At 48.4% G+C, this 57,671-nt stretch carries 51 protein-coding genes and 1 tRNA gene (2 of these 52 only partly in view); 21 read left to right on the top strand and 31 right to left on the bottom strand.

Going from position 1 to position 57,671, the window contains the following annotated elements:
• Window positions 1-856 carry the beginning of a biosynthetic arginine decarboxylase gene (gene speA, locus GW579_RS11495; RefSeq protein WP_152327748.1) on the bottom strand. It extends 1,127 nt beyond the left edge of the window, so only the first 856 of its 1,983 coding nucleotides appear in the window; its start codon is at window positions 854-856; its stop codon lies off the left edge, out of view.
• 871 nt (window positions 857-1,727) lie between these two features.
• On the opposite strand from speA, the gene metK reads away from it, so the two are divergent.
• From metK to ruvX, 8 genes are all read left to right on the top strand, one after another.
• On the top strand, window positions 1,728-2,882 hold the full coding sequence (metK, locus tag GW579_RS11490; protein WP_152327747.1) for a methionine adenosyltransferase: 1,155 nt from the start codon (window positions 1,728-1,730) through the stop codon (window positions 2,880-2,882).
• 414 nt (window positions 2,883-3,296) lie between these two features.
• The gene (locus tag GW579_RS11485; RefSeq protein ID WP_152327746.1) at window positions 3,297-4,691 is read left to right on the top strand and encodes a sugar porter family MFS transporter; all 1,395 of its coding nucleotides are present in this window, start codon (window positions 3,297-3,299) and stop codon (window positions 4,689-4,691) included.
• Between the two features lie 75 nt (window positions 4,692-4,766).
• Window positions 4,767-5,288 (top strand): SprT family zinc-dependent metalloprotease, encoded by a 522-nt coding sequence (locus GW579_RS11480; protein WP_152327745.1) that lies wholly within the window; start codon window positions 4,767-4,769, stop codon window positions 5,286-5,288.
• A gap of 93 nt (window positions 5,289-5,381) precedes the next feature.
• Window positions 5,382-6,095 carry a deoxyribonuclease I gene (endA, locus tag GW579_RS11475; protein ID WP_165059151.1) on the top strand — a complete coding sequence of 238 codons (714 nt, stop codon included), beginning with the start codon at window positions 5,382-5,384 and terminating at the stop codon, window positions 6,093-6,095.
• A gap of 100 nt (window positions 6,096-6,195) precedes the next feature.
• The gene (rsmE, locus tag GW579_RS11470) at window positions 6,196-6,927 is read left to right on the top strand and encodes a 16S rRNA (uracil(1498)-N(3))-methyltransferase (RefSeq protein WP_165059149.1); all 732 of its coding nucleotides are present in this window, start codon (window positions 6,196-6,198) and stop codon (window positions 6,925-6,927) included.
• 11 nt (window positions 6,928-6,938) lie between these two features.
• Window positions 6,939-7,889: a glutathione synthase gene (gshB, locus tag GW579_RS11465; RefSeq protein WP_152327742.1), complete on the top strand. Its 951-nt coding sequence runs from the start codon at window positions 6,939-6,941 to the stop codon at window positions 7,887-7,889.
• Between the two features lie 126 nt (window positions 7,890-8,015).
• Window positions 8,016-8,579: a YqgE/AlgH family protein gene (locus GW579_RS11460; RefSeq protein ID WP_152327741.1), complete on the top strand. Its 564-nt coding sequence runs from the start codon at window positions 8,016-8,018 to the stop codon at window positions 8,577-8,579.
• Window positions 8,579-9,007 carry a Holliday junction resolvase RuvX gene (ruvX, locus tag GW579_RS11455; protein WP_152327740.1) on the top strand — a complete coding sequence of 143 codons (429 nt, stop codon included), beginning with the start codon at window positions 8,579-8,581 and terminating at the stop codon, window positions 9,005-9,007. The genes GW579_RS11460 and ruvX overlap by 1 nt, the downstream gene beginning before the upstream one ends.
• Here the strand turns inward: ruvX and GW579_RS11450 are convergent.
• The gene (locus GW579_RS11450) at window positions 8,998-10,020 is read right to left on the bottom strand and encodes a type IV pilus twitching motility protein PilT (protein WP_165059147.1); all 1,023 of its coding nucleotides are present in this window, start codon (window positions 10,018-10,020) and stop codon (window positions 8,998-9,000) included. The genes ruvX and GW579_RS11450 overlap by 10 nt on opposite strands.
• A 22-nt stretch (window positions 10,021-10,042) precedes the next feature.
• Here GW579_RS11450 and GW579_RS11445 point away from each other — a divergent pair, with 22 nt between their 5' ends.
• The 6 genes from GW579_RS11445 (at window position 10,043) to hemW (ending at window position 14,299) form a co-directional block, all read left to right on the top strand.
• Window positions 10,043-10,762, top strand: coding sequence for a YggS family pyridoxal phosphate-dependent enzyme (locus GW579_RS11445; RefSeq protein ID WP_165059145.1), 720 nt, complete (start codon window positions 10,043-10,045; stop codon window positions 10,760-10,762).
• 78 nt (window positions 10,763-10,840) lie between these two features.
• The gene (proC, locus tag GW579_RS11440; RefSeq protein WP_152327737.1) at window positions 10,841-11,662 is read left to right on the top strand and encodes a pyrroline-5-carboxylate reductase; all 822 of its coding nucleotides are present in this window, start codon (window positions 10,841-10,843) and stop codon (window positions 11,660-11,662) included.
• Window positions 11,663-11,683: 21 nt separating this feature from the next.
• On the top strand, window positions 11,684-12,238 hold the full coding sequence (locus GW579_RS11435; protein WP_104923215.1) for a YggT family protein: 555 nt from the start codon (window positions 11,684-11,686) through the stop codon (window positions 12,236-12,238).
• Entirely contained in the window at window positions 12,223-12,528 is a 306-nt protein-coding gene (gene yggU / locus GW579_RS11430) for a DUF167 family protein YggU (RefSeq protein ID WP_152327736.1), read from the top strand. Before GW579_RS11435 ends, yggU begins: the two co-directional genes overlap by 16 nt.
• A gap of 33 nt (window positions 12,529-12,561) precedes the next feature.
• Window positions 12,562-13,170: an XTP/dITP diphosphatase gene (locus GW579_RS11425; protein WP_152327735.1), complete on the top strand. Its 609-nt coding sequence runs from the start codon at window positions 12,562-12,564 to the stop codon at window positions 13,168-13,170.
• Entirely contained in the window at window positions 13,163-14,299 is a 1,137-nt protein-coding gene (hemW, locus tag GW579_RS11420; protein ID WP_165059143.1) for a radical SAM family heme chaperone HemW, read from the top strand. The genes GW579_RS11425 and hemW overlap by 8 nt, the downstream gene beginning before the upstream one ends.
• Window positions 14,300-14,868: 569 nt before the next feature.
• Here hemW and GW579_RS11415 read toward each other — a convergent pair.
• From GW579_RS11415 to trmB, 4 genes are all read right to left on the bottom strand, one after another.
• Window positions 14,869-15,603: a YggN family protein gene (locus tag GW579_RS11415; RefSeq protein WP_165059141.1), complete on the bottom strand. Its 735-nt coding sequence runs from the start codon at window positions 15,601-15,603 to the stop codon at window positions 14,869-14,871.
• Between the two features lie 24 nt (window positions 15,604-15,627).
• Window positions 15,628-16,554 (bottom strand): glutaminase B, encoded by a 927-nt coding sequence (glsB, locus tag GW579_RS11410; protein WP_165059139.1) that lies wholly within the window; start codon window positions 16,552-16,554, stop codon window positions 15,628-15,630.
• Window positions 16,555-16,628: 74 nt separating this feature from the next.
• Window positions 16,629-16,955 (bottom strand): YggL family protein, encoded by a 327-nt coding sequence (locus GW579_RS11405; RefSeq protein ID WP_015698505.1) that lies wholly within the window; start codon window positions 16,953-16,955, stop codon window positions 16,629-16,631.
• Window positions 16,955-17,674, bottom strand: a complete 720-nt coding sequence (gene trmB / locus GW579_RS11400; protein ID WP_152327731.1) for a tRNA (guanosine(46)-N7)-methyltransferase TrmB — start codon at window positions 17,672-17,674, stop codon at window positions 16,955-16,957. Before trmB ends, GW579_RS11405 begins: the two co-directional genes overlap by 1 nt.
• A gap of 219 nt (window positions 17,675-17,893) precedes the next feature.
• Between trmB and mutY the strand changes: the two genes are divergently transcribed.
• The 3 genes from mutY to mltC all read left to right on the top strand — a co-directional run bounded on the left by mutY (window position 17,894) and on the right by mltC (window position 20,404).
• Complete coding sequence (mutY, locus tag GW579_RS11395; RefSeq protein ID WP_165059137.1) at window positions 17,894-18,988, top strand: A/G-specific adenine glycosylase; 1,095 nt, start codon at window positions 17,894-17,896, stop codon at window positions 18,986-18,988.
• A complete protein-coding gene (locus GW579_RS11390) occupies window positions 18,985-19,257 on the top strand; it encodes an oxidative damage protection protein (RefSeq protein ID WP_165059136.1) in 273 nt (90 codons plus the stop codon). Before mutY ends, GW579_RS11390 begins: the two co-directional genes overlap by 4 nt.
• Window positions 19,258-19,324: 67 nt before the next feature.
• On the top strand, window positions 19,325-20,404 hold the full coding sequence (gene mltC, locus GW579_RS11385) for a membrane-bound lytic murein transglycosylase MltC (RefSeq protein ID WP_152327729.1): 1,080 nt from the start codon (window positions 19,325-19,327) through the stop codon (window positions 20,402-20,404).
• A gap of 71 nt (window positions 20,405-20,475) precedes the next feature.
• Here the strand turns inward: mltC and speF are convergent, their stop codons facing one another.
• A complete protein-coding gene (speF, locus tag GW579_RS11380; protein WP_165059134.1) occupies window positions 20,476-22,638 on the bottom strand; it encodes an ornithine decarboxylase SpeF in 2,163 nt (720 codons plus the stop codon).
• 681 nt (window positions 22,639-23,319) lie between these two features.
• Between speF and GW579_RS11375 the strand changes: the two genes are divergently transcribed.
• Both GW579_RS11375 and GW579_RS11370 read left to right on the top strand, forming a co-directional pair.
• Window positions 23,320-23,395 (top strand) — tRNA-Phe (locus GW579_RS11375).
• A 264-nt stretch (window positions 23,396-23,659) separates the two neighbouring features.
• A complete protein-coding gene (locus GW579_RS11370; RefSeq protein WP_165059713.1) occupies window positions 23,660-23,998 on the top strand; it encodes a DUF1294 domain-containing protein in 339 nt (112 codons plus the stop codon).
• 77 nt (window positions 23,999-24,075) lie between these two features.
• Here GW579_RS11370 and GW579_RS11365 read toward each other — a convergent pair whose 3' ends face one another.
• From GW579_RS11365 to GW579_RS11250, 24 genes are all read right to left on the bottom strand, one after another.
• On the bottom strand, window positions 24,076-25,161 hold the full coding sequence (locus tag GW579_RS11365) for a GDP-mannose 4,6-dehydratase (RefSeq protein ID WP_165059132.1): 1,086 nt from the start codon (window positions 25,159-25,161) through the stop codon (window positions 24,076-24,078).
• Between the two features lie 145 nt (window positions 25,162-25,306).
• Window positions 25,307-26,461, bottom strand: coding sequence for a glycosyltransferase family 4 protein (locus GW579_RS11360; protein ID WP_152328021.1), 1,155 nt, complete (start codon window positions 26,459-26,461; stop codon window positions 25,307-25,309).
• A 144-nt stretch (window positions 26,462-26,605) separates the two neighbouring features.
• Window positions 26,606-27,985 carry a phosphomannomutase CpsG gene (gene cpsG / locus GW579_RS11355; RefSeq protein WP_152327725.1) on the bottom strand — a complete coding sequence of 460 codons (1,380 nt, stop codon included), beginning with the start codon at window positions 27,983-27,985 and terminating at the stop codon, window positions 26,606-26,608.
• A 14-nt stretch (window positions 27,986-27,999) separates the two neighbouring features.
• Window positions 28,000-29,421: a mannose-1-phosphate guanylyltransferase/mannose-6-phosphate isomerase gene (locus GW579_RS11350; protein WP_165059711.1), complete on the bottom strand. Its 1,422-nt coding sequence runs from the start codon at window positions 29,419-29,421 to the stop codon at window positions 28,000-28,002.
• 117 nt (window positions 29,422-29,538) lie between these two features.
• Window positions 29,539-30,528: a glycosyltransferase family 2 protein gene (locus GW579_RS11345; protein WP_152327724.1), complete on the bottom strand. Its 990-nt coding sequence runs from the start codon at window positions 30,526-30,528 to the stop codon at window positions 29,539-29,541.
• A gap of 8 nt (window positions 30,529-30,536) precedes the next feature.
• Window positions 30,537-32,000, bottom strand: coding sequence for a lipopolysaccharide biosynthesis protein (locus tag GW579_RS11340; protein WP_152327723.1), 1,464 nt, complete (start codon window positions 31,998-32,000; stop codon window positions 30,537-30,539).
• 18 nt (window positions 32,001-32,018) lie between these two features.
• Window positions 32,019-33,035, bottom strand: a complete 1,017-nt coding sequence (locus GW579_RS11335) for a polysaccharide pyruvyl transferase family protein (RefSeq protein WP_165059130.1) — start codon at window positions 33,033-33,035, stop codon at window positions 32,019-32,021.
• Between the two features lie 4 nt (window positions 33,036-33,039).
• On the bottom strand, window positions 33,040-34,278 hold the full coding sequence (locus GW579_RS11330; protein WP_165059128.1) for a glycosyltransferase: 1,239 nt from the start codon (window positions 34,276-34,278) through the stop codon (window positions 33,040-33,042).
• Between the two features lie 48 nt (window positions 34,279-34,326).
• Window positions 34,327-35,352: a glycoside hydrolase family protein gene (locus GW579_RS11325; RefSeq protein WP_165059126.1), complete on the bottom strand. Its 1,026-nt coding sequence runs from the start codon at window positions 35,350-35,352 to the stop codon at window positions 34,327-34,329.
• Window positions 35,353-35,432: 80 nt separating this feature from the next.
• Window positions 35,433-36,629: an O-antigen ligase family protein gene (locus GW579_RS11320; protein ID WP_165059125.1), complete on the bottom strand. Its 1,197-nt coding sequence runs from the start codon at window positions 36,627-36,629 to the stop codon at window positions 35,433-35,435.
• 156 nt (window positions 36,630-36,785) lie between these two features.
• Window positions 36,786-37,775 (bottom strand): glycosyltransferase family 4 protein, encoded by a 990-nt coding sequence (locus tag GW579_RS11315; protein WP_165059123.1) that lies wholly within the window; start codon window positions 37,773-37,775, stop codon window positions 36,786-36,788.
• A 16-nt stretch (window positions 37,776-37,791) separates the two neighbouring features.
• A complete protein-coding gene (locus GW579_RS11310; RefSeq protein WP_165059121.1) occupies window positions 37,792-38,949 on the bottom strand; it encodes a glycosyltransferase in 1,158 nt (385 codons plus the stop codon).
• Between the two features lie 89 nt (window positions 38,950-39,038).
• Entirely contained in the window at window positions 39,039-41,210 is a 2,172-nt protein-coding gene (locus tag GW579_RS11305) for a polysaccharide biosynthesis tyrosine autokinase (RefSeq protein ID WP_165059119.1), read from the bottom strand.
• Window positions 41,211-41,228: 18 nt separating this feature from the next.
• Window positions 41,229-41,663, bottom strand: a complete 435-nt coding sequence (locus GW579_RS11300; RefSeq protein ID WP_165059118.1) for an arsenate reductase/protein-tyrosine-phosphatase family protein — start codon at window positions 41,661-41,663, stop codon at window positions 41,229-41,231.
• A gap of 2 nt (window positions 41,664-41,665) precedes the next feature.
• Window positions 41,666-42,799 carry a polysaccharide export protein gene (locus GW579_RS11295; RefSeq protein WP_165059116.1) on the bottom strand — a complete coding sequence of 378 codons (1,134 nt, stop codon included), beginning with the start codon at window positions 42,797-42,799 and terminating at the stop codon, window positions 41,666-41,668.
• A 97-nt stretch (window positions 42,800-42,896) separates the two neighbouring features.
• Window positions 42,897-44,327, bottom strand: a complete 1,431-nt coding sequence (wbaP, locus tag GW579_RS11290) for an undecaprenyl-phosphate galactose phosphotransferase WbaP (protein ID WP_165059114.1) — start codon at window positions 44,325-44,327, stop codon at window positions 42,897-42,899.
• 170 nt (window positions 44,328-44,497) lie between these two features.
• Window positions 44,498-46,588 carry a YjbH domain-containing protein gene (locus GW579_RS11285; protein ID WP_235937382.1) on the bottom strand — a complete coding sequence of 697 codons (2,091 nt, stop codon included), beginning with the start codon at window positions 46,586-46,588 and terminating at the stop codon, window positions 44,498-44,500.
• A complete protein-coding gene (locus GW579_RS11280) occupies window positions 46,588-47,331 on the bottom strand; it encodes a capsule biosynthesis GfcC family protein (protein WP_165059111.1) in 744 nt (247 codons plus the stop codon). Before GW579_RS11280 ends, GW579_RS11285 begins: the two co-directional genes overlap by 1 nt.
• Window positions 47,328-47,984 (bottom strand): YjbF family lipoprotein, encoded by a 657-nt coding sequence (locus GW579_RS11275; RefSeq protein WP_152327710.1) that lies wholly within the window; start codon window positions 47,982-47,984, stop codon window positions 47,328-47,330. The genes GW579_RS11280 and GW579_RS11275 overlap by 4 nt, the downstream gene beginning before the upstream one ends.
• A gap of 74 nt (window positions 47,985-48,058) precedes the next feature.
• Window positions 48,059-48,274 (bottom strand): hypothetical protein, encoded by a 216-nt coding sequence (locus GW579_RS11270; protein WP_152327709.1) that lies wholly within the window; start codon window positions 48,272-48,274, stop codon window positions 48,059-48,061.
• A gap of 265 nt (window positions 48,275-48,539) precedes the next feature.
• Window positions 48,540-49,235 (bottom strand): EAL domain-containing protein, encoded by a 696-nt coding sequence (locus tag GW579_RS11265; RefSeq protein ID WP_165059109.1) that lies wholly within the window; start codon window positions 49,233-49,235, stop codon window positions 48,540-48,542.
• 88 nt (window positions 49,236-49,323) lie between these two features.
• The gene (locus GW579_RS11260; protein ID WP_259229273.1) at window positions 49,324-49,827 is read right to left on the bottom strand and encodes a helix-turn-helix transcriptional regulator; all 504 of its coding nucleotides are present in this window, start codon (window positions 49,825-49,827) and stop codon (window positions 49,324-49,326) included.
• A gap of 1,129 nt (window positions 49,828-50,956) precedes the next feature.
• On the bottom strand, window positions 50,957-51,727 hold the full coding sequence (locus GW579_RS11255; protein WP_165059107.1) for a COG4705 family protein: 771 nt from the start codon (window positions 51,725-51,727) through the stop codon (window positions 50,957-50,959).
• 130 nt (window positions 51,728-51,857) lie between these two features.
• Window positions 51,858-54,566, bottom strand: coding sequence for a cation-transporting P-type ATPase (locus GW579_RS11250; protein WP_152327705.1), 2,709 nt, complete (start codon window positions 54,564-54,566; stop codon window positions 51,858-51,860).
• 278 nt (window positions 54,567-54,844) lie between these two features.
• On the opposite strand from GW579_RS11250, the gene GW579_RS11245 reads away from it, so the two are divergent.
• Both GW579_RS11245 and GW579_RS11240 read left to right on the top strand, forming a co-directional pair.
• Window positions 54,845-55,945 carry an efflux RND transporter periplasmic adaptor subunit gene (locus GW579_RS11245; protein ID WP_165059105.1) on the top strand — a complete coding sequence of 367 codons (1,101 nt, stop codon included), beginning with the start codon at window positions 54,845-54,847 and terminating at the stop codon, window positions 55,943-55,945.
• 1 nt (window position 55,946) lies between these two features.
• On the top strand, window positions 55,947-57,671 hold the 5' portion of the coding sequence (locus GW579_RS11240) for an efflux RND transporter permease subunit (protein ID WP_165059103.1). The gene runs 1,341 nt beyond the window's last position; only the first 1,725 of its 3,066 coding nucleotides appear in the window; it begins with the start codon at window positions 55,947-55,949; its stop codon lies beyond the right edge, outside the window.

The raw sequence follows: 57,671 nt of genomic DNA, 5'->3' as shown, positions 1-57,671 counted from the left end.
TCGAGATATCGCGGATATTCGCCAGTTGTGAACCCAGATGGAAGTGCAGCAGTTGCAGGCTTTCCAGACGTCCGGCTTCACGCAGCATTTCCACCAGTTGCAGAACCTGAGACGCCGCCAGACCAAACTTGGACTTTTCGCCACCGCTGGACTGCCATTTGCCGGAGCCTTGTGAGGACAGACGCGCACGCACGCCCAGACGCGGGATGACGTTCAGACGTTCAGCTTCTTCCAGCACCAGTTTAATCTCGGTCATTTTCTCGATAACCAGATAAACCTTGTGACCGAGTTTCTCGCCGATCAGCGCCAGACGAATATATTCGCGGTCTTTATAACCGTTACAAACGATAACAGAACGGGTCATTCCGGCGTGAGCCAGAACCGCCATCAGTTCCGCTTTTGAACCCGCTTCCAGGCCCAGCGGTTCGCCGGACTCGACCAGAGATTCAATGACGCGGCGATGCTGGTTAACCTTGATCGGATAAACCAGGAAGTAATCACCCTCATAACCGAACGATTCACGCGCGCGCTTGAAGGCGCCGTTAATCGAACGCAGACGGTGTTGCAGAATTTGTGGGAAACAGAACAAAGCGGGCAGACGCTGACCGTCCTGCTCGCGCATGTCTTTCACCAATTGCGCCAAATCGACACGGGCAGAAGGCTCGTCAGGATCCGGGCAAACACTGATGTGGCCCAGTTCATTGACGTCAAAATAGTTGTTACCCCAATAGGCAACGTTGTAAGTGCGCAGCATTTTGCTGGCATCACGATCGTTCACGGCAACCTCCTGCATGGAGCGCAAAGAAACAGTATCGCCCGGTTGTGACGGACGGTGGGACTGGATGTCATCAGACATAGGTAAATCCTCTTTCTATACTGACAACATGGCCAGCCACTATCGCAGTAACAACAGGTGAGAACAACCCGCAAGGCTGGCTTTCAGACAGGATAAAACCCTGCGAGCCACAGCCATGGGACTGTTTTTCACTCATATCATTGTAAAACACGTTTTTAGACTCCGTGTAACGAGTCGGAAGAAATCAGGGGAAATCACCCCGGAGGTCGCAGGCTACATCAGTTATATGTCGGGAATACGATCCCGGTTTTACTGAGTAGCGTACAGATGTCGGCGACTGACCTGTCTGTAGTCAGGCTGTCTGTAACATCGCAGAGAGGGCAGACATTTCTCTGAAAGAAGGTCCGCTGAAAGAAGTGCTGCAAGGCGCATTAAAGGCTGCAGGGGATGCTGTTGAAATGTAACAACCGGTAAAAAGTGGGTCATTAACCTAACCACCTCCACACGTGCCACGCATCACCCGCGGGCATTCGAGCTGAGAAAACAGTAATCACTGGAATACGCTGGGATCTACAGTCTCTATAAATGTGTACAGCGCGCGCCGTTTATACCGGCAACCTGCTGAAATTGCAAAATGAAAATGACATCAGGATTGTTTCTATGCGTGAATATCACTGCAAACCCGCACAATAACGCCATGTTCGCCACAAAAATGACTGGCTTTCAACACAGGTGCTATCCTAAAATAGCCGTCCAGATGTTAATCCGTCCGTAGCAATTTTAGGGATTAATGCGCAAACTGCTTTAAGGCTTTGCCTAATGGGGACATGCAGGACGCATTGTGACAATGACGAGCTGTGCTCCTCATCTGCCCGTCTCCCCGGTGCTATGCAGTGATATCTAACCCGTCGTATGTAAGGTAAAGAACATAATGGCTAAACACCTCTTCACGTCCGAATCTGTTTCAGAAGGACATCCAGATAAAATTGCAGACCAGATTTCTGACGCCGTACTGGACGCAATTTTAGAGCAAGACCCGAAAGCACGTGTTGCATGTGAAACTTATGTCAAAACCGGCATGGTCCTGGTTGGCGGTGAAATCACCACCAGCGCATGGGTCGACGTTGAAGAAATCACGCGTCAGACCGTTCGCGAAATTGGCTATATCCATTCTGACATGGGTTTCGATGCCAACTCTTGTGCCGTACTGAGCGCTATTGGTAAGCAATCTCCGGACATCAATCAGGGCGTTGACCGCACTGACCCGCTGGAACAAGGCGCGGGCGACCAGGGTCTGATGTTTGGTTACGCTACCAACGAAACCAGCGTTCTGATGCCAGCTCCGATCACTTACGCACACCGTCTGGTGCAGCGTCAGGCTGAAGTACGTAAATCAGGCACCCTGCCATGGCTGCGTCCTGATGCGAAAAGCCAGGTCACTTTCCAGTATGACGAAGGCAAAATCGTTGGCATCGATGCCGTTGTGCTGTCCACTCAGCACGCTGAAGACATTGCGCTGAAAGATTTGCAGGAAGCGGTGATGGAAGAAATCATCAAACCTGTACTGCCAGCAGAATGGCTGAACGCCAGCACCAAATACCACATCAACCCGACTGGCCGTTTCGTTATCGGTGGCCCGATGGGTGACTGCGGTCTGACCGGACGTAAAATCATCGTTGATACCTACGGCGGCATGGCCCGTCACGGCGGCGGTGCATTCTCAGGTAAAGATCCATCGAAAGTTGACCGCTCTGCTGCTTACGCTGCACGTTATGTGGCGAAAAACATCGTGGCAGCCGGTCTGGCTGATCGTTGTGAAATCCAGGTGTCTTACGCCATTGGCGTGGCTGAACCGACTTCCATCATGGTGGAAACCTTCGGTACGGGTAAAGTTTCTAACGAACAGCTGACCCTGCTTGTGCGCGAGTTCTTCGACCTGCGTCCATACGGCCTGATTCAGATGATGGATCTGCTGCACCCGATCTACAAAGAAACCGCTGCATACGGTCACTTTGGTCGCGAACATTTCCCATGGGAAAAAACCGACAAAGCGGCTCAGCTGCGCGAAGCTGCCGGCCTGAAATAAGTTTTTCAGACTGTTCTGCACTGAAACCCTGTCCTTGCGGCGGGGTTTTTTATTGCCTGTTTTTAGGGGACTAGCGCGGAATGAATAGGGATGGAATCTGATTTTTAAAGACATGTGAAAACGGTTACAGATAATAACTTGTTATAAATTAATAGATTATTTAGATGATTAAAAATGTGTCACATAATTTTGATTGATATAAATCAATTTATGGGCTATTACTCTGCATGAAAGCCCCTTCCCTGCTGCATATCTCATTGAAACCCTTACCGAACAACATTCCCGATGACACCTATAAGTGTAAACGATTACAACACTGTGACCGGGTTCACGTTAAGCTGTGTACAGGGTAAATAACATAACAACCTAAGCATTATTACAAACTCAAAACGATTGCATTATTTTGGAGACCGGATGAACAACTCAACTTCGACCAAAGGAAAACGCTCGAACAAAAGCGTCACTTTCTTTGTGTGTTTTCTCGCTGCGCTGGCCGGACTGTTGTTCGGCTTAGATATCGGCGTCATCGCTGGTGCCCTTCCGTTTATCAGCCATGATTTTCAAATCACCAGCCACCAGCAGGAATGGGTGGTCAGCTCCATGATGTTTGGTGCCGCCGTCGGTGCTGTCGGCAGTGGCTGGATGAACTTCCGCATTGGCCGTAAGTACAGCCTGATGATTGGCGCGATCCTGTTCGTTGCCGGTTCCCTGTGTTCAGCCTTCGCGCCAAACACAGAAATTCTGATTATTGCCCGCGTCCTGCTGGGTCTGGCGGTCGGCGTCGCGTCTTACACTGCGCCAATCTACCTGTCAGAAATTGCACCGGAAAAAATCCGTGGCAGCATGATTTCCATGTACCAGCTGATGATCACCATCGGTATTCTGGCGGCGTACCTGTCTGATACCGCATTCAGCTACACCGGCGCATGGCGCTGGATGCTGGGCGTTATCACCATCCCTGCCGTGTTGCTGCTGATTGGCGTATTTTTCCTGCCGGACAGTCCGCGCTGGCTGGCCGCACGCGGTGACGATGGCAAAGCCCGCCGTGTTCTGGAAAAACTGCGTGATTCCAGCGAACAGGCGAAACGTGAGCTGGATGAAATCCGTGAAAGCCTGAAAGTAAAACAAAGCGGCTGGGGTCTGTTCACTAACAACAAAAACTTCCGTCGTGCGGTTTACCTCGGCATCCTGTTGCAGGTCATGCAACAGTTCACCGGCATGAACGTCATCATGTATTACGCACCGAAAATCTTCGGCATTGCCGGTTTTGCCAGCACGTCTCAACAAATGTGGGGCACGGTCATTGTCGGTCTGGTTAACGTTCTGGCGACCTTTATCGCCATCGGTCTGGTTGACCGCTGGGGCCGTAAACCTACCCTGAAACTGGGCTTCCTGGTTATGGCCGTCGGTATGGGCGTGCTCGGGACAATGCTGCATATTGGCGTTGTATCAGATGCCGCGAAATACTTCTCTATCGCGATGCTGCTGATGTTCATCGTAGGTTTTGCGATGAGTGCCGGTCCGCTGATTTGGGTTCTGTGTTCTGAAATTCAGCCGCTGAAAGGCCGTGATTTCGGTATCACCGTTTCAACCGCGACCAACTGGATTGCCAACATGATCGTGGGCGCGACCTTCCTGACCATGCTCGACAGCCTCGGCAACGCCAACACCTTCTGGGTTTACGCGGCGCTGAACGTTGTGTTCATCTTCATCACCATTGCGTTAATCCCTGAGACCAAAAACGTCTCTCTGGAACACATCGAACGCAACCTGATGAAAGGTGAAGCGCTGCGCGACATCGGTAAGTAAGCCCGCCATTCCTCCCCTGCAAAGGGGAGGAATTCAATATTGCATCTCGCTTCCCGCAGATTTATCCTTCGCCTGATGAAAACCTCACGCCTTCCCATCGCCCTGCAACAAGCCGTCATGCGCTGCTTGCGGGAAAAACTCCAGATGGCAAATCAGTTTTTTGGCACCGATTACGCGGAGCCGGAAATCACATATCAGCAACGCGGTACCAGCGCGGGCAGCGCGTACCTCCAGCACTGGCAAATCCGTCTTAACCCTGTCTTGCTGATGGAAAACCAGCAGCCTTTTATTGATGAAGTGGTTCCGCACGAGCTGGCGCATTTGCTGGTTTACCGGCGGTTTGGACGCGCACCGGCGCCGCATGGCAAAGAGTGGCGCTGGATGATGGAACATGTGCTGGGTGTTTCCGCCAGCCGGACGCACAAGTTCGAAGTCGCCTCGGTGCAAAGCAAAACCTACCCATATTTATGCGCCTGCCGTGATCACCAGCTGACTGTCCGACGCCACAATAAAGTGATGCGTAAAGAGTCAGAATATCGCTGCCGGCATTGCGGTGAGTTGTTACGTTTTAACGCTAAAGGCACCGCTAACTGCTGATTTTTCAATCACTAAATAGCCATATTGTCTGATTGTCACACCGCTTCGCATCCGTTACCCTTGCGACCTTTTACACTCGGGCTATTCGGAAACATGTTTCGTAAAACACTTTTATCCTTTCTGTTTATCGGTGCTCTGGCACCGCTGAGCGCTTTCAGCCAGTCTGGCAACGCCATTAATAATTTCACTCAGGCCAAAGCGGCGGCAGTGAAAATTAACCAGGGTGCGCCTACATTTTATTGCGGTTGTACCATCAGCTGGCAGGGGAAAAAAGGCACGCCGAATCTGCAGTCCTGTGGCTATCAGGTACGTAAAAGTGAACAGCGCGCCAGCCGGATTGAGTGGGAGCATGTGGTTCCTGCCTGGCAGTTCGGCCATCAGATGCAGTGCTGGCAGGATGGCGGTCGCAAAAATTGTGCGAAAAACGCGGATTATCGCCAGATAGAAACGGATTTGCACAACCTTCAGCCCGCAATTGGCGAAGTGAACGGCGATCGCAACAACTTCATGTACAGCCAGTGGAACGGCGGGGAAGGCCAGTATGGACGCTGCGAAATGAAAGTCGACTTCAAGGCCAAGGCCGCCGAGCCACCTGCCCGCGCCCGTGGTGCTATCGCACGCACCTATTTCTACATGCGCGACCAGTACAAACTGAACCTGTCCCGTCAGCAAACTCAGCTGTTTACTGCCTGGGATCGCCAGTATCCGGTCACCGCCTGGGAATGCGAACGCGATAACCGCATTGCGAATGTGCAGGGAAATCACAATCCGTACGTTCAGCAGGCTTGCGCGCAAAGAAAAAGCTAACTTAGTATTAAACTCATCATCAGAGCACATTAGTTCGCGACAATGCGGACTAATGTCGCCAAAATAACCCCTCTCAAGACTTTAAGGACAGCAGCCTCACATGCGCATACCTCGCATTTATCACCCTGAACCGTTAAACGCGCACAGCGAAATTGCGCTCAGTGAAGATGCCGCGAATCACGTCGGGCGCGTTCTGCGCATGCAGCCTGGTCAGGCCATTCAGTTATTTGACGGCAGTAATCAGATCTTCGACGCCAGCATTACGCAGGTGGATAAGAAGAACGTGCGCGTCAGCCTGGAAGAAGGCGTGCTGTCAGACAATGAATCCCCGCTGAATCTGCATCTCGGCCAGGTGATTTCGCGCGGCGAGAAGATGGAATTCACCATCCAGAAATCCATTGAGCTGGGCGTGAATACCATTACGCCGCTGTTTTCCGAACGCTGTGGCGTGAAACTGGACGGTGAGCGTCTGGATAAGAAATTGCAGCAGTGGCAGAAAATTGCCATTGCCGCCTGTGAACAGTGTGGCCGAAACCGCATTCCGGAAATTCGTCCGGTCATGCAGCTTGAAGCCTGGTGCGCCGAGCAGGACGACAGCCTGAAGCTGAACCTGCATCCGCGCGCCAGTCACAGCATCAATACCCTGCCGCTGCCGGTGAATCATGTTCGCCTGCTGATCGGCCCGGAAGGCGGTTTATCCGCCGACGAAATTGCAATGACCTCCGGTTACGGATTTACTGATATCCTGCTGGGACCCCGTGTTCTGCGTACAGAAACTACAGCACTCACCGCGATAACGGCCTTACAGGTTCGTTTCGGCGATCTGGGTTAAGAGGAGACCAAATGATCAAGCTTGGCATCGTGATGGACCCGATTTCTTCCATCAACATCAAAAAAGACACCAGTTTCGCAATGTTGCTCGAAGCGCAGAGTCGTGGCTACGAGCTGCATTACATGGAAATGAATTCCCTGTATCTGCGCGGCGGCGAAGGCCGTGCGACCACCAAAAAGCTCAGCGTAAAGCAGGATTACGACGGCTGGTATGAATTCGGCACCGAACAGGATATCGCCCTGCAGGAGCTCGACGTGATCCTGATGCGTAAAGATCCGCCGTTTGATACCGAATTTATTTATGCCACTTACATCCTTGAACGCGCCGAAGAAAAAGGCACGCTGATCGTCAACAAACCGCAGAGCCTGCGCGACTGTAACGAAAAGCTTTTCACCGCCTGGTTCCCGGAACTGACGCCGGACACGCTGGTAACACGCAACGCGGCGCAGCTGAAAGCGTTCCATAAAGAACATACCGATGTGATCCTCAAACCGCTCGACGGTATGGGCGGCGCATCAATCTTCCGCCTGAAACCGGAAGACGCGAACGTTTCCGTTGTCATCGAAACACTGACCGAGCACGGCAGCCGTTTCTGCATGGCGCAAAACTATCTGCCTGCCATTAAAGACGGTGACAAACGCGTTCTGGTTGTCGACGGCGAACCAGTGCCTTACTGCCTGGCGCGTATTCCTGCACAAGGTGAAACCCGTGGCAATCTGGCTGCCGGTGGCCGCGGTGAAGCACGTCCGCTGAGCGAAAGCGACTGGGCAATTGCCCGCACCGTTGCACCAATCCTCAAGCAAAAAGGCCTGATTTTTGTCGGTCTGGATATCATCGGCGATCGCCTGACCGAAATTAACGTTACCAGCCCGACCTGTGCGCGTGAAATCGAAGCCGCATTCCCGATTTCCATCACCGGTATGCTGATGGACGCTATCGAAAAGCGTCTGGCTGCACGCTAATCACGCAATATCGTCATTAACGGGTTATCCGCACTGCCGGATAGCCCGCTTTTTTTGATGACGCTGCCGTAATAAACTGGCTTGTCTGATTTTGTTTCTATTTTGAGGTTAAACATCCTACATACCATGAATCTACAACATCACTTTCTTATTGCGATGCCCGGACTGGACGAACCCCAGTTCAAACGTTCGGTCGTGTATATCTGCGAACATAATGAAGACGGCGCAATGGGTCTGGTGATTAATAAACTGGTCGAAGATTTCACCGTCGAAAATGTGCTCGATAAACTCGATATCAGCCCTGAGCCACGCGATCCGGCAATCCGCCTCGACCGCCCGGTCTTTTCCGGCGGCCCTCTGGCAGACGATCGTGGTTTTATTTTGCATACGCCGCGTGAAGGTTTTGGGTCCAGTATCCGGATTTCAGACTGCACCATGATCACTACGTCCAAAGACGTTCTTGAAACATTGGGCACGCCTGACCAGCCGAAAAATGTGCTGGTAGCGCTCGGGTATGCGGCCTGGGAACAGGGGCAGCTGGAGCAGGAATTGCTGGAAAATTCATGGCTGACCATTGAAGCGAGCAGCGACATTCTCTTCCACACACCGATTGCAGACCGCTGGCGTGAAGCCGCGAAAATGATCGGCGTGGATGTCAGCCAGCTTGCCACCCACGCAGGGCACGCATAATGGGTAACCGCACAGTCTTCGCCTTCGATTTCGGCACCAAAAGCATCGGCCTTGCGATCGGCCAGGAAGTCACTGGCACGGCGCGCCCGCTGACGTCGTTTAAAGCGCAGGACGGCACGCCGGACTGGCTGAAGATCGAAAAGCTGCTGAAAGAATGGCTTCCTGATCTGGTCGTGGTTGGTCTGCCGCTGAACATGGACGGTACAGAACAGCCGCTTACGGCGCGTGCACGCAAGTTTGCCAACCGTCTGCATGGCCGTTTTGGCGTTCAGGTGGAGCTGCATGACGAACGTCTGAGCACCGTTGAAGCACGCGCGGATTTGTTTGACCGTGGCGGCTTTCGCGCACTGGATAAAGGCAGCGTGGACGCGGCTTCGGCGGTCATCATTCTGGAAAGCTGGTTCGAGAAACAATGGAGTCAGTCCTGATCCGCAGCCAGTAACCCGGCGCTTTGCCGCTGCTGGCGGCTCTGCGCAAATGTCTGCATTCCGGCCTGTGCGCCGGTTTGCAGTACATCGGCGAGCTGATGCGTTTTCCCCTCGCGGATCAGATTGCACACACCCGGCGTTGATGTCAGCACTTCAAACAATCCCACCCTTCCGCCCTGCTGTTCCTCCGTCGCTTTCGTTACCGCCAGCTTTTGGGCAATCACCGCCCGCAAACTGCCTGCCAGCTGTGCCCGGACAAACGCCTTTTCTTCTGCGGGAAAAACATCGACCAGCCGGTCAATCGCCTGCGTGGCATTGCGCGTATGCAAGGTTGCCAGTACCAGATGCCCGGTTTCTGCCGCGGTCAGCGCCAGCCGGATACTTTCGGTGTCGCGCAGTTCCCCCAGCAGCAACACATCCGGATCCTCACGCAGGGCACCGCGCACGGCCTCAGAAAAAGAGCGCGTATGCTGCCCCAGCTCACGCTGCTGGATCAGGCAACGCTGGCTGGTGTGAATCAGTTCAATGGGATCCTCAAGCGTAATGATGTGCCGCGCCGTATGCCGGTTGAGATGGTCAATCAGCGCTGCCAGCGTGGTGGATTTCCCGCTGCCGGTCGCGCCGGTAACCAGAATCAAGCCATCTTCTTTCATAATCAGCCGCTGCAAAACGTCAGGCGCGTGAAGCGTGGCCAAATCCGGACAATGCGCCGGAATGGGTCTCAGCGCCGCGGAAAGCCCGTGCCATTGCTGAAAAATGTTGAGCCGCATCCGCACGCCCGCCCCGAGCGTCAGCGCTTTATCCACCTGTCCGGCCTGATGCAGACAGTCAAGCTGCGCGGTATCCAGCCACTGCTGGCTGAGTGCCTGCATCACCGACGCCTTCACAACCGGCAGATCCTCGCAGCGGCATAATTCGCCATCAATGCGTAACATTGGCGGATAGCCGGTACAAAGGTGCAGATCAGAGGCATTTTGCTTTACACTACGCCCCACTAATCCATCAATATCCATGTTGAAATCCTCCCGAGTCCTTATGAGCCTGAGTCAGCAAAACGCTATTGAGCAGAACTTACAGAATGTCCGCGAGAAAATCGCAGCCGCTGCACGGCTTTGCGGCAGGTCTTCAGAAGAAGTTACTTTGCTTGCAGTCAGCAAAACGAAACCTGCGAGCGCTGTCGAAGAAGCTATCGCCGCCGGGCAGTTTGCCTTCGGTGAAAACTACGTGCAGGAAGGCGTGGATAAAATTGCCCACTTTGCCGGGCATCAGCCTGCGCTCACCTGGCATTTCATCGGACCATTGCAATCAAACAAAAGCCGCCTGGTGGCCGAGAATTTCGACTGGTGCCATACGATTGACCGTCTGAAAATCGCCCAGCGCCTCAATGAACAACGTCCGGCTGATCTTGCGCCATTACAGGTTTTGATTCAGGTGAATATCAGCGATGAAGCCAGTAAATCCGGTATTGCGCTGGAAGACGTTGCGGAGCTGGCGGCGCAAATCATGGCGATGCCTAATCTGAATCTGCGCGGTCTGATGGCAATTCCGGCGGCAGAAACCGATTACGCACGCCAGCTGGACGTTTTCAGCCAGATGCGCGACGCACTGAAGGCATTGCAGGTCATTTGCCCGCAAGCGGATACGCTTTCAATGGGCATGACCGACGATATGCCGGCAGCCATTGCGGCAGGCAGCACCATGGTGCGTATCGGGACGGCGATTTTTGGTGCCCGCGATTACAGCGCCAAACAGTAACCGCTGCGATGCAGTAAACTGTTTTAAATCATCAATAAATGACTTACTTATCCCCTGTTCTGACAGCAAGGAGCACCAATGCAACATCGTAAACTCTGTTTTATCGGCGCCGGTAACATGGCAGGCGCGATTATTGCGGGTCTGGTCGAAAGCGGCTATCCGGCAAATCTGGTCAGCGTTTGTGCCCCTTCCACCACGCACCGCGACGCGCTGGCTGAAAAATATGGCGTTAAAAGCAGCAGCGATAACAATGGCTGCGCAAAAGACGCTGATGTGGTGGTACTTTCTGTAAAACCACAAATGATGGCCGATGTATGTAAAGCACTGCAAAAAGACGTGGATTTTAGCGGCAAGCTGGTACTGTCGATTGCCGCAGGCGTCAGCGTGGCGCGTTTCTGCGAGCTGCTGGGCGATAATCTGAACATTGTGCGTATTATGCCTAACACGCCGTCTCTGGTCGGAAAAGGCATGAGCGGTTTGTTCGCGCCAGAACAGGTTTCACAAGCTGACCGCGATTACAGCGGCGAGCTGATGACCGCCGTCGGCAAAGTGTGCTGGGTCGATACCGAAGAAGGCATCAATCATATTATTGCTGCTGCGGGCAGTGCGCCGGCGTATTTCTTCCTGTTTATGGAAGCGATGCAGGCTGAAGCACAGCGTCTGGGCTTTAGTGCAGAAGCGGCACGGATGCTGGTGGAACAGGCTGCAAGCGGGGCGACTGCGCTGGTCGCCGCCAGCCCGGATACGCCATTGTCACAACTTCGTGAGAATGTGACGTCCAAAGGTGGCACGACGTTTGAAGCACTGAAAGTTTTCACCGATCGTAAATTACCGGAGATTGTCTCCGAAGCCATGCAGGCCGCCATTACCCGCGCACAGGAAATGGAAAAACAGTTTTAACATACTTAGATAAGGCAATTTATGCTGACCAATTTGTTAGTCATGGTAATTAATACTTACGCAATGATTTTACTGCTCCGCATCTGGATGCAGTGGGCGCGTACAGATTTTTATAATCCGTTATCCCAGTTTGTCGTAAAAGTCACACAGCCGGTTATCCGTCCGCTTCGCCGGGTGATCCCGCCGCTGGGGCCGATTGACAGCGCGTCATTGCTGATTGCGTTCCTGCTGCTGACGCTCAAATACCCGCTGATGGAGCTGATTATCAGCGGCGGGATTTCACTGAGCCTGGTGAATTTGCTGGCGGGTCTGGTTTCGTTAATCAAAACCGCAGGCTCGCTGATTTTCTGGGTTGTGATTATCCGCTCCCTGCTGAGCTGGGTGACGCAGGGTCGTGGCCCGATGGATTATCTGCTGATGCAGTTAACTGAACCGCTGATGGGGCCAATTCGCCGCATCTTACCCGCGCTGGGTGGCATCGATTTTTCAGGCATGATTATCGTGATTATTCTTTATATTCTCGATAATTTCTTCGCGAACTTAAATTACATCGGAACATTATGGCAGTTGCCGTAAATCCGGTGAGCTGGCAGTCCGATGCGCTGGTTTTGCGGTTGATTATTCAGCCCAAAGCCAGCCGCGACAGCCTGGTCGGTTTGCATGGCGATGAATTCAAAGTCGCCATCACCGCGCCACCAGTGGACGGTCAGGCCAACACGCATCTGGTGAAATTTCTCGCCAAACAGTTTAAAGTCGCCAAAAGTCAGATAAGCATTGAAAAGGGCGAGCTGGGCCGCCATAAACAAGTCCGCATTACGAATCCGCAAAATATCCCGACCGAGGTCGCGGTACTGCTCGCTGAATAAACTCATTTCAGATGGTCTTCAGGACGTTATTTTATGCAAAAAGTCGTATTGGCTACCGGCAACGCCGGTAAAGTCCGTGAACTCGCACACCTTCTGGCCGATTTCGGGCTGGACGTTGTCGCACAAACCGAACTCGGCGTTGAATCCGCTGAAGAAACCGGCCTGACGTTCATTGAGAACGCCATTCTCAAAGCCCGTCACGCGGCGGCAGAAACCGGTTTACCGGCTGTGGCCGATGACTCCGGCCTGGCCGTCGATTTTCTGGGTGGCGCGCCGGGGATTTATTCCGCACGTTACGCAGGTGTTGATGCCAGCGATCAGCAAAATCTCGACAAACTGCTCGTTGCGTTGAAAGACGTGCCGCAGGGCCAGCGCAATGCACAATTTCATTGCGTTCTGGTTTACATGCGCCACGCAGAAGACCCGACGCCGCTGGTGTGCCACGGCAGCTGGCCGGGTGAAATTGCCTTTGCAGAAGCCGGTGAAGGCGGTTTTGGTTACGACCCCATTTTCTTCGTTCCGGAACTGGGCAAAACAGCCGCAGAGCTGACGCGTGAAGAAAAAAGTGCGGTATCGCACCGTGGTCAGGCGCTGAAACTGCTGCTGGCAGCGATGAAAGAGGCTGTACAGAAGAATGCGTAAGTTGCCGCCGCTGAGTCTCTACATTCATATTCCGTGGTGCGTGCAAAAATGCCCTTACTGCGATTTCAACTCGCATGCGTTAAAGGGTGAAGTGCCGCACGACGACTATGTCGCGCATCTGCTGGCCGATTTGGATGCTGATTTGCATCTGGCCGCAGGCCGAAGCGTAGGGACAATTTTTATCGGCGGCGGAACCCCAAGCCTGCTGAGCAGCGAAGCGATGCAAAACCTGCTCGACGGCGTACGTGCGCGTTTGCCTCTCGATGCCAGTGCGGAAATCACCATGGAAGCCAATCCGGGTACCGTCGAAGCAGACCGCTTCAGCGGCTATCAGCGCGCCGGTGTGAACCGCATTTCAATTGGTGTGCAAAGTTTCGATGCGCAAAAACTGGAGCGTCTGGGGCGCATTCACGGGCCGGAAGAAGCAAAACGCGCCGCCCATCTGGCGACCGGCCTGAATTTGCGCAGTTTTAATCTGGATCTGATGCACGGTTTACCGGATCAGACACTCGAAGAAGCGCTGGACGATTTGCGTCAGGCCATCGCACTGAATCCGCCGCATTTATCGTGGTATCAGCTGACCATCGAGCCTAATACGATGTACGCCTCACGTCCGCCAACGTTGCCGGATGACGACGCGCTGTGGGATATCTTTGAGCAAGGCGATCGGCTGCTGACGGCCGCCGGTTATCAGCAATATGAAACGTCTGCCTATGCTAAACCCGGCTATCAGTGCCAGCATAATCTCAATTACTGGCGCTTCGGGGATTATCTCGGCATCGGTTGCGGTGCGCACGGCAAGCTGACACAGCCCGACGGGCAAATCCTGCGCACGGTCAAAACCAAGCATCCGCGTGGTTATATGCAGGGACGTTACATGGACAAACAGCATCCTGTGGAAACAGAAGATTTGCCGTTTGAATTCTTCATGAACCGTTTCCGTCTGCTCGAAGCCGCACCACGCGAAGAGTTTGGGTTGTATACCGGGCTGGATGAATCGGTGATCCGCACGCAGTTAGATGAAGCCATCGCCAAAGAATATCTGGTGGAAACCGGCACTCACTGGCAGATCACCCGCAAAGGTAAACTGTTCCTGAATTCGCTGCTGGAGCTGTTTTTGGGTGAGTAAGGATTAGAAAATAAGAAACCGCCCCGAGGGGCGGTTGGTTAAGTGCTCAGTACTGGCCTATGTTAACGCTGAAATTGATGTGTGAAACATGAATGTTCCATCCGTCGCTTTCAGTAGTCGCCATAGAACCAAGCACGATGAGAAGCGCATAAATGCACTTTTTCATATTTGCAGTTACCTGAAGAAACCGCGTTTCACCAAATCACACCGGGATAACGTGGCAAATGGCCAGCATCTGTTGAGGTGCCAACTTTCGCGGTGTGTCAGTTCCAATCCCTGAGCCCGGTGCCCCGTCTCCAAACGGGGGAATTAGTCCCGACAGGATATTATCACCCTCTAAATTACTTCGTCACGTTTATATGACCTCCCGGATAAGATTTTCGGCGTACGGGAAAATGATGCGTGTTGGGATTGTCGCAAATTTGAATTGGGTATATTATCAGCTGCGTTGGGGTGCTGACTTTCGTGCTACTTACGGAAGTAGAAACTCTGGAAGATGTAGCTCCAACTACATGTTCCAACAAAAAAACCGCGTAATCGCGGTTTTTTTGTGTCTGGCATTTAGCAAATTACTGTTTCAAATCCGCCAGTAACGCTTTGTGCTGGGTATCCAGCGCGGTGACGCGTTTACAAACATCATCGCCGAAGGCTTTAAACTCTTTTTCCTGTTTGTTCCACTCTTCCTGTACGGCCTGTTGCAGACCGCCGAGATTGCCCATCATTGCCTGCAGGGGATTGCCGCCGCTCGTGGCTTGTTTCATGCCCATCTCGTTGATGCTGTCCTGCATCACACCGCCCATAGTTTGTTCCATCAGCTTCTGGCCATTCTGCTTAACCTGATCCACCGCTTTGTAGTGGAAGGTCAGCCCGTCAGTGCGATGCTCGATAATCAGATTCATCTGCTCTTTCAGCTGTTTATCCAGCTTGACCAGACGATTACGCACGTTGCTGTCGCTGCCGAGTTTATCGACAATCACACGGTCAACGGCCACACGGCCTTTTTCGAGATGCGCCGTCGCGCCCTGATCAATCCATGGCAGGTCACGGCGCAGGCCAGCCTGATAATCGATGGCTTCCTGACGCTGTTTTGCGCTCAGGGTCATGTCTTTTCCGTTAAGAGTCACATTGCCGTTAGGGGTCATCAGCAAGTCACCGCTTTTGCCGACAACCTGCACGGTTTGCGGCTTGATGATCACGTCGTCTTTAGGCTGAACGGCACACTGATAATCAGCCTGCACGCTCCATGCACTCAGCGCCAGCAATGCAGCCAGTCCGGTTTTTACCACTCCACTTTTTACTAACATGTACTCTCCCTTAAGACAGCAAACTCAAAAAATTGAACGGCCAATTCGTTGCGCCAGTAATTCTAAGGCAGCAATACCTGCCAAAGAGTTCCCCGCCGCATCAAGTTCCGGCGACCAGACAGCGATACACATCTCTCCCGGCACGATAGCAATAATGCCGCCACCGACACCGGACTTGCCCGGCATGCCGACGCGGTAAGCGAATTCACCGGCGCCGTCGTACATGCCGCTGGTCACCATCATTGCGTTAATCTGTCGCGCCTGACGGGCATCAATCAGCGGCTGCTCATTACCCAGCGGATGGCCCTTGTTCGCAAGATAAACGAACGTCCGCGCCAGTTCCTCACAACTCATGCGCAATGCGCAATAATGGAAATAGGTGTGCAACACGGTGATGACGTCGTTATCGAAATTACCGAAAGATTTCATCAGGTAAGCGATCGCGGCGTTGCGATCGGAATGATCGAATTCAGAACGCGCAACGTGCCGATCGTAGTTGAGATCGGCCGAACCGGCCAGTTGACGCACCACTTCCAGCATTCTTTGCTTGGGCGCAGTCAGACGGGTTTGCAGCATATCGCAAACCACCAGCGCACCGGGGTTGATAAACGGATTGCGCGGTTTCCCCTGTTCCAGCTCAAGCTGAACCAGCGAGTTAAACGGCTGGCCGGAAGGCTCTTTGCCCACGCGTTGCCAGATTTCGCTTTCCTGATAGCGGGTCAGCGCCAGCGTCAGGCTGAGCACTTTAGAAATCGACTGGATTGAGAACCGGGTATTGGCATCACCGGCACGAAAGATCTCCCCTTTCGTGGTACACACGGCAATCCCCAGATGATCAGGGCTGACTTCTGCCAGCGCGGGAATATAGTCGGCGACTTTACCACGGCCAATCAGCGGCCTGACCTGCGCAAGAATATCTTCCAGCAAACTGTTATCGAGCTCGGTACCCAACGTCCTTCCTCCAGATGTAACAAAGGTGCCGGAAAGGCACCTTTAAAAGATTCAGTGTTCAACTGCTGGCAGAATCAATCCCACCAGATATCGAACAGGTCTGAAACTTCAACGTCTTCCATTTTATGGTCTTCTAACCATTTTTTGACCTGCGCGCGCTGTTCATCAGTGCAGTGACCGATATCCTGACGGCAAACCAGACCTTCCCATTGCAGATAGCCGCTGCCGTCGAAGGCCAGTTTGTTTGGCTCGATCACACCGTCAATGAATTTATCCAGTGATTCGTCAATGGTTTCTACCGCGGTACCTTCCGGGAAACGCCATTTTACAGAGAAGCCCAGTTCCTGGAACTCGGCAATGTGTAACTTCTTACGTAAACGACGACTGCGATTTGTAGCCATTATTGCTTCCTCTCAAACATCAGATCCCACACGCCGTGGCCTAAACGCTGGCCACGCATTTCGAACTTCGTTACCGGGCGCGATTCGGGGCGCGGTACATAATTATTTTCCTGCGACAGATTTGCCCAGTTTTCGAGACTGGTCATCACCTCAAGCATGTGTTCTGCATACGGCTCCCAGTCGGTTGCCATATGGAATACGCCACCCACTTTCAATTTCCTGCGCAGTTTCTCAACGAATTCAGGCTGTACGATACGGCGCTTATTATGACGCGCTTTATGCCACGGGTCAGGAAAGAATAGCTGTACCATGTCCAGCGAGCCATCCGGAATCATTTTTTCCAGTACTTCAACCGCATCGTGACACATCACGCGCAGGTTGCTGACGCCCTCTTCGTGCGCCGTTGCCAGACAGGCACCGACGCCCGGCGAATGCACTTCGATCCCGATAAAGTTCTGGTCAGGATTCTGCTGCGCCATGGTGACAAGCGACGTGCCCATACCAAAACCGATTTCCAGCACAACCGGTGCTGAGCGACCAAATAAGGCATCAATATCCAGAGCTTCAGTCTGAAACTCCACGCCCATCACCGGCCAGAAGTTGTCCAGCGCAAATTGCTGACCTTTGGTCAGACGGCCCTGACGGCGGACAAAGCTGCGGATACGGCGCATCGCGCGACCGTTCTCATCGAACTCCGGAGAAATGACGTCGTTTTTCATGGTGTTTCCACTCCGTTACGCAAGACGCGGTATTCGGTCACTGCTGTATTTTGGTCATTAACTGTTAAGAATGGCGCATTATCCAAACTTACTCCCGATTAGCAAGGCTTGCGGGCAGGAAATCCGTCAATACAGTGCGGAAAGTTCCGGTTTACAGCCAGACGGGAACTGTGATGTGATCAGCCCCGTCTTTTAACCCTGCCGGACTGTAATTCACCCATGATGGAAGCCTCCACTTTTTCGCCGCTGGTGCTCGACTGGTATCAGCGCTATGGCCGTAAAACGCTGCCGTGGCAAATCTCCAAAACGCCTTATAAAGTCTGGCTTTCTGAAGTGATGTTGCAGCAAACGCAGGTCGCAACCGTTATTCCTTATTTCGAACGGTTTATGGAACGCTTCCCGACGGTGTCCGATCTCGCCGCCGCCCCGCTCGATGAAGTGCTGCATCTGTGGACCGGTCTGGGTTATTACGCCCGGGCGCGTAACCTGCATAAAGCGGCGCAAACTATTGCCACTCAGCACAATGGCGTGTTTCCGACCACCTTTGATGAAATTCTCGCGCTGCCGGGCATTGGTCGTTCGACCGCAGGCGCCGTATTGTCGCTGGCGCTAAACCAGCACTATCCCATTTTAGACGGTAACGTGAAGCGCGTGCTGGCCCGGTGTTATGCCGTTGACGGCTGGCCGGGCGAGAAGAAAACTGAAAATCGTTTGTGGAAAATAAGCGAAGACGTCACACCGGCTGAAGGTGTCGCGCAGTTTAATCAGGCGATGATGGATTTAGGGGCGATGGTCTGCACCCGCAGCAAACCAAAATGCGAACTTTGCCCGGTGAAATCCGGCTGCGAAGCCTACGCACATCACAGCTGGGCAAAATATCCGGGTAAAAAACCCAAGACGACGCTGCCGGAAAAAACGGCCTTTATGCTGATGATTCAGCAGGACGAAAAAGTCTGGCTGGAGCAGCGGCCGCCGGTGGGCCTGTGGGGCGGTTTATTCTGCTTCCCGCAATTTGCGACAGAAGAAGAACTGGCGCAGGGGCTTCAAAAATACGGTGTTACGCAAAATCAGTTGCAGCAGCAGACCGCTTTTCGCCACACTTTCAGCCATTTCCATCTGGATATCGTCCCGATGTGGTTAAATCTGCGAACGACAGCGGGTTGCATGGATGAAGGTGCGGGTCTCTGGTATAACTTAGCGCAACCACAACAGGTCGGGCTGGCCGCACCGGTCGAGCGTTTGCTGACCTCTCTGGCAAAACAAGCCGATGGCAAAAAACCGTCCCAACAGAATGATCATAAGGAATTAGCATGAGCAGAACGATTTTTTGTACTTTTCTGAAACGCAATGCCGAAGGACAGGACTTCCAGCTTTATCCGGGCGAGATCGGCAAACGTATTTTCAACGAAATTTCGAAAGAAGCCTGGTCTCAGTGGATGACCAAACAAACCATGCTGATCAACGAAAAGAAACTCAGCATGATGAACCCGGACGACCGGAAATTGCTGGAACAGGAAATGGTTAATTTCCTGTTTGAAGGTCAGGATGTTCATATTGAAGGCTACACCCCGCCTTCAAAATAACGTTCAGGAACAGAAATTTAGGCAGGCTCGTGCGCGGCTTGCTTCTTTCACCAGAAATGGTTTTCAGATGAAGAAAATTTTAGCTTTGCTGGTTATCGCACCGATGCTGATTTCCTGCTCCGGCAGTAAAAAAAACCAGTTCGACGAAGCTTTCGTAAAAGACACCAACGGATTCGATATTTTGATGGGGCAGTTCGCTCATAACATCGAAAATATCTGGGGTATGAATGAAGTCCTGATTGCGGGTCCGAAAGACTACGTGAAGTATAGCGATCAGTATTACACCCGCAGCCACATCAACTTTGATGCGGGTACCATCACGATTGAAACCATTTCCGGCACCGATCCGGCCGCGAGCCTGCGTCAGGCGATCGTCAGTACCTTACTGGTGGGCGATGATCCGGGCAATGTTGACCTCTATTCCGACGCCAACGATATCCAGATCAGCCGTGAGCCGATGCTTTACGGGCAGGTTCTCGACAACACCGGGCAGCCTATCCGCTGGGTCGGCCGTGCCAACAGCTTTGCCGATTATCTGGTGCAAAACAAACTGATGCGCCGCCAGTCCGGCATGCATATCATTTATTCCGTCACGATCCAGATGGTGCCAAACCACCTGAATCAGCGTGCGCATAAATATCTGCCGATGATCCGCGAAGCCTCCGCCAAATACGGCGTCGATCAGTCGCTGATCCTGGCGATCATGCAAACCGAATCCGCCTTTAACCCGTATGCGGTCAGTAACGCCGATGCGCTGGGCCTGATGCAGGTTGTGCAGCATTCCGCCGGGGTTGACGTCTTTAAATCCGAAGGCAAGTGGGGCAAACCGAGCCGAAGCTATCTGTTCGATCCGCAGAACAATATCAACACCGGCACCGCGTATCTGGCGATGCTGCAAACGACGTATCTGGGGAACATCAGTAACCCGACGTCACGCCGTTACGCCGTGATCACGGCCTACAATGGCGGTGCAGGCAGCGTGCTGCGCGTGTTCTCACAGAACAAAACGCAGGCGTTCAACATCATCAACAACATGGCGCCGGGCGATGTCTATACCACGCTGACCACCAAACATCCGTCAGCCGAATCGCGCCGCTATCTGTACAAAGTGAACAACACGCAGCGCAGCTATCGCCGTGTAGACTGATGTGATTGCGGTACAAAAAAAAACGGAGGCCCGCTGGCCTCCGTTTTCATTTCTGCGTGAGCGTGTGCGGATTACTCCGCGACGACGTAGCCCATAATACGCTTCCAGCCGACAGGTTTTTTCTCGATATAAACGCCCTGTAGTTCAGGCGAGAAGCCCGGCAGCAGATTAATCCCCTCTTCCAGCGCCATGAAGTAACGCTGCACAGCGCCGCCCCACAGCTCGCCCGGCACGACACACAGAACGCCCGGCGGATACGGCAACGCACCTTCCGCCGCGATACGGCCTTCGGCTTCGCCGACAGGCACCAGTTCAATATTGTCGCGGATAAACTCGTTATGAGCGTCCTGCGCGTTCATCACCGCTTTCGGGAAACTCTTCTCGCGGAACATCTCTTTTTGCAGCTCTTTCACATCAAAACTGACGTACAGGTTATGCATTTCCTGGCACAACTGGCGGATGGTGTAGTTGCGGTATCTGTCTTCGTTTTTACGGTAAACGGTCGGCAACACTTCGCTCAGCGGCGCGTCTTCTTCGATGTACTGCTCGAAGCGAACCAGCTCTTCCACCAGCAGCTGCATTTTGGCCGGCGTTTCGGCTGGCGTCAGCAGGAAAAGGATCGAGTTGAGATCGCATTTCTCCGGCACAATGCCGTTCTCACGCAGGTAGTTCGCCAGGATCGTCGCGGGAATACCAAACTCGGTATATTTCCCGCTGGACGCATCAATGCCTGGCGTGGTCAGCAGCAGCTTGCAAGGATCAACAAAATACTGTTTTTCCGCGTAACCCGAGAAGGCATGCCAGCGCTCGCCCGGCACAAAATCGAAGAAACGCACATCGTTCGCCATTTCAGCGGTTTCATGATCCTGCCAGCGCTTTCCACCGACCACCGGCGGAACAAACGGCAGAATCATCGAACACTGTTCGAGCAGCATTTTGCGGGTTTCGATACCCAGCTTCACGCACTCCATCCACATATGTTTACCGCTGCCACCGGCATGAATACGCGCGTTGACATCAAGCGCGGCAAAAAGCGGATAAAACGGGCTGGTTGAAGCGTGCATCATGAATGCGTTATTCAGCTTCTTATGGCTGCAATGACGCTTCTGGCCTTTGATATGATTGTCTTTTTTATGGATCTGCGACGTCTGCGAGAACCCGGCCTGCTGCTTATGCACGGACTGCGTGACGATAATGCCCGGATCGTTTTCGTTGAGCTCCAGCAACAGCGGTGAGCACTCTTTCATCATCGGGATGAATTGCTCATAACCGACCCATGCAGAATCAAACAGAATGTAGTCGCACAGATGCCCGATTTTATCGACCACCTGACGCGCGTTATACACGGTGCCGTCATACGTGCCGAGCTGGATAATCGCCAGGCGGAACGGACGTTTTTCTCCAGCACGTTGCGGCGCCACTTCTTTGATTTGTTTGCGCAGATAAGCTTCATCGAAACAGGCCGCGTCGATGCCGCCGATAAAACCAAACGGATTGCGCGCGGTTTCGAGATACACCGGCGTCGCGCCTGCCTGAAGCAGTGCGCCGTGGTGGTTGGATTTATGGTTGTTACGGTCGAACAGCACCAGATCGTCGCGCGTCAGCAGCGCGTTGGTCACGACTTTGTTCGCGGCAGAAGTCCCGTTGAGAACAAAATAGGTTTTATCCGCGCTGAAGACTTTCGCCGCATACTTTTGCGCATCCTTCGCCGAGCCTTCGTGGATCAGCAAATCGCCCAGTTTGACGTCGGCGTTGCACATGTCGGAACGGAAAATGTTCGGGCCGTAAAAATCATAGAACTGACGCCCTGCCGGATGGCGACGGAAAAACTCACCGCCCTGATGCCCCGGACAGGCAAAGGTCGCGTTCTCCATCTCGACATACTTTTTCAGTGTGTCGAAAAACGGCGGGAACAAAGCTTCTTCATAGCCCTGCGCAGCCGATTCAATCTGCGCCGCATAGAACGCCTGATTGGCATCGGACAGCGTAATCACGCCTTTCAGCGACGGTAAAAACTCCGGCGCAATCTGCTCCGTTCCCTGCACTGCAACAAACGCGGGGATCCCGAATCCCAGCGTTTCTATCTCCGCCAGCCTGCCGTGATTCAGATCCCCGACAGAAATAATGATGGCCGCCACGTCGGCATAATCGGCACGACGCAGATCGACGACCAGGCGGGACGTCTGGAGATAAGGGGCGACAGAAGCGCTTGCTGCAAGTTTTAAGTGTTTCATTCAGACTCTCAAACGGTTAAGTAAGAGGGTGTGCCACAGGGCACGGCAATGAGCTGGTTCTTACGTCTTAAAGGTATAGTGCGCAGAGTCCAGCCCGGCAAATGACGTTGGCTTGAGCGCGAGGTCGAGTGCGATGAAACGATGCCCGAGGGGCAAAGTGGTGACAGATCGACGTTCAGGCCAGGCCACGTCTGATAGACAACAGTAAAATCAGAGGTGCGCTCTGTTTTTACTAATATCTAACAGCAGGCAAACGGTAGCCTTACCGCATGAAAGGATCTGCAAAAGGAGGAAAACTGAAATCGTGGTGTTTACAGCACCCGGAGATCATCATCAGATTTTTTCTGCACTTACGAAAAGCGCGATGTGATAAACCAGCCATGCCGCAACCCTCTTGAGCTGTCGCGTGAAAACGGGATCAGAGTTGTTTAATAAATCGGCGCAATAATGGCATCTTTTATTCCCCTGTTCAACCCTGAACATTGCGGGAAATTCTTACAGAATGCGACATCACAAAACGCGAAAATCCGCCCATCCCACCCTGTTTTGACGGACACTTTCCCGGTATCGTAAGTTAAATCGCCAAAATGCGGTAAAAAGCATCAGTCGGGTGACGAACGCCACCGTTGTTACAAAAAGCCGTTGACGACACATGCCCAATACGGTTTAATGCGCCCCGTTGCCCGGATAGCTCAGTCGGTAGAGCAAGGGATTGAAAATCCCTGTGTCCTTGGTTCGATTCCGAGTCCGGGCACCATCTTTAAAGAAACCAGCTTAACGGCTGGTTTTTTGCTTTCTGAGCTACGGACTCTCCATCGAACTCCGTTCGATTATTCGTCTCATACTGAGACTCACCCCTTCGGGGCCAGCGCAAGCGCTGTTCAAAGCTGCTTCGCAGCATTGTCCGAGTCCGGGCACCATCTTTAAAGAAACCAGCTTAACGGCTGGTTTTTTGCTTTCTGCCCTTTCTGTCCTTACTTTTCTTTATAGTTACTCGGGTCTTCCTTCAATTTCCGGTGATATCTCAATGAACGCTGTCTGTTATGTCCTGCTGATGTTCATGGTCGGCGTCAGTCTCATCTCTCCTTATCCTGTCCGGGTGGGCTTATTACTGATCAACCTGCTGACATTACTGATTTACGGTGCCGACAAGCTAGCCGCCCGCAAAGGCTGGCGAAGGATACCGGAAAACACATTACTGCTGTTCGGACTGCTCGGTGGTTGGGCTGGCGCACTGGCGGGTCAGCAACTTTTCCGGCATAAAACGCAGAAGCAACCTTTCAGAACGAGATTTATGCTCAGTATCGCTGCCAATATCGCTGCCGTTTTACTGGCACTCTGGTTGGGCTACGGACGGTAAAAATCAGGCAAAAAAAAGCCGGAGAATGTCAGCGCATTCTCCGGCTTTTTTATACATCTCAGAAACAGCGGCTGGCGTTATCCGTACAATTTCAGCCGTGCAGCTTTCTTCGCACAAGCAAGGTCCGCCTGCACCATCTCAATCACCATATCCTGCAAAGATGTTTCCGGTGCCCAGCCGAGTTTACGGCGGGCTTTGGTCGGATTGACATTGACCTTACAGGCTTCGGCAGGCCGGATATAACGCGGGTCTACGGCGACAATCACGTCCCCGACTTTCAGGGCCGCCGCAACCGGGCTGATGATCGCGGTAATAATCCCCTTCTCTTCCACGCCCTTGCCTACAAAGCGCAGCTTAATCCCGAGCTCCAGCGCCGCAAACGTCACAAACTGGCGGACGGTATACTGCACACCGGTAGCCACCACAAAATCCTCGGGATTATCCTGTTGCAACATCAGCCACTGCATTTTGACGTAATCCCGGGCATGGCCCCAGTCACGCAGCGCATTCAGATTCCCCAGATGCAGACACTTCTCCAGCCCCTGCGTAATATTGGCCAGGCTGCGGGTAATTTTGCGCGTGACGAAATTCTCGCTGCGGCGTGGTGACTCATGATTAAAAAGAATGCCGCTGCATGCATATAACCCGAACGTTTCGCGATAATTCACAATGGTCCAGAAATCAGAAATACCCGTGGCATACCAGGAGGGATAAATATTCAGGCTCACCATTTCATTAATCGCGATGCCATTCACCAGACTGCATAACGCCGAAGGCGACGCATGATAATAACGCGTTTTCGTTTCCAGCCCGAGAATACGGATAGCCTCCAGTACCTTCAGCGCACTGAATTCCCCCGTGGAAAACAGATCATCTGCGGAGTCAGAATTTTCAGACAACTGACCTGCTCCGCCCAGATTATAAACTTCGTCCGGTCGGATAATAGCGAGCAAATCGCGAGCCGTTCCCGTACTGATATCAGCATAAGTATAAATATGAAGATCAGAGGATTTATCGTGAAAATTACTGCCCGCATTACCGGTATTATGCGGAACGACATTCCCGCCAATCCCGTGAACAGTATAACCTTTCTTTAATAAAAGCTCGGCAAGATAAGAACCATCCTGCCCGGTTATATGGGTAATCAGTGCGACTTTAGACATATAAGATCCTTTGATTACAATTTAATAAACACATCATGAATGATGCCCGATTATAATCGTAAGGTTATGCACCGGAAGGCAGAGAGTGAACCTGAATTAAGATGCAGAAACGATTTAACAAATGGCATAAGTGAACCGTAAAGAATTAATATATGACTTTCTTACTTTCATTAAACGCTTGCCACTTTGTTTTAATATAGTCATCCAGTTCACTGTGAAAACGTTCTTCAGAGAACCGCAATGCATTGTTGCGGCAATTCACCGGCAGGAAAGATCCCTGAAGGGTCTCGAAGTGCAAAACAGCGCGCAGGAGTGAATCTGCCGTCTGCTCTGCAAAGAAAATACCGGTCGGATTTACTTCACCGTAAGGCCGGATGGACTCCAGTACGCCGCCTTTGCCAAAAGCAATGACCGGTGTTCCGCAGGCCTGCGCTTCAACCGGCGTGATACCAAAATCTTCTTCGGCAGCAAAGACGAACGCCTTCGCACGACGCATATGATCCTGCATGACCTCGTCCGGCTGATACCCTAAAATCTCAATATTCTTGCCCGCTTTCGCTTTTATTTTGGTCATCTCAGACCCGTCACCAATGACTACCAGCTTTTTGTCCGGCATCTGGCTGAACGCTTCCACAATAATATCGATGCGCTTGTAGGGCACCATACGGGACGCGGTAAAATAGAAGTCGTCTTTATTTTCCTGCAACGTAAAACGGTCCACGCTCACCGGCGGATAAATAACATCTGCATCACGCCCGTAGACTTTTTTAATTCTCCGCGCGATGAAATGTGAATTAGCAATGAAATGGTCTACGCCGTTGGCGGTACGGCAATCCCAGATGCGTATTTTGTGCAAGAACCATCGTGCTAATTTACCCTTAAGGCCTTTATCTAAACCAGCTTCCCTGAGGTACTGATGCTGAAAATCCCAGGCATAACGTATCGGAGAATGGACATAACTGATATGCAGCTGGTCGGGCCCGGTGAGTACCCCTTTTGCTACGGCATGGCTGCTGGAAAGAATAATATTGTGCTTTGTGACATCCAGCTGCTCGATGGCTAACGGCATCAGGGGCAAATATTGCTGATACTTTGTTTTTGCATACGGAAGCCGTTGAATAAATGATGTCTTAACATCTTTACCGTAAAATTGTTTTCTGGATTCATCAGAGAGAAAATCAACAACCGAATAAAGCTCGGATTCAGGATAAAGTTTTATAAATTCTGCAATAACTTTTTCTGCCCCGGCAAAAGTCACCAACCAGTCAGCGACAATCCCAACACTCACTTCATGTGACATCATTAAAACCTCATCAATTATTATTTTGGTATGATGATAAAAAATACAAATAAGAGTAAACGCGAAACATTTAGGAAATTAAAAGTGAGTAATACGAATTAGATAGTGAGCTGTATTACTCACCAGAAAATATTTTACAGATAATTACATACTGCGGAGAATAGAAAGGATCCTTCTCGTCTGTTCCTGCATCAGTTTTGAATTAGCCCTGGATTCCACATTCAGACGCACAACCGGTTCCGTATTTGAGCTGCGAAGATTAAACCGCCATTCATCAAACTCAAGGCTGATACCGTCCGTATGATCGACATTAATGGCTTCTCCTTCATAAACCGCCAGCACGCGCGCAATAGATTCTTTCGGCTGATGCAGGAAACTGTTTATTTCACCTGAAGCCGGATAGGCAATAATGCGGTCATTAATCAGTTGGCGCAGGGACTTGCCTTTTACATGCAATAGTTCCGCCACCAGCAGCCACGGAATCATCCCGCTGTCGCAATAATAAAAATCGCGGAAGTAATGATGGGCGCTCATCTCACCACCGTAAACTGCATCTTCCTGGCGCATACGTTCTTTAATAAAAGCATGGCCGGTTTTCGACATAACAGGCACGCCGCCCGCACCGGTGACAATATCAATGGTATTCCAGCTTAAACGCGGGTCGTGGATGATTCTTGAGTTGGGATATTTTTCGAGAAAAGCGTCAGCTAATAACCCGACAATATAATAACCTTCGATGAAATTCCCCAGATCATCAAACAGGAAACACCGGTCAAAATCACCATCAAACGCTATCCCCATATCGGCGTTGTGTTTGATAATCGCATCGGTGGTGTCCTGACGACATTCTGGTAATAGCGGATTCGGGATCCCGTTAGGGAACGTACCGTCTGGCTGGTGATGTACTTTGATAAATTCAACCGGCGCACCGGCCTGTTTGAAGCGCGCTTCGATTGCATCAATAACATGGCCCGCAGCGCCATTACCCGAGTTGATGACCAGTTTCAGCGGACGGATAAAATTCTTTAAATCGACATAACTGAGTAATTTATCGATATACGCATCGAGTACCGACGCTTTTTCGTAGGTTCCACGCTGAGCAGGATCGGCAGGTGAAAAATTGTTCTCTTCTGCCAGACGTTGTATTTCCCCAAGCCCGGTATCACCGCTTATAGGTTTAGATTCTTCACGAACTAATTTCATGCCGTTATAGTTCATCGGATTATGGCTGGCCGTCACTTCTATTCCGCCATCCAGTGCCAGATAAGACGTCGCAAAATAGATTTCTTCTGTACCCGTCACGCCGATATCAACAACGTCCGTTCCCGCATCCTGCAAACCTCTCGCCAGCGCAAGTTTTAATGCTTCGCTGGTTAAGCGGACATCGCCTCCCAATACCATTTTATTAGGTTTTAAATATTCCCCGTAAGCACGTCCTATGCGATAGGCAATATCTTCATTTAATTCGACGCCTAATTCACCGCGAATATCGTAAGCTTTAAAGCAAGTTAATGTACCTGACATATTTCATCCCCAAATTAACAGCGACCATAGTGATCTTTTATACGGATAATATCGTCATCTTCCAGATAGGATCCCGACTGAATTTCCAGAAGTTCCAGAGGAATTTTCCCCGGGTTCTCTAACATATGCTGAGCCCCAATAGGGATAAACGTTGATTCATTTTCACTGAGCAGATAATTTTTATCTTCGAGAATAACTCTGGCTGTGCCCGACAGAATAACCCAGTGCTCCGCGCGGTGATGATGCATTTGTAATGAGAACTGTCCGCCCGGTTTAACGGTGATGCGGTTCACATGATAACGGGGTGCAGTCACGACATTATCGTTACGGCCCCACGGGCGATAGGATTCGCGGTGCAAACGATATTCCCGTCGTTTATTATTTTTTAAATATTCGACGACTTTTTTAACGTCCTGCACCTGGTTTTTATCAATCACTAAAACGGCATCTTTCGTATTTACGATGACCAGATTATCCACACCAATGGCGGCCACCAATTTCTCATCGGTGTTGATATAACAATTGTTCGCATTATGGGTAAATACATCGCCACTGATGGCATTCCCTTCAGCGTTTTTATCATTCACTTCCCAAAGCGCCGACCAGGAACCCACATCATTCCAGCCCGCATCTAACGGAACAACAATCGCATCCGTGGTTTTTTCCATTACGGCATAATCAACAGATTCATCCGGACAGGAAATAAATGCCGCTTTATCTACACGGATAAAATCTTGCTGCTCATCAGTATGCGAAGTCTCAATCGCTTTCTGACAGGCTTCGAGTATGTCCGGCCTGAATTTTGCAATCTCTTCAAGAAAACGTCTGGCGCGGAACAAAAACATACCGCTGTTCCAGTAATACTCGCCGCTTTCCAGATATTGCAATGCAGTCTCAAGATTCGGTTTCTCGACAAAACGCTGCACCCGAAAAACAGGATCGGCATCACTGCTGAATTCTGTTCCCCTCTGGATATAACCGTAACCAGTTTCAGGGCCTGTTGGCACGATACCGAACGTGACCAGTTTCCCCTGCTCAGCGAACGGAATAGCATTCTGCACGGCCTGATGGAAGGCATCCGGAGACTCGATAACATGGTCGGCTGCAAGCACCAACAGTAACGGATCAGAACCGTTGTCGATGGCACTGAGCGCAGCCAGCGTAATAGCAGGCGCCGTATTGCGCCCGACAGGCTCAAGAATAATATTGTCGGAGAGCTGGTCTATTTGTCGTAATTGTTCGGCAACAAGAAAACGATGCTCTTCATTACAAATAACCAGCGGTGCAGAAACGTCCAGCCCTTTTAAACGGGTGACCGTTTCCTGCAACATGGAATTATCGCCATGCAGACGAAGAAATTGTTTTGGATAAAGCTCACGAGACATTGGCCACAAACGACTGCCGGTGCCGCCAGCCATGATTACTGGAAGGATCATAGTTTTCGTCTCAAAAATAAAAGAGTTAAATAAGATTAAACCACCGAATACAACCACTCAGTGTGCAGAGGAATAACTTACTAATAATTCAGAAGGGTACAAAGGAATATAAAAACACTATGCTTTTATTTTAAAAGCAGTCTTGAGCATAAAATAGAACAAATAGGGGAAAACTTTAATTAATGAGATGGCGGAGAGTTTTTTTAAACTGACAGATTTAGATAATTTCGCAACATACGAGAGATCAATAGAGCGCCTGATGCCAATAACATCCTTTAACGGCGCCCCATATCTGACGGCGTTTATAAACACCATTAAAATGACCAGATAACTATGTTTAGCCCATTTTTCTTTATCGGTTTCAGTGATAATAAGTGGCGATACAAGTGACTTCGTCCTGTTAAGGTATTCCAGTCGGTTTAATATTTTAAGGTAAGACTGTTTAGTTAATGATGACGCGTGCTGGATGTAATGATATTTACGCTCATTACCGAAAGCGATACTAGCTCCGTTAACAAACATTTTCATAATCACTTCATAGTCTTCAAAAACGGTCAATGTAGTATCAAACCGAATGCCATCAAACAAGTCGCGTTTAAAGATTTTGCTCCACAAATATCCCGTTACCTTACCCTCCAGCATGGAAAAAACAGCATTTTTACCCTGTAAGGTGGTATCCGTTGCAAAATCATTCGTTTTACCAACGGAGACTCCCGAGGGTTCCTCAGAAAAATACAGGCACTGCCCAATACTGGTATTATTTTTCGTCAGAACTCCGATCAGGTAACTGACAAAATCAGGTTCAAGATAATCATCTGAATCTAAGAAACAGATAAACTCTCCTGAAGCATTATCAACCAGGGTATTTCTCCCAAAAGAGACCCCTTGATTAATTTTATTATTGATGACTTTGTGCTGAATATGTTCATATTCTTCAAAAAAAGTGGTGACAATTTTTCGCGATGAGTCTTTCGAACAATCATCCACGATAACTATTTCCACGTTTGAATATGTCTGTTCTGCAACTGACTGAAGCGCTTTCCTGAGGAATTTTTCTGAGTTATAGACTGGTATTAAGATACTCACTAAGGATAATTTTTTTTCCATGAGATCATTTATCCTCTCTGAAGAATTTTTCTTGCAAGAGAAAAAATCATTGTTCTCTTACTCACTGAGGAGAAAGTAAAAATCAAAGCAAAATAGCACACTGCACCAATACCTATTTTTATCATTAATCCAAACCAGGACTCGCTCAGGACAGCGTATTGTTGTACCGCCACGAGTATCATGCACATCAGAACTGAACAAACAATGGGCGTAATCAACTCTTTTACGTATTGTTTGAAAGTTAAATTCAACAGAGTCAGGGCACACCATGCTGAAATAGGGTAAAGCAACACGGTTCGGATTGAGAAGACGAGAGCGGTAGCGATAAGTCCAAATCTTACAAAGAAATAAAAAGCCACCACATTGGTAATAGCGTAAACCAATGTCAGTCGTGCCTGCCATTCAGGCTTATCTCTGGCAAACATCACTGAATGGTTATAATATCCAATTGAAGTGACAAAACCTACAGCACTGACAATTTGCATAACAGGGACAGAATTCATCCACTTGTGCCCTAAAAGTAAAAAAGTAATATCATGGGACAATGTTGCAAGCCCCACAAAAGCAGGTGCAGTGACCAAAACCGTTAAATACGTCGCCTGCAAATACTTCTTACCAAACTCGTTGATATCATTTTTATAACGGCTGAATGCAGGCAGTGAAACACGCATTAAAGCCGATGCCAGAACCAGATTCAATGTATTAACGATACGCTTGCCGGCAGAGTAAATCCCCGCGGCTGCACTTCCCAGGAAATAAGTTATAAAGAAAACATCGCTATTCTGATTTGCAAAGTTAGTGACATTGCTCAACGCGACATGCTTTGAAAATCCCAATGATTCCTTCATTGATTCTCTTGAAATTTTCATTCTGGGCTTCCAGGGTGTCGCCACCCACAGAGCTACCAGTGAAATCAAAGACGTCACAACTTGCTGCACAACTAAACTGGCGACGGCGAAGCCATTGTAGGCCATTACTACCCCGACAATACCGCCGATAGAAATCGACGTCATAGAACGTATCGCTAACGGGCGAAACATCATATTATGCGACAGCCAGGCTTCATGAGTACGACTCAGACCACTCACCAGGATAATAACGCCAGTGCCGCGGATCACATTGGCTAACTGCGGCACGTTCATATACGCCTCAATAAAAGGAGCGGCGAAAAAAACAATCAGAAAAGCGGGAACAGAGAAAGAAAAACACAAAAAAAGGGCAGAGTTATAATCGACTTCAGAAGGTGATTTTTTCCTGATAATTGAAGTCGCAATACTATCAAAGAGAACGCTTTTGAAAAATTGAGTCACTAATAAAGAAACACTTAACATGCCATATATACTGGGCGTTAAAATCTTAGCAAGTATAATAAATATGACAAACGTAATGATCTGAGACGCAGTATTATCCAGAATAGACCAGATTGCACCAGAAAGAATGCTGGGCCTGCGGGCGTTTTCTTGAGATTTCAAGGTTACATCCTTTACATATCACTTGCATTTTGAAAGTATATCAATACCAGCCAGCAGACGTTCTACATTATTATTAAACTGATTATCCTCACTCAAAAAACCAGGATGTTTTCTGGCAGCTAAGAGGATATTGGCTGCATTATCGATAAAGCTATTATCAAGATTTAATTTAGTGGCTTTTTCAATGATTTGAATACCTTTATTAGGGATCCGGTATAAGGCAAGACGTGTCAGGTCATGATAGTGAGGCCACCATTTTTTATTCTTCAGCTCACGCTGTTTTTTAAAATAACTCACGGCATACTCAACGTCAGCATCAGGTAAATGGTATTTCTCGCCATAAACATATAAGCCCTTATCACGCATACACTCACGCAATGAACTGCTACCCAGAACAGTTGGCCTGTAAGGAAGGTTTATTGTCTGAGTCCAGTCTAGCCATTTGAATGTGTTGATCTGTGAAGAAGTAATCAAAGGAACCCAAGGTACACGCATTGCATCTGCAATAATCGCAGCATGCATGGCATCCGCAAGCACCAGTTTGGCATTTCGGATTTTTTGAATAACGGTCTTCGCATCCGACTGTGGATTCACAAACTCAACCCCGGCCTGCTGACAAACCTTTTCCCACTGCCCCGTGACGAGCGCATGGTGATGAGGAACAAAAATCACCCCCTTACGTTCAGCTTCTGTGAGGGGTTTAACCTCGGCGAGCGTGTTTAACAGCGCGGCGCCATCGGTAATAAACTTGTCTTTCGGCAATCCCAAAATTTCAGCACTGAGCGGCCCCCTGACACACAGCGTTTCCCAAGAGCTGTCACCAAAGTTAGCCGGTGGATAGCCATAACCCACCCCGCTGGAGAAGACATACCACTTTTTAGCAGGCGGCATAGCGGAAGTAATAATGGTGCCAATACCGGATACCCTGACGTTCTCATTGTCATCAAAAAAGCCAGGAAGTAGTGCATCCCAAATCCATGCGTTAAGGTCGTCCCCAAAATTCCCATGCGCAGATTTATAATAGTAAATTTTCAATTTATCACCGGTTAATATGTAAAGGCAGGCCGAGTAGAATATTTAACATCCTGGAATAGGATTTATCCTGATCAAATTCGTTATCAATTGTTTGTTTCGCATTACGACAAATATCCGGCAACACACCGGGATTATCGATTATTTCAGAGATGACACCTGCAATGCTGGCGGCATCATTTTCATTGACCAGAAAACCAGACACGCGATCTTCAATAAGCTCAGGGATGCCACTGTGAAACGTCGATATCACAGGTATACCGATTGCCATTGCTTCCATCAGTGCAACCGGGATCCCTTCCATATCACCATCTGACGCCGTGACGGAAGGTAGTAAAAACACATCCGAGTTATTTAAATATTCAGAGACAGTTTCTTGCGTCTGCGCACCTAAAAAGGCAATTTTGTCACCCAATCCAAGATTGGTGACCTGAGATTCAAGTTCTTTTCGCAGAGGCCCGTCCCCGATAATGGTGTAATCAAAGTCAACGTTTTGCTGTTTTAATAACAGGCAGGCATTTATAGCGACGGAGATGCCTTTTTTTTCTGTAAGTCTGGCGATAGAGAGAAGTTTTATTGGATAACTAATAGTAATTCGTTCTTTATAAATGAATTTACTAATATTCACGCCCATTCTTATCACGTGTGTTTTATTTTTTATTGCAGGTGTTAAGGCTATCTTACTCGCCCACAACTCACTCACCGGAAAAATATAATTTGCATCATTGAATAGCTGTTCATAATCGGAATGAAATAAATTCAAAATTCTTTTTTGAGAAATATCATTACCGTGAAAAACAGCAGCTATTTTCCCATCAACAAAACCCAATCTTTTTAGTTGGTTTAACAACGCTGCTGTAGTTCCAAAATGTGCAATGTTTATGTCGGATTTTATTTTCCTGCTATTCTTTGATAAAATTTGGGATAAAATTAGAGTTTTTGCATAATATCCATATTTTTTGAAATTCAAGCTTTCAAATGCTTTTTTATTTGTAAGTGCACCGGTAGCAGCAATAACTCTGGTAATGAGTTTTTGTCCCTTACTGTCTGGTTCTTTATCCAGAAGAAATCTTACTTTATCTAATATGCGATACTGGGTAAGTGACTTGTGCTTAATGTTGAACTCACCAGGGAAAACTGACACGACTTCAACATCGATCCCTTTTTTTATAAAATACGCAATTTGATTAATAATAAATGTCTCTGATGCCACTGGGAATTTATAGACAAAAAACGAAACCTTCATAAATAACGTCCTTTAAATAACAGCTGCAACAATACTAAACAATGACTGTTACTTTTCTATTGATATACTTTTAGAAGCATTTTTTATAGCATCTGCTGTTGATTTTTCACTCAAATCTCTATTAAGAATACCGAAATTATGTTCACGATAATTTTTATTATTCCCATCATTAATAAAATCGTACCACCATACACCTTTAATATAAGGTTTAGTTTTAGCCAGGAGGATATACTTATAGGCATAGTCAGCAATTTCTTGCTGTGTGAGAACAGGCTTTTTATCAGAAGTTGGGAAACCCATCTCAGTTATATACAAAGGTATAGGTGAAGTTCGCTTTGCCAACACCATCAGGTCCTGTTGAGTCTTATCAAGCATTTTTATATTGAATTCGGGGATTGAGGCTCTTTTACTTCCCCACGTATAAGGATGCACTGACAGGCCATCAATATAATCCAGGATGCCCAACTTGACGATTTCTTTACCCCATCGAATATCAATATAATCCATAGGGTTGAAAGAACCGGCGATGACAGTCGCCTGCGGATTTTCTTTTTTAATAACTTTTGAAACAACTTCCACTAACTTGACGTAGTTTTTGGCAGACTCATCATTATTAGCTCCAGGTTCTACCCTGTTGGACCATTCATTCCATATTTCAAAGACAGAAGCCTTACCTTTGAAATGCTCAACAGTCCATGCTGCATAGTTAGAGAAAGCAGAAACTTGCTCGTCAGTTATTGGCTTTCCTTTTCCATATAATTCGTTTCCATAATCTAGTATAACAACAGGATTAATTCCGTTTTGGTAAGCAATGTCGAGCACTTTTTCAGTTTTACTATTCGGTGCAGAATATTGTCCTTTTACCTTTTCCACAGAATCCCATTTATAATCTGTTCTTAAGGAATTTATATCATACTTCTTCATTAATGAAATAAATTCCTCAGGGGTACCATAGAAACCATCGGGGTGTACACCCACACCGACATTAAACGCCAAAGCTTGGTTTATTGATAGAAGAACAAAAGGTACAATTAGAGTGACATTCACGCCCCATCTCATTACCTTATTAATCATCGCGCCCACCTTTTTCTGAACTTTGGCAAATGTAATACATTAAATTTAACTATAATCATAGCTCAAAATGAATCGTATATTTATTTAAGGGGGTTTTCATTGTTAAATATTCTTTTAAAAGTAAATCGATTATGCGACATACAAATTCCAATTAACACCCAGTAATAAGGTCTCATAAAACTAGATTCAATTATAAGAACTATCATTGATATAAGTAATGAGAAGTAAATAACAGTTCCTTTAAACAACACGGCTTCATTAGCAAATAACAACCTATGATGCCATATCAACCATATAATCAGTGCCATCCAACCACATGTAGCCGCCATTTCGACGTAAAGATTGATCGCTGGAAGCCCGAAGGGATTTAAATACCACGGTAGGGAATTGTAAAATGGATAGGCACTTTTATTACTTAACGTATACTCGGTATAAGCACCAATCCCAACCCCCCAAAAATGTTCTAAGGCAACATGATAAGCCATTTCAACTCTGTACCATCTGTTACCCACACGGTCTTTCAAACCATCTAAAACATCACCCGACATAAAAACATTTCTAAAGGTAATAGCAATCAAATCATTGTTTGTTTTAGCATAAAAATAAAGACCCACGAAACCAATAAACATTATAAGTAAAGAAATTGATATTTTTAACATCTTGTTCTTTCCATGTAACGATATGACGCAGGTACCAATTAGGAAAACTAGAAGTAAATTAGCACTTTTGGTTGTATAAATTGCAACGATACATAAAAAAATATCAAAAAACTGTGCTTTGGGTATTTGTATTTTGTTTTCTTTTTGGAAAAAATTACATAAAACGATCACAACATATGGTATTAAAGCGATGGCGAAGTAAGAAGGTTCATAATAGAGAAAGTGCGCCCTGTCTTGCAAATGTGCGAAATAAAAAATTGCACCACAAACAATTTGAAAGCGGTAAGAGTTAAATAGCCCTTTCAAGGTAGCAGAATAATCATTCTGAGCAAGATGTTTGAATACATATGAAATAAAAAAGAAATTAAAAATTATCCATATTAAATATCCAGCGGACTTACCGAAAGCATAACTAAACATAACCGAGGGAGCACAACATAAAAAGAAAACCAAAACAAAGAAAATATTTTTGTCAATGGATTTGTTCTTAATTATTAATGCAACTCCATATATGACCATCGGAATAAGTGATACCCTGAACCCCATAAAACTTAACAGGTCAACACTCGTACACAATGAAAATGCAAATGACGTAAGTTCTATTTTATTAAACTTCATAACCCATCACTTTTTTTGATCTCGCAGGCCGATTATTAGCTTATTTTTTCGTCAAGCAGTTAACTCACACCATAACTTTATACAGGAAAGATTCATATCCTAACCACTTAGTAAAAAATAGATTATGTCAGTTTGTAGTAGTACAGATTTCACTTTCTATTTTCTTAATTTCGTAAGAGAATGATTAATTAAACTTACAGTTTTATCCCAGGTGAATTGCCTGGCACGATGCAGGCCCTTAATTTGTAGGTCATTAACCAAAACCTTATTATTTATCAGAGAATTTATTCCTCTTGCTATGTCCTCGACAGATTCAGGATCAACCAGAACTGAATAACCTTCAGCGATTTCTTTAAGTGCTGTCGTGTTCGAGGCCAACGTAGGTACACCACAAGCCATTGCTTCAATGACAGGTAAACCAAAACCTTCGTATAACGATGGCATTAGCAATGCCCTAGCACCACGATAATAAGATGGCAATTTTTCTTCATCGATATAACCGGTAAAATAAATATCGTCTGACAAATCCAGAGAAGCAATATATTCTTTTAACTCAGGCGTTTCTTTTCCTGTCAAAACAAGTTTGATTCCATATTTGTCTTCAACAGTGGAGTATGCCTTTATTAACCTTTCTTCATTTTTATGTAGCTTCCTGTTACTTACACATAAAAAGTATTTGTATCCGGGCTTAAAAACATCTCCCTCAGGTTTAAAATCTTTAGATACTCCATTTCCAACTACCACAATTTTTTCGGGAGAGACGCCTGCCCATTCAGCTATCCTCCTTCTTGAGAATTCAGATACGGTAAATATTAGCAACGATTTCTTGCAAGCCCGCTTTAAAACAAAGTCATAATAAATAGTTTTTAGATAACTATCATTTCCGCTGATATCAATATGATTTAAATCATGGATAGTAATAATACTACGATTGACAAATAACCAGGGTGCATTGAATCCGGGGGTGAAATATATTGATTTATTATAAAACAGATACCATGGAGTGACTAAGATATCTAAAGGACTGGTGGGCTTTATATTTAGTTTTATGTATCCGTCGAAGTTGACACGCTTCGTTATTTCTGATGAAAATCTTCCAATCCCATGGCCGCCTTCCCATCTTTTATCGAATATTATTTTTTTCATTACCCCCCCCTTTTAATTAAGACAATAAATCATTCCATTTATTGACAATATTTTTTGTTTCAAAGTTGTTCAATATAAATTTAAAATGCAGGTTACTTTCTAAATAGTTCCGGATTAATAAAGTAAGTTGTTCTTCATTATCAAATAAAAAGCCTTGGTTATCTGACAGTAATTCAGGAATCCCACCGACTTCCTTCGCTGCGACAGGAACCTTTCTTGCCATACTCTCAATGATCACCCTGCCAAATGGTTCATTCCATTTTGATGGCACAATTAAAAGGTCCAGGCAATCAAGAAAGTCATTTGCAGGCACATTGCCCAGGAACTCAACGTTCAACTTACTTTTCCTGGCTTCATCAGAAAGATGGAGTATGTAATCTTTATCTCCATCACCTGCTATTTTCAAACTAATATTTTTTGTTATACAGTCAGGGAGCTTACTAAGCGCTGCAAATATCAAATCTATTCCCTTTGTTTTATGAACGCGCCCTAAATAACCAAAATTTATTATTTTTCCATTAAAACCATTATATTGCCTTTCCTTTAAAACATCTTCCAAACAAATATTATAAATAACATGTTGTTGTGCGTTTTTGAAATACCCGCTTCTTATATGTTCATCCAAGACAAAGCGACTAATACCAACTACATCATCCACATACTTTGAGTTGGATTTTTTAAGAATAGTCATGCTCTTGCACAATCCACATTGACTACCGCAATTATCTTCCTTATACATATTTGCGTTTACACATAATAATGTATAACTCCTTAAGATATGGATAGTCCGTATTCCTTTTTCCTTTGCAATTTTCCAGGCCAGTGAAGATATATCCTCTATCGTACTGGTAATAAAAATTTCTGGTTTTACTTTTTCTAAAATCGCGCCAATCTTATTTGCAAATGAAATGTTATTAGAATCCACAACATGCCAGATTAGCTTCTTAACTCTAGATACTTCTTTGTTTTTCATGGACCAATATAAATTAGAATACTTAACCCTGTTAACATCTATGCTATTAACCTGATCTTTATAATCAGCATCACTGACAGCAAGTACTTCAACTTCATAGCCTAAACTTGACAATTGTTCAGTCAACAACTTAGTTGAAATTTCGCCCCCCCCGGCGATATCAGGATAATAACCACGACAAGCAACAAGAATTTTTTTCATTTTTTGGCCTGAATTTCTTTATGCGTTAATGTTTAAGACAAACAACCCTCATTCATCAATTAAAGTATCGATCTGACATAAAATGCATACTATTCGTCAGATATTTTATCCGAATATTCATAGCCATAATGATTGTATCCGTAGCCGTAATAATTACTGGCTTTTTTTACAACCCCGTTAAGTATACATCCTTTAATTTCAACGCCACTTTGTGCGAAACGTCTGATACTTACTTCCATTTCTTTTGGAGTATTGACCTCAAATCGTGCCACCAGCAACGATGTGCCAGCATAGCGTCCAATGACAGCCGCATCTGTGACAGCAAGAATAGGGGCAGTATCAATGACAACAATATTGTAATTCTCAGCAGCCCATTCGATTAACTTATTAAAGCGCGAATGCATTAATAACTCGACAGGATTCGGGGGTACCTTACCACGCGTAATATAATCAAACCCGACACTTGGCAAGGTTTTAACACCCTGTTCGATAGTGGATTTCCCAGCAAGAATATCAGACAGACCATGCTCCAGACTACCCTTGAACAGTTTATGCACATAACCTTTGCGCAGGTCAGCATCTATAAACAGTACGCGCTGATTTCCCATGGCTAACAATGCAGCCATGTTGCTGCTTATAAATGTTTTACCTGCATTCGGGCTTGCACTGGAGATCATTAAGACATTATTTTTAGCTTCCATCATGGCAAAGTGCAAACTGGTACGCAGCCCGCGAATTGCCTCCATTGCCAGGTCGGCAGGATTTTCTTGCGCTAAAAATAATAAGTTGTTTTTGTTCTTTTGGTTTTTTCCTTTTTTTGATATTGATTCTTTAACAATCCACTCAGACAGAGGAACGCTTGCATACACATTAATGCCCAATTCTTCTAACTGTTCAGGTGACTCGATACCTCTGTGCAGGAAAATTCTTAACAGGACAATAGATAATGAGAATATTCCCCCTAAAACAATCCCTATAAATATAACCAAAAGCTTTCGCGGTTTTATAGGTTTAGGCTCAGTCATCGCGCTGTCAATTATTCTTACATTACCAATAGCACTTGATTCTGCAATGCTCAATTCCTGCTGCCGGTTCAGCAATTGCATATAGATTGCCTGACCGGATTCTACGTCACGACTCAATCGCAACACTTCTTGTTGGGTTGCTGGCATTCCGGAGACGCGCTTATTGAGCTTCTCTTTTTCTTCCTCCAATGTCTGGCGTTTTTCCATAAGCGCCTTATAGGTTGGATGCGATTTGGTATAAAGCTGAGAAATTTCAGCCTCACGGAAAGTAAGCTCATTTAATTGATTATCAACATTTACAATCTGGTCTAAAGCCGACTTTGCTTCCAGTGACAGGTCAACAGAATCACTTTGTTTCCTGTAAGTATTTAACTTATCTTCCGCAATATTTAAATCGCTACGGACTTTGGGGAGTTGTGTATTTAGAAACTCGAGGCTTTTCGCATCCTGAGCAGCTTGACGGGCGATATTTTGTGCAAGGTAGTTCTCGCTGATACTATTTAAAACAGCTTTAATTAATTCAGGATCATCGCCTGTGAATGTCAAATTAAGGATACCCGTATTCTTCCCCTGATCTTCCGCAGAGAAAGAACCCAGAACTTTGTTAATGGCATCCAGATATGTCAGATAGTTTACTGTAAAACTAGTTCCTGGCGGTGCATCCATTTGACTAACCACTAATGAGATGCCTTTACTTTCGATAAGCTCACCGACGGTTCCTTTTAAATCGATATCATTACCGGTGATCTTAAAATGATGTTTATCAAGCACCGTAAGCGTAATTTCAGGACTTTTACCGGCGACATTTTGCAGATAAAGTCGACTCACGGTCAACTTACCTTTCGGCTGTCCAGTCAGACGAGCCCAACCCCTTCCAAAAATTGGGAAGTAATCTTGTTCAACATTTGCCTGTAGATTCAGATCCTGGACTGTTTTACCCAATATCATTCTGGACTGTAAAAGTGCGACTTCCGGCGCGGAATCAGGCTGACTGTCTGGCAACATCTGACTGATGCTATTAATGAGGGCATTGCCTTGTTTTTGTTCAACCTGAATCAGAGCATCAGCCTGATATATTGGAGTGGCAAATAAAGCATATACTACTGCCAACACCGCAAATATTGCGGTTAAGATAATAATAAGTTTTCTATGGTCAAGTAATTGCCCAATTAACTTACCAAGTTCAATTTCACCCGAGTGTGAACTTTCTGACTTCAAAGAAATAACAGATGACATGCAATAGATTCCTAATTTTTATCCACCCAGTTTAATTGCCCAAATCTGGCAAGCTCGGTCAATTAGCTGATAAACAAAGTTGAATGCTTCCTGGCTTTGGAGATATGGATCGGGAATTTCTTTTTGCTGCAGCCAGTGCCCCAGTAGCAAAGTCTTACCACGAACCTCCGGAGCCATACGTGTGACAGATTCAATATGGCGTTTTTCCATCACGAGTATCAGATCATACTGACGCCCAAGTTGCTTGGTAAATTGCCTGCCTTTATGCCCATCCAGAGCAACACCATAATGCTGTGCAGTCAGTAATGCCGTTTCGTCAGCGGGATATCCCACTAATGCTTTGACACCTGCAGAGTCTATTTTTTTATCAGGTAATAATTGACGTAATATACGTTCTGCCGTTGGAGAGCGGCAAATATTTCCCGTGCAGATAATCAGCAATGAATCAAACATTCCTAATTCCAGTTATGAATATATCGTGCAGTTTCGGTCATACTATTAACCCCGTTAATAGTAGGAACCAGCTGAGATATCACGCGGTTCCAGCGGACAACCGGTGCGGCGGTAACATAAACAATATCGTACGGCTGTAACTGGAATTCAGTACTCATCACCATTGCGGAGGCATCTTTAGCATTCAGCTGATAGATATTGGCGATTTTCCCCTGTTTATTATCCTTAATCTGGCGGATAACAAATATCCCCGACGCATCCGACATCACCTGTGAAACGCCGTCGGCATTACCTAATGCTTCTGCCAGAGTCATCCCGCTGCGATCCATTTTAAGCGTGCTCTGTTTCCCGACTTCACCCATGACAAATACTTTCAGGTCATCATTACGTGGTACGTAGAGAATATCGCCCGGAAAGAGCAACTGATTTTGGGTTAAATCCCCTTTCTGCATCAATGCTTCAAGCGAGATGCGACGGTCCTTCCCGTTATGAGTTAATACGACATTACGCCAGTCTGCGTCCGGCGCGAGCCCACCCGCGGCGTTGATGGCATCGATGACGGTCAGGGGAATATTGGTAATCGGCTGCTGGCTCGATTTCACAACCTCACCACTGACATAAACTTTTTGCGAGCGGAAAGACGCGACGCTGACATCCACCTGCGGACTTTCAATATACGTCGCCAGACGGCTACTGATCTCCTCACGAACCTGAGAGACAGTTTTCCCCGCCACGGCGACTTTACCTATGTATGGGTAAAATATCGTGCCATCGGTATTGACCCAGTTACCCGTATCACTGGCACTGCGGTACTGACCGGCCGGGGTGGTCAGTTCAGGATGATCCCACACAGTAACCATCAGAACATCACCGGAACCAATACGGTATTGGTAGTTTTGCAGTTGCATATCCAGCTCTGGATTTGGCCGTGCCTGAGCAACGATCGGACGCAGCTGATCCACCAGGCCGGGCGTCATCGGATACACGTTAACTAATTTATCAATGTCATAATTGCTATCAGTAGGTTGAACAACATCTTTGTCCATGGTACTTAACGACTGCCCTGGAATAACCGTACATCCGCTCAGTAACAAAGCTCCGAATAATGCAGAAATCTTAAACGTTTTATTTTTCATAAAATCCATATCATGTGGTTCAACAGAAATTGATGTTGGCCATGACGCTAATAACTAGCAGCCAATACATGAGGGTGATGCATTATTTAAATGACTGTTAATAAGCACCGTCTTTTCTAAGCACAACACTTACTGTTTTAAACAAGATGGCGATGTCATTCCACATCGACCAATTTTTTACATACCAGGCGTCAAGATAGACGCGGGTTTCGTAATCCACATCACTGCGACCACTCACCTGCCATAATCCGGTCATTCCCGGTTTGCTCAGCAAGTAATAATCCACCTCATCACTGTAACGCTCCAGTTCAGCGTTAATAATAGGCCTCGGACCAACAAGGCTCATCTCTCCTTTTAATACATTAAATAACTGCGGCAATTCATCCATGCTGGTTTTACGCAATAAATGTCCGATGCGCGTAATACGTGGATCGTTTTTCAGCTTAAATGTCTCATCCCACTCGGCGCGTGCTTCCGGGTTATTTGCCAGCAATTGCTCAAGCACTTCCTTGGAATTGATTACCATTGAGCGGAATTTAAGACATTTGAAAGGACGCCCGCCTTTACCAATACGCTCATGGCCATAAATTGCCGGGCCGCCATCTTTCCTCACTTTGAAGCTGATATACAGCAGCAGCGGAGACAATATGGCAATAATCCCCAGTGAAGCCACAATATCGAAAGCACGTTTCAGGAAGCGTGATGACCATTTCGCCAGATTCTGATGAACACGTAAGATCATCACTTCGTGGCTGAAAATAAACGACATATCCGTACTGTCGAGCGGCATGCCGCGCAGGGTCGGGATCACCGAGACATAACGGTAACCGTGGATCATAAAGACCCGTAGCCAGTAGTTACGGATATCGCTCTGGTGTGCTTCCACAGCGACAATAAACTGGGTTTTCTTGTCGCACGGCGTTAATAACCACAGGTCATCGCAGAATATGATCGGAATGCCATCAATGCTGTCCCCCGGCTTGTCAGTCAGTTCGCTGGAAATAAATCCGGTGACGTTCAGCCCGAGATTCTTTTCGCTTTGAATCGCTTTGTAAGCCTCGTGAGCATTTTTACCGGTACCAATAATAATGGCATCGCGTTGCCAGATACCCAGAACCGTTAATACACGCTTAGTCATCATGCGGGCACAAGGTACAAATATCAGCACCAACAGCCAGGTGAGGATCCACATATAACGGGAAAAATTCCACTCCGCGAAAGCCATTACCGCGATCTCAATAACGGCAAAAATGACCAGCGTGCGTAAAATTTCTTTCAGTTCAAACCAGAAGGTTTTGCGGTAGTAATAATGCCGCAAGCGCATGCAGAACCAGCCAACACAACAAAATGCCAGCGTCCAGTGTAATAAAACCAGGGCAGTAACATGTTGAGCGGGAATATAGTCATCAAACTCTTTGAGCATGAAGCTCAGTAATATTTTTGCGACATAAATCGACAGGGTGAAACTGACGAAATCAGAAAGAGCAAGAAACAGGCTTGAGTAAAAATTTCTGGTGAGAAATGTCATATTTCCCTCACAACAAGTATCAAAAAATAATTATTACCTGAGGACATCAGGTTAATAGGCTTATAATAATTGACTTCATTAACTGTCCCCTGACATGCTGACATATCAGAAAAATAATAAATAAGTCATTTTGTAGGTGCCTGACTGTTGCAGTCAGACACAACCTTTCATTAAGGCAACTGCGGCGTATCTCTGTCTGAAGTAATACCGTACAAGCCGTACTGTCTGCCCAGCATCTGGCCACCATCACGCGTCAGTGGTGTCCAGCTGACAGCTGGCGTGCTACGTGTCGGTTTGACAGTCAGTAAGTCCAGCGGTACAGAGATGTAGAAGCCTTTAGTAAAGGAGCCTTCACCGTATTCCTGTTTAGAGACATTCGTCAGCGTCGCATAGGCTCCCACGGTGACACCGCTGTCAAAGCGTTTGGAGAGATCCAACGTGCCGCCTTTGTCTTTAGCCAGATATTGCCCGACACTCATTTTCACCAGCACATCATCCATAAATGCCGGCCGCCAGTAGGCTGTCAGGTTGCCGGTTGCGGCCTTGTAGTTAGTGAAGCGCATCATGTCGTCCCAGTCGCGCTGTTTGACATAGTTGGCATCAATACCCAGTGCCCAGTCAGAATCCAGTGGCCGGTAGAGCACTTCGCCCCCGACGCCGCCGTACATCATCTCCAGATAACCGCCATAAAGCTGTCCGTAGAAACCGTTGCCCAGATAACGGAAGTAGTTGGCTTGCAGGTTATTCACATAGACATCGTTCTGAACGTATTCACGGATATGCGTTCGTACGCGTGGCAGAGAAGAGTCATTACTGACGCCGTCATAGCGGAACTTATCGTAGTTATTGGCAACGTTGCCAAACACGCCGCCATCGACAAGCAGATGATCTGTCAGCCAGTAGTTGGCATCCGCCAGCACCCCGATCTGATACATATAAAAGTTTTCAGGGCCGCCGACGGATTGTCTTAATACCGGCGACAGGCTGTAATTAAACCGGTCCTTGCCGATAAAGAATCCCTGACCGACGTCTGTGACCGGTTCAATCCGTTGCTGGTTCAGGGACTGTTCCTGCCCCAGCGGATAACCCTGTTGCTGCTGACGCAGGCTCGCCACGCGGGTACGTGTGGTGACCATCGGCATACCAAAGCGGTTTTGGGTAACATCCAGTGTGTCGACATTCTCCGGCAGATTATTCAGCATGATGAGATTGGCACGCTCTACGCCTTTGGACGTATTACGATATTTATCCTGCTGACCCGTAACGTTGAGGGTGTCGTCACGGATGTCGATACGCGGTTCGCTAAACCCGGCATTGCCTTTCAGTTGGGCCAGTTGCCCGGTCGCGACGCTGTAATTAACCATTCCCGCACTTTGCGGCTGCGGCTGATAGGCAGGAACCGGATCATCAATCTGATGAGGAACCCAATCGTTCATGTTACTGCGCAGGGTAAACCCGAACATAAAGGTATTGCCACGCTCGTAGCTGGCGTTGACATCCATCCAGCTTGCCAGGCGATAAACAGCACCGAAGTTAAACTTACTGTTCTGTTTTAGTGCCCCGGCAAAATCATCGCGGTAGTTATTACCATCGTATTCCATCTTCAGGCGCAACGGCTGCCAGGGGGTCTGATACTCCACGCCGCCGAATACCCCTGCAGGCCCGCGGAACATATCATTGAGTGAAATATCGCCGGTGGAATGGCTTTGCGCGCGGGTACAATATTTATCGCTGGCTTTGCAGAAAGGGTTCGTGATATTGCCGCTGTTGCCGATATAACCCCAGCCTACCCCCAGCGTAAAATCTAGCGGTCCGGCCGCTTTACTGGCGACCAGATACTCACTGTCAAAGAGCCCCGTTCCGCCGATATCGCGCTTGCCCACCGCGAACTGCGGAAGATAGTAGCCCTCTTCCCACAGCCTTAATTTCACATCGAAAGACTTGTCTTTATAGGTTTGATTGCCGCTGAAGTTTGGATCACTACTGTAAAGCCGGTCACGCACGTCGGTATAACGCAACGTGGTCTCCAGCCAGGGAAACAACGCCATCGAGACCGAATAAAAACGGTAGGCATCATTATCGCGGTAGTTGGCACTGAACTCCCCTTCTTCGGGGACCCGCGCCGTCGGTGTTTGTAAAAGTCCCGCGCCGCCGAAATCGGACTGTGAAGGACCAAGGGGTTCATCATACGTTTGCGCACGGACGGAATTAGCGTAAACCACGGACACAGCAAGCAGGCTGAGAAGATATTTTGGTTTCATCATTCAGGGATCCGGTGCGCCAAAACAGAGACGATGTGCTGATTAAGGTTTTTAAACTGGCGCGGCAGCGTCCAGTCAGAAAAACCGACCCAAATGATACTGCCCGGCTGGGCTTCAGCGTGGCGATAATTCCAGTAGGCGACCGGCGCGACCCGGATGGTTCCATTGGGATCAATCACCACGGCTTCATTCAGATTGGCACCAGAAAGAAATTGATGGTCTGCGAGATATTCACGAATCGTACGTCCTGCAACCCACGGCTGTTTTCCCGCCCCACTCACCGCACCCAGCAAAAACACGCTGTTGGGATGCGTTGCGGTATAGACGCGATAATCCCCCTGTAACTGGCGGTTAGCGGCATTGTTGTTGAGGATCAAATCCGCATCCATCGGGGTAAACTGACGACCGGTAACCTGCAACCCCTGCAATTGCTGAATGACGCGGTTAATGGTCTGCTGCGTATCGCCACTCTCCGTGGCACGCCAGGCCTTGAGCTGGTTCTGCATGTACAGATACTGTTGCTGCGCCTCAGGCGTTTCGGCAGGCACAGCAATCACGGTGCCGGGCGACCAGGATTGGCGGATCAGGTCGGACTCCGCCATCATCTGGCGCATATCTTTAATATGGCTGAGTACCTGGGCAGGCTGCCCCTGAGAGGCGCTGGTGTAAACGGCCACGTTGCCCTCGGAAAATGCCATCCCCGGCAAGGCGCTAAAAATGAATAAAAGCGTTTTTATTTTCATGCTGGTGGGATCCCCGCATTGGCAGGTTTGAGCAATGTCATACTCACCGGCATATCTGCTCCCAACCTCTGATTGCTCTTGAGCACTAATCCACTTTGCGGATCTACCCAGAAAGTGTTTTGCCAGCGGTCACCCGTGGCCTCAAGCGTCACATCCTCGCGCCACACCTGACAGGCGACAACTCTTCCGGGAAGTGTCAGGGTTTCGTCGCCCTGACGGCTGAAACGGGATGTCACAACGGATGACAATGGCTGCCGGTTCTCCGTCCAGCGCATCAGACTTGTCCAGCCCGCCCCTTCACGCAAATTTGTTGCATGCAACAGCGGGTCTTGTTGCAGATTGGTGACTTCCAGCAGATCCCCTTGCAAATAACCGGTCGACCGAACCAGGCGACCATTTTGGGTAATAAATACGACCTGGTCGCCGGTACTCCATTTTTCAAAGCCATCCTGGAGATAGCCGACAACAAAGATTTGCGCAGACGTAGGCAGTTTTAAATAAATGCTGCCATAAGGGATAGCGGCAATTCTTTGGGGTGGCACCACAACATCCTGCGGCCCTTTAATGGCAACCTGAAAAGTATCAACCAGACTGTTTTGCGAGGGGGAACACGCTTGTAACAAGAGGCAGAGGAACAATAAGGAATAGCGCACAAGTGATTCCCTATATCTTTATTATCATGTGGGAAAATAACCACACGGATGTGTGGTTATAATTAAGTGACTTATTAGCGTGAGGTTGTGGTGGTAGTTGAGGTGTTAGTGTTGCTGTTACCATTACTATCATCGTTACCTACAGCAATCAGACCTGCGGCTAATATTGCACCGCTGGTACCGACCACTGCCGCCACTGTTTCCCCTTTGCTGAGTTCAGCAGCAGATGTTGTCTGCGAATATAGCGGCAGTAGCATCAGGGAAATAACAGAAAACATGAATTTTCTCATAATTACTCCTCTTCAATTGACAGACGAATTGTTCACCCAATAACCAATGGGCCCTTTGAGTATATCAATAGAAAATAATTATTGTACAATTTAAGACCGGTGTATATTTTAGCTATGCTACCGCCCCTGGTTTACGGCCACCAATTTGCCAAAATATTTATCCAATAATTTTCCGCGCAAGGAAGCCTCGCCATTAAATATCAGGCGAAACTTCCTTAGCGTATTCAGAGATCATTAATTCTTTAAAAATTTATGACGATAAAATTCAGCTATTCGAGAAAAAAGACTGAATTAGTTCCTCCTGATTATAGGAGGACCACAATACTCCTTGCATGGCGTGAATATTGCTGCCTGTTAAATACTCTACATGTTGTGCATTTTCGACACCTTTTACGATAACGCCCTGGCAGTAAGGTGTGAGGTGTTCAATCGTTTTTCTAAATGACTGGGTTCCCTGGTGTTGCCAAAAAAAACTTTCGTCGATCTTTATATATTCAAACGATTCGTTCATAACCAGTGAAAGGCTGGTGTTCCCGGCCCCAAAGTTGTCCAACCATAAAGTACAAAATGCTGATAACGACCGGATAATCTTACGCGGAGCTTCTTGCGTAAATTCCGGAAAATTCTGATCCACTTCCAGCCGGATAAAGCGATGTTGTTCTAAAACGTGACATAGTGCTGTGTTGCTAACGATATGACAGGCGATGTCATAATCGATATTTACAGATAATAAAAAGTCATTATCGGTAAATATATTGGCATTGATGCAGGCAAGAGTGACCTGGTTGAAAAATACTTTTATTTTATCTTCAGGAGATAAATTATATTCATAACCAGCAGAATCAGAGCGATTTTCTACTTTGTATGATCTTCTTACTAATTCGAAACCCAGCAAGCCACCGGATGCTGTGACGATAGGTTCAAAAATATGTCCCGGATAACCACGTGTGACCGATTGCATACCGTCCCCTGAGATAAACAGCAGTAGCCGAATAAAACTGATTCAAAGTAGAAATAATCTTTACTGCTCTTTATTTTTATCGGGTAACTCAATTCCCTACCGCATGTCGGTGCAAAAAGAACAATGCCGAGCTGCTGCTGGCATCTACACCAATTTTTCTTAGCGAATTGCATTTGTGCACGCTGATGGTTTTCACACTAAGTTTCAGTATATTCGAGATGCTGGTGACAGAAAGACCGGACATCATCATCACCAAAACCTTCTCTTCCATTCGCGTGATATTGTAATTAAACGCCTCCTTGTTAATCGGCGTGCCACGCAGCTGGATAAACTGTTCCACGGCATTCTCCACGTCGGATAACTCTTTTTTCTTCTTCAGAAATTTAAATTCTTTTTTCAGAAGAAGCTCAAGCATCAGGACATCCACCGCCGAAGACACAATGAGTATCCGTTCCGGGTCCAAAACATTCAGATTCTCTCTCAAAAACTCGTAGCATTTGTGGAAACCGCCCGCTGACGGGTCAATGATCAGATAATCCTTTGTATACAATTGCACCTGTTCGCTCTGGTCAAAGGAAATGACACCGTTCACGTAAGGCACCTTCTTGGAGATTATTTCTTTCAACGCCAGTTTCGTAAACTGGCACTCACTCCAGATAATTACCCGAGGCATTGGGCCGCCTAATTTTGTGGTTTTAAAAACGCTAAAACTCTACTCCGAGAGAACGGGGGAGAATAAAGCACTTTCAGAACGATATAAAGAAAACGAAGTTTACCTGCGTTTTAATTCATATTTTTCCTTTCCAGTGACTGTATGTAGAGTAATACGCAGCGGAAACTCTTCAAATCGTTTTTCTCGCTCATAATCACGAGCAACAATAGGTTTGACCGATCGATTTACACATTCTTATCGTTATTAACCCACCTCCGACCTAGGCGAATTCTTACTTATCTTCCTAATGGCACACAGAAATGTGAGCTATACGACGCTTTTGACTGATATGACTGCAAAAATCTAAGAACTATCTTATTAGGAACTAATCGCATTCTCAGGAATTTGTTTACACCCGATTTAGTCTAAATATTTACACTACAACAGAGCATTATTCTTTTTTAGTGCAAATTTTGGTTTTAATTTTCACCAAAATTAAACACCCGTATTTCAAAACTGGGTTGTTTTCTTAAAAACCCTGTTAAAAATCTAAACTATTGGAATTTAATCCAACTCTGTGGCACAAAATTACCTTTTTTCTTATTCAGATAATTACCTAGGAGTTATCTTAAAAAGACCACAAAATATACTTACTGCTTTATTTTCAGGCCAATATAGGATTTTTATTACTTAAATTAATTTCCCCAACCAAGAATAATCCTAATCGCGATGGCATTAATTGCTAAATAAGGGTGAAGATTCGGGCAGATGACCGCAGGAATACGCCTGTAAATCCCCTGCAGGCAGAATGAACGGTAATAATGCGCTGACGGACAGTCATAAAAAAACCCGCCTCATGGCAGGTTTTTTGCGGGCTAATTAATCGATTTAACGGTGCTTAAACACGGCCTGTATTATTTTTTCCAGCCAGCCATCACTTCACTCATCTAAAAGGGTTTAAGAATGTAATCATCCGCACCGCTTCGCCGGTCATCACGTCATCTTCAACCAGCAGTATTCGCATCGGTAATCTCGTGGAAAGAATCGGTTTCAGGACTGACGCACGCCTTTACTGAGCCATTTTCCTTTCAGTGAACGTGAGATAACCCACCAGGCCGATAATGGCGACGAGAAACAGGCAACTCGTTCCGGTCGTGCCCAATCCGAGGCCGCCGTTATCCGGCGTCTGAGCCAGCAGGTCGCCGCAGGAAGCTCCAAACGGACGGGTCAGCACATAGGCAATCCAGAAACACAAAACCGCATTCATCCGCAGCAGATAATGGGCACAAGCGGTAATCACAATCAGGCCACCAAACGCGATAGCGGCAGTGGAATATCCCAGATTCATGCCTTCGGCCACCCAGTCACCCGCAGCGGTTCCCAGTGCGAAAGTGAAGAGAATAGCTGCCCAGTAAAACAGCTCTCGTCTGACTGTATCAATCTCATGAATCGACAAGGTTTTTTCGTTTTTATACCAGATGCTGAACGTGACAATCAGCAGCGCGCCAAACATCACGGTGGAGAAAGCCAGCGGCACGTTGAAATTGTCGGTGAGGTTATCGGTGAGCAGTGTGCCAAAAACGCTGATCAGCAACACCGACATCCAGTAAAGCGCGGGGACATAGCGTCTGGCTCTGATTTGGAAGAACAACGAAATCACCAGCAAAATGCCGGTCACAACCGACGTATTAGTCAGCCCGAAGTTCAGATTCACGTTGAGGAAATCGGCAGCCGTTTCACCCACCGTGGTAGACATCATTTTGATAAGCCAGAAAAAAAGGGTAATTTCCGGCACTTTGTTTGCCCAGTTAACTTTTTCCTGCGTTGCCACGTTTGTCATCGTAAAACCCGCCCAGTTGGAGATAAGTCAGGCGAGTATTTCACGGGTTTCTTAAGGGCAACTTAGGGCGTGCAAACAAATCCCAAAAACCTGAACGGCTACCTTCGCCGTTCAGGATGTGGGTTTCTCTCTAACTCTTACGCCAGCTGCGCGTCAGCACTTTCTCTATCTCGACAATCACGAACAGCGCGACGCCGATCAGCAGCCCGATGATCCAGTAGATAAACGGCAGCGGACGCGTGCCGAACAGCGTGTTCATCAGCGGCACATAGATAATGATTGCCTGAAGCGCGAACAGCACAACGGTGACAATCCAGATCCCTTTGTTTTCCAGCAGCCCGCGGCTGAGGGAGAAGTGATCCGAATCGCGACAGTTGATCATGTAAACCCACTGCGCGGTCACCAGCGTCTGCAAGAGCACGGTACGGATAAACTCCGGTTCATAACCGCGCGGTTGCAGCCAGGCTTCCAGCATGAAGGCGCTGACGGAAATCAGCAAACCGACGAACGCGACGCGCCAGATGGCGTATTTATCCATTACATGCGCGCTGACGTTACGCGGCGGACGGCGCATCACGCGGCTTTCCGCCTCTTCAAACGCCAGCCCGAATGACAGCGTGGCTGAGGTTGCCATGTTCATCCAGAGAATTTGTACCGGCGTTAACGGCAGAAAATTACCCATCAGAATGGCAATAATAATCAGCAACCCTTGCGCCAGGTTGGTCGGCATAATAAAGAGAATGGTTTTTTTCAGGTTGTCATAAACCCGGCGCCCTTCCCTGACCGCGTTGGCGATGGTGGCAAAGTTGTCATCCACCAGGATCATGTCCGCCGACTCCTTGGTCACCTCCGTCCCTTTGATCCCCATCGCGATCCCGACGTTCGCCTGTTTCAGCGCAGGCGCATCGTTCACGCCGTCGCCGGTCATCCCAACGATTTCACCGGTTTCCTGCAACGCTTTTACCAGCCGCAGTTTATGTTCCGGGCTGGTGCGGGCGAAGATATCAAACTGCGTCGCGGCAACCCGCAGCTGATCGTCATTCATATGCTCAAGTTCATACCCGGTGATCGAGTTTTCGCTGTTGCCGATCCCGAGCATTTTACCGATCGCCATCGCGGTTTCCTGATGGTCGCCGGTGATCATCTTGACGCGGATCCCCGCCTGCTGACATTCACCGATCGCCACAATCGCTTCCGGACGCGGCGGATCCATCATGCCTGCAATGCCTATCAGCACCATGCCGTGGCTGAGTTCCGGGTGATCGAGCGCCGTCACCGGCTGATCTACCGGCTTCCAGGCCGCCGCCACCATACGCAAACCTTCGCTGGCGTATCGGGTGATTGCTGATTCCCAGTACGCATGATCTAACGGAACGGCACCTTCCGGCGTCTGCTGGTACTGACAAAGTTTCAGCAAAACATCCGGTGCGCCGGTGAGCATAATCTGCGCCTCCCCGTTTTTATCGCCCGCCACCGCCATATATTTGTAGAGTGAATCGAACGGAATTTTGCTGCTCAGGTTAAACGGCAATTCCGGTAAATGCGCCTTCGCAGCCAGCACTTTCAGCGCGCCTTCCGTCGGCCCGCCGGTAATGCCCCAGTGGCCCTGCGCGTCCTGTTTTAACGTACTGTCGTTACAGATATCGACCGTGCGAAGAAACTGCGTCAGCAGCGGCGACGAGTCTGGCGGCACCTGCGCTGCCGAACCGGCAAGAGAAAAACTGCCCATCGGCTCGTAGCTGTTGCCTTCGACGGTCCAGACGTTATCCGCCAGAATCACCGCTTTCACGGTCATTTCATTCATGGTCAGCGTGCCGGTTTTATCCGAACAAATCACTGACATCGCGCCGAGCGTTTCGACCGTCGGCAGCTTGCGGATAATGGCTTTCGACCGCGCCATCGCCTGCACGCCAAGCGACAAGATGATCGAAATAATTGCCGGCAGCCCTTCAGGAACGGCGGCCACGGCCAGGCTGATGACCGAGAGCAGCAGCTCGCCAAACGGAATATCGCGCAGCAGGAAACCGAAGATCAGCAGCGCCACCATCATGAACAGAATGATGATAAAAATGGATTTACCCAGTTTATCTATCTGCACCAGCAGCGGCGTTTTATTGTCTTCAATCGAGGAAAGCATTTCATTGATGTGGCCGAGTTCCGTCTGGCCACCGGTGGCAAACACCACGCCGCTGGCAGTACCGGAGCTGACGGTCGTTCCCGAGAACGCGAGGTTTTTGCGGTCGCCGATGGATTTCTCGCCTTCCAGCGAATCGGTTTTTTTCGAGACGACGGTAGATTCACCGGTCAGAATCGCCTCTTCAACGCGCAGGTTATGCACGTCAATCAGGCGTAAATCGGCAGGAATTTTGTCGCCGGGGCGTAACAGAACAATATCCCCCGGCACGATTTCGTCGGTTCCCACGGTAACCTGTTGTCCACCGCGTAATACGACAGCCTCACTGGAGAGCATATTCTGGATGCTCTTCAATGATTTTTCAGCGTTATTTTCCTGGATGAAGCCGATTAGGGCATTAATAACTGCCACCGCTAATATCACCAGCGTATCGACCCAGTGCCCCATTATTGCGGTGACCACGCCCGCCGCCAGTAATATATAAATCAGGATATCTTTAAAGTGAGAGATAAACTTAATAAATAATGACTTACCTTCTTTTTGTGGCAGAACGTTAGGGCCGTAATGTTGCAGTTTGTTTTTGGCTTCTTCGGGTGTCAGCCCGGCTGGCCCGGATTGCAGCCCGGCCAGGCTCTCTTCTACTGTGTGCTGATACCACAATTTTTCCGATGTTTTATCCCCGGAAACTGGTGCTGGATTATTCATGATGCCTGACTCCTTGACCCCTGAAATGGTTCATGAATGAAGCGGATAATGAATTAATTGTCGTGTTGATTCTGGCAAGATACCTAAAGCTGTATAAACTATAATATACCGTGTTAAATAGTGTTAACGGGTTGCCTGAAAAAACAAATTATTAAAGAAAAACAATAAGTCACTGCACAGTTTCAATGGGGATACATCGAAGGCAGAATATACCGAATCCGGTTTATCAAGAGTCCTTATATATTCTGCCGGGATTTATTAATTTCGCGTGTAGTTGCATGAGGGGAAGTATTTTGAAGATCCGTTTCTCTCTCGTTCTGGCCCTCGCTTTAATGTTAAGCGCCTGCGACCAGAAAACGGCGGACGCGCCCGCGCCCCCGCGTCAGGTAAAAATCGCCACCGCCGAAGCGGCCAGCCCGCTAAGTAGCCGCGTTTTTCCGGCACGTATTCTCGCAGGCGATAACACCGACATTGCCTTTAAGCGCGCCGGTCAGTTGCAGACGCTTGACGTCCGCGAAGGCGAAGCCGTGAAACAGGGGCAAGTTCTCGCCCGTCTCACCAACAATGACGCCCGCCAGCGGCTCAACGATCGCCGCAGCGCCGCGACACTCGCTCAGCGCCAGTTCGAACGTTATCAGACCCTCGCCCGTCGCCATGTCGTTTCTCAGGCTGAACTTGAAGTGCATAAAGCCAGCCGGGATTCTGCGGCAGCGGCGCTGAAAATCGCACAAGAAGAACTCAATGATCTCAATCTGGTGGCACCGTTCAGCGGCGTCATTGCCCGGCTGAATGTGCGTAATCATCAGGTGATTTCCGCCGGTCAGCCGGTGGCGACGCTCAGCCGTTCCGATGTGCTTGACGTTATTTTCAGCGTGCCGGAAAACCTCTTCACCAGCCTTGATATGCGTAACGCCGATTACCGTCCGCGGGTGCGCATCAACACCCTTCCCGACCGCGAATTCACCGCGACTTATAAAGAGCACACCGCCAGCAGCGAAGCCAACACGCTGACCTGGCAGGTGACGCTGACCATGCCGCGCCCGGATAACTTCCCGGCGGTGGCAGGACTGAGCGGCACTGTCACGGTGAACCCGGCCAATCTCGCCACGGCCACGCCGGACTCCACGCTGGTGATCCCGGTTGAAGCCGTGTTTAACCCCGACAACACGCAGCGCAACAACCCGCACGTCTGGGTGATCGCCGGAGAAGGCGACACCCTGCACGTTGAAGATCGCAAAGTCACCGTCGGTAAACTCACCTCGCAGGGCATTGAAATTACGGCCGGTTTGAAACAGGGCGACCGCATTGTCGCCGCCGGTGTCGGTGAATTACATGCGCAGCAACCCGTTCGCATCTGGACACGGGAACGGGGCCTGTAATATGGGGATCAACGAGAGTTTTATCAGCAATCCGACACGCGTCTGGCTGGTGATCCTGCTGCTCGGCGTGGGCGGATTAATTGCATTGTTCAACATCGGGCGGCTGGAAGACCCGGCGTTTACCATTAAAACGGCGGTGGTTTCCGTTCAGTATCCGGGCGCATCCTCGCAACAGGTGGAAGAAGAAGTCACGCTGCCGCTGGAAAACGCGCTTCAACGCCTGCCTTACGTCGATAACATCACGTCGATTTCTGCCGTCGGTTTATCGCAAATTACCGTGAATATCGATGCCCGCTATCACTCTTCCGAACTGCCGCAAATCTGGGATGAACTGCGCCGCCGGGTGAATGACGCGACGCTGCAATTCCCGCCCGGCGTCAGTCCGCCGTTCGTTAACGATGATTTCGGCGACGTGTATGGCTATTTTTTCTCGATCTACGGAGACAGTTTTACCAACCCCGAACTGCGCGCCTATGCCGAACAGCTTCGCAGGCAACTGGTTCTGGTGCCCGGCGTGGGCAAAGTCGCGATTGGCGGCGTCATTCCTGAGCAGGTTTACATCGAGATTTCGCGGGCGAAAATGGCGGCTTACGGCGTCACGCTGGCGCGTCTGGCCGATGTGCTGAACCGGCAGAATATGGTTTCCGACGCGGGCAGCATGACGGTGGGAAGTGAATCCATCCGTCTGCATCCGACCGGCGGCTTTCAGAATATCGATGAACTCAATAATGTGCTCATCAGCCCGGCCGGTTCCACGCACAGTATTTATCTGCGCGATATCGCTACGGTTTCGCAGGGCGTGACGGATCATCCCGGCAATATTTACCACGCCAACGGCCGCAATGCGCTGACCATTGGCGTCTCCTATATTCCCGGCGTGAATGTCATGAATATCGGCCACGCCATCGAAGCCAGAATGAACCAGCTCAGCGCCGACAAACCGGCAGGGATCGAGCTTAAAGTCTTCTACGATCAGGCTGCTGAAGTGAAGAAATCCGTCGACGGTTTCATCATTAACTTCCTGATGGCGCTGGCGATTGTGGTCGGCGTCTTGCTGATTTTTATGGGTTTACGCAGCGGGATTATCATCGCCGTGTCGCTGGCGCTGAACGTGCTCGGCACGTTGCTGATTATGTATTTATTTGGCATCGAGCTTCAGCGCATTTCGCTCGGCGCGCTGATCATCGCCCTGAGTATGCTGGTAGATAACGCGATTGTGGTCGTGGAAGGCGTACTGATTTCCCGACAGCAGGGCAATCCGCTGATGAGTGCAATTGCACGCATTATCAAACGCTCCGCCCTGCCGTTGCTGGGCGCGACGGTCATCGCCATTCTGGCGTTTGCACCTATCGGTCTGTCCCAGGATTCGACCGGCGAATACTGTAAATCGCTGTTCCAGGTATTGCTGATTTCGCTGATGCTCAGCTGGGTGACGGCGCTGACGCTCACGCCGGTGCTGGTCAAATGGGCGTTTGCCAATATGCCGGTGCCGGAGAAAAAGCCGGATGAACAGGCCGACCCGTACAGCGGCTGGATTTTCCGCGTTTACCGGCGTTTGCTGTCGGCGCTGCTGGTGCGCCAGACGGTCACGCTGGTCACGCTGGCGGCGCTGCTCGCGGCATCCGTCTGGGGGTTCGGCTTTGTGCGGCAGAACTTTTTCCCGTCCTCCAACACGCCGATTTTCTTCGTCGATCTCTGGCTGCCTTACGGCACCGATATCAATTAC

The sequence above is a fragment of the Rahnella contaminans genome, assembly GCF_011065485.1.
Taxonomy (GTDB): Bacteria; Pseudomonadota; Gammaproteobacteria; order Enterobacterales; family Enterobacteriaceae; genus Rahnella; species Rahnella contaminans.
Note: the sequence above shows the minus strand (reverse complement) of the source record. Positions and strands in the feature narration are given on the sequence as shown.

Bases quoted from the DNA above. Each gene is read 5' to 3' on its own strand.
- GW579_RS11325 (WP_165059126.1), bottom strand. From the start codon at position 35,352: ATGATTAATAAGGTAATGAGATGGGGCGTGAATGTCACTCTAATTGTA.
- GW579_RS11255 (WP_165059107.1), bottom strand. From the start codon at position 51,727: ATGACAAACGTGGCAACGCAGGAAAAAGTTAACTGGGCAAACAAAGTG.
- GW579_RS11460 (WP_152327741.1), top strand. From the start codon at position 8,016: ATGAATCTACAACATCACTTTCTTATTGCGATGCCCGGACTGGACGAA.
- GW579_RS11445 (WP_165059145.1), top strand. From the start codon at position 10,043: ATGAGCCTGAGTCAGCAAAACGCTATTGAGCAGAACTTACAGAATGTC.
- GW579_RS11450 (WP_165059147.1), bottom strand. From the start codon at position 10,020: ATGGATATTGATGGATTAGTGGGGCGTAGTGTAAAGCAAAATGCCTCT.
- endA (WP_165059151.1), top strand. From the start codon at position 5,382: ATGTTTCGTAAAACACTTTTATCCTTTCTGTTTATCGGTGCTCTGGCA.
- speF (WP_165059134.1), bottom strand. From the start codon at position 22,638: ATGAAACACTTAAAACTTGCAGCAAGCGCTTCTGTCGCCCCTTATCTC.
- GW579_RS11350 (WP_165059711.1), bottom strand. From the start codon at position 29,421: ATGATCCTTCCAGTAATCATGGCTGGCGGCACCGGCAGTCGTTTGTGG.
- GW579_RS11425 (WP_152327735.1), top strand. From the start codon at position 12,562: ATGCAAAAAGTCGTATTGGCTACCGGCAACGCCGGTAAAGTCCGTGAA.
- proC (WP_152327737.1), top strand. From the start codon at position 10,841: ATGCAACATCGTAAACTCTGTTTTATCGGCGCCGGTAACATGGCAGGC.
- GW579_RS11360 (WP_152328021.1), bottom strand. From the start codon at position 26,461: ATGTCACATGAAGTGAGTGTTGGGATTGTCGCTGACTGGTTGGTGACT.
- mltC (WP_152327729.1), top strand. From the start codon at position 19,325: ATGAAGAAAATTTTAGCTTTGCTGGTTATCGCACCGATGCTGATTTCC.
- ruvX (WP_152327740.1), top strand. From the start codon at position 8,579: ATGGGTAACCGCACAGTCTTCGCCTTCGATTTCGGCACCAAAAGCATC.
- GW579_RS11280 (WP_165059111.1), bottom strand. From the start codon at position 47,331: ATGAAAATAAAAACGCTTTTATTCATTTTTAGCGCCTTGCCGGGGATG.
- GW579_RS11405 (WP_015698505.1), bottom strand. From the start codon at position 16,955: ATGGCTACAAATCGCAGTCGTCGTTTACGTAAGAAGTTACACATTGCC.
- rsmE (WP_165059149.1), top strand. From the start codon at position 6,196: ATGCGCATACCTCGCATTTATCACCCTGAACCGTTAAACGCGCACAGC.
- cpsG (WP_152327725.1), bottom strand. From the start codon at position 27,985: ATGTCAGGTACATTAACTTGCTTTAAAGCTTACGATATTCGCGGTGAA.
- GW579_RS11270 (WP_152327709.1), bottom strand. From the start codon at position 48,274: ATGAGAAAATTCATGTTTTCTGTTATTTCCCTGATGCTACTGCCGCTA.
- GW579_RS11330 (WP_165059128.1), bottom strand. From the start codon at position 34,278: ATGAAGGTTTCGTTTTTTGTCTATAAATTCCCAGTGGCATCAGAGACA.
- mutY (WP_165059137.1), top strand. From the start codon at position 17,894: ATGATGGAAGCCTCCACTTTTTCGCCGCTGGTGCTCGACTGGTATCAG.
- GW579_RS11305 (WP_165059119.1), bottom strand. From the start codon at position 41,210: ATGTCATCTGTTATTTCTTTGAAGTCAGAAAGTTCACACTCGGGTGAA.
- GW579_RS11295 (WP_165059116.1), bottom strand. From the start codon at position 42,799: ATGAAAAATAAAACGTTTAAGATTTCTGCATTATTCGGAGCTTTGTTA.
- GW579_RS11300 (WP_165059118.1), bottom strand. From the start codon at position 41,663: ATGTTTGATTCATTGCTGATTATCTGCACGGGAAATATTTGCCGCTCT.
- GW579_RS11245 (WP_165059105.1), top strand. From the start codon at position 54,845: ATGAGGGGAAGTATTTTGAAGATCCGTTTCTCTCTCGTTCTGGCCCTC.
- GW579_RS11390 (WP_165059136.1), top strand. From the start codon at position 18,985: ATGAGCAGAACGATTTTTTGTACTTTTCTGAAACGCAATGCCGAAGGA.
- GW579_RS11480 (WP_152327745.1), top strand. From the start codon at position 4,767: ATGAAAACCTCACGCCTTCCCATCGCCCTGCAACAAGCCGTCATGCGC.
- hemW (WP_165059143.1), top strand. From the start codon at position 13,163: ATGCGTAAGTTGCCGCCGCTGAGTCTCTACATTCATATTCCGTGGTGC.
- GW579_RS11310 (WP_165059121.1), bottom strand. From the start codon at position 38,949: ATGAAAAAAATTCTTGTTGCTTGTCGTGGTTATTATCCTGATATCGCC.
- GW579_RS11485 (WP_152327746.1), top strand. From the start codon at position 3,297: ATGAACAACTCAACTTCGACCAAAGGAAAACGCTCGAACAAAAGCGTC.
- wbaP (WP_165059114.1), bottom strand. From the start codon at position 44,327: ATGACATTTCTCACCAGAAATTTTTACTCAAGCCTGTTTCTTGCTCTT.
- GW579_RS11285 (WP_235937382.1), bottom strand. From the start codon at position 46,588: ATGAAACCAAAATATCTTCTCAGCCTGCTTGCTGTGTCCGTGGTTTAC.
- GW579_RS11345 (WP_152327724.1), bottom strand. From the start codon at position 30,528: ATGGAAAAAAAATTATCCTTAGTGAGTATCTTAATACCAGTCTATAAC.
- yggU (WP_152327736.1), top strand. From the start codon at position 12,223: ATGGCAGTTGCCGTAAATCCGGTGAGCTGGCAGTCCGATGCGCTGGTT.
- GW579_RS11265 (WP_165059109.1), bottom strand. From the start codon at position 49,235: ATGCAATCGGTCACACGTGGTTATCCGGGACATATTTTTGAACCTATC.
- gshB (WP_152327742.1), top strand. From the start codon at position 6,939: ATGATCAAGCTTGGCATCGTGATGGACCCGATTTCTTCCATCAACATC.
- GW579_RS11365 (WP_165059132.1), bottom strand. From the start codon at position 25,161: ATGTCTAAAGTCGCACTGATTACCCATATAACCGGGCAGGATGGTTCT.
- GW579_RS11435 (WP_104923215.1), top strand. From the start codon at position 11,684: ATGCTGACCAATTTGTTAGTCATGGTAATTAATACTTACGCAATGATT.
- GW579_RS11250 (WP_152327705.1), bottom strand. From the start codon at position 54,566: ATGAATAATCCAGCACCAGTTTCCGGGGATAAAACATCGGAAAAATTG.
- GW579_RS11415 (WP_165059141.1), bottom strand. From the start codon at position 15,603: ATGTTAGTAAAAAGTGGAGTGGTAAAAACCGGACTGGCTGCATTGCTG.
- trmB (WP_152327731.1), bottom strand. From the start codon at position 17,674: ATGAAAAACGACGTCATTTCTCCGGAGTTCGATGAGAACGGTCGCGCG.
- GW579_RS11320 (WP_165059125.1), bottom strand. From the start codon at position 36,629: ATGAAGTTTAATAAAATAGAACTTACGTCATTTGCATTTTCATTGTGT.
- GW579_RS11315 (WP_165059123.1), bottom strand. From the start codon at position 37,775: ATGAAAAAAATAATATTCGATAAAAGATGGGAAGGCGGCCATGGGATT.
- metK (WP_152327747.1), top strand. From the start codon at position 1,728: ATGGCTAAACACCTCTTCACGTCCGAATCTGTTTCAGAAGGACATCCA.